Below are 57671 nucleotides of genomic sequence, written 5' to 3' on the forward strand. Positions count from 1 at the left end.
GCATCAAGCACACCACCCATGCCAGCTTCGCAGACAAAATAGTCGCAACCCTCAAAAAGCACGGCAGAAAGCAGCGTCATATACTCAAAATAGCTCGTTTTTATCTTGTATTCATCGCTTAGAAGTCCTTGCAAGCGCTCGTGAGCTGCTTCTAAAATTTCATCGCTAGCAACCTCACCATTTAGCCAAAATCGCTCGTTAAATTTAAATATATGAGGGCTTGTGTAGTGCCCTACTTTTGCACCATTTTGGCTTAAAATTTGCGCTAAAAAGCGGCCTGTACTGCCTTTGCCATTTGTGCCTATTATGTGAATAATCTTAAATGGCTTTATATGCTCTTTTATAGTCGCATACGCTCTAATAATCCTGCCATAGTCAATCTCTTTGTAGTAAAGTGGTTTGCCGTCAAGAAATTTAGCTAGGCTCATTTTTCCTCGATTATCTTTGGCATTACTTGATTTCTACCATTTTCTTTTGAGAGATAAAGCATCTTGTCGGCAGCCTCAAGCGTCATCGTCTCGCTTAAATTTGCACTTCTTGTCGCTATACCAGAGCTGATAGTAACCTTAATACGCTCATTTTTATAGATAAATTTGAAATTTTCTATCATACTTCTTAGCTTATCTCCAAATTTAACACTATCTTTTAAGCCAGTGCTTGGAAGTAAGATTACAAATTCTTCACCGCCATATCTACCAACAAAATCAACCTTTCTAGCATTTTTCTTAAGCACTTGAGCTACCGCCGAAAGAATAACATCTCCAGCCTCATGCCCATAAGTATCGTTTATGCTTTTGAAATGATCAATATCAACAAAGCATATAGAGTAATCAGTCCCATAGCGTTTATACGCTTCTTCAATGCGTTGAATCTCGTTCATCAAAGCACGCTTAGTAGATACTTTTGTCAAAAAGTCCTCTTTGCTCTCCAGCTTGGCTTCCTCAAGCTCTTTTTCAAGGCTATTCACTCTGTTTTGAAGCTCTAAGATAGTAGCTTGCCTATTGTGCATCTCGATACCAAGCTCTTTGCTCTCGATCTCCAAAGCACCAGCGATCTCAATAAGCATGCTTCTTACTTGATCAATACTGTTTGTATTTAAATTTACATTTTTAAGATCATTTTTAATGCTTTTTACTTTATCAGAACTACTTTGTGAACTAACCGCGATATCAGAAATTCTCTCGCTTATATTTTGCAAGACATTATTTAGCGAACCAACTTTTTCTATGATTTCCGTTCTATCTTCTTCTATTCTGCGATCAACAAATGCCTTTACCTTTTCTTGAAATTCTTTGCTACTTAAGATTTTAGGATTTTGCTTCAAAGTACTTCTTATCGAACTAAGCTCTTCATCAAGATCCTTTGTAATAGAAGGCTCAAGAGTAAGGCTTAAAAGCTGAATCAAAACATCCTCTTCGCCATCTTCATCTTTTTGTGTAAGAAATTTCTCAAGTTCAGAACTCATTGTCTTTAAATCATCAAAATTTCTAACACCATAATATTTCAAAAATTCTAAAAATTCAGTGTCGTAAGAGCTAACAAAGTCAAACCATCTAAGGCACATCTCTTCAAGATTTTTCTCATCATATCTTCTAGCGAGCAGCTGCATACTTTGCTCTGCTAAGCTTTTTGCATCTTTATTGTGAAGCATTGAGATTGCTTGGAGGATTCTTCTAGCAAATGCATTTAGTGACTGTAGTTTTTTATCATCAGTTGCAAGACTTGCTCCTTGTTGAGCACCTCTAGAGAGCCTAGCAGTCATAAAAGCGACAAACTCATCGACCGTCTTTATATGAAGGCTTAGGGCTTGATTTTTATATTCATCACCAAGCCTTGAGATATATTTTTCTATCTTTTTACTCTCTTCTGTTGTAAAGCCATATTTTTTAGAAATTTCATTATAGACTTCAGTGTAATTCTCTGGCGTTAGCATCAAATGGCGATCTTTGATCTCATTTAAGGCTTCCTTGACTATTTGACTAACGGTTACTGCTGCCATTTCTATATCCTTTTACCGCTAAACTTGCGATATACTCATCAAAGGCCTCTTTTGATGCCTCTTTGATAGCTTCGTATTTTTGAGTATCACTAAGAATGCTGTCAGCAAATCTTACATCTTTTTGACGTCTTGCGACACTAAAGTCATACTCGCCAGTGGCTGGAATATCAACCACGCTACCATCTTTAAATTTAGTCTTATAATTTAAGCTTAAATGTGCTTTATATGACGTAATGTAGCCAAACTCATCATAAATGATCGCTTCGTAATTTAAATCTTTTACCGAAATAATTATCGAAGTATCAGCACTCTCTTTACTTGATAAATTTTTATTTAGCCTTGCGACCATGCCCTCTTTTACAGCATCCTTTATCCAAACACTATTTTTTGGTTCTTCTTTACTGATGATCACATCAATATAAATTTTATCGCCGACTAGATCATGTGTGATCTTTGAAACTGGTTTATAACCACATCCACATATGAATATCGCAATAAAAAACGCTAAAAAATATCTCAAAATTTATCCTTTAATGACAAAATTTACCAATTTGCCTTTTATATAAATCTCTTTTAAAATTTCTTTTCCTTCAAGCCATTTAGCCACATTTTGCTTAGCTAGTTTTAAAATTTCACTCTCGCTCTCGCTCGCTACCACTTCAAACTCGGCTCTTTTCTTACCATTAACTGTAACTGCAAGAGCGATGCTATCTTTTACAAAAACCTCTTCTTTCATTTCAAGCTTTGTAAAATTCTTACGGCCAAATAACTCTTCGCTAAGCTCATTTGCGATGTGCGGCACGATAGGCTCAAGCAAATTTAAGATAATAAAAAAGCCTTCAGCATTTACATCTTCGTTATCCTGAGTATTTATGGCATTTAGTGCCTCCATACAAGCAGCGATTAGTGTATTAAAAGCAAATGTGTCGCCAAAAACTTCGGTTGATTTTTTAAGCGCTTCATAAATTTTTAGTCTTGCAAATTTCTCATCTTTGTTTAGGCTTTCATGATCTATCTGAGGCAGTTCGTCTATCTTTTTGATAGTTTGTGCCTTCTCCCAAAGCCTATTTAAAAACCTAAATGCGCCTTCAACTGCGCTATCGTTCCACTCAAGCTCTTTTTGAGGAGGCGCTGCAAAAAGGATAAATAGCCTTGCCGTATCAGCACCATATTTATTGATAATATCGTCAGGATCTACGACATTGCCCTTACTTTTGCTCATCTTTTTGCCATCTTTTAAGACCATGCCTTGAGTTAGCAAATTTTCAAATGGCTCGTCATCTCTTAGATAGCCTAGATCTCTTAAGACCTTTTGGAAAAATCTAGCGTATAAAAGGTGCAAGATCGCATGCTCGATGCCGCCGATATACTGATCTACATTCATCCAATAATTCACACTCTTTTCATCAAGCGCTTTTTGCTCCCACGTCTTCTCATCGCTTGCAAATCTAGCAAAATACCAGCTACTCTCCACAAATGTATCCATCGTATCAGCCTCTCTGATCGCGTCTTTGCCGCATTTTGGGCACTTTGTAAATTTCCAAGTTGGGTGTTTATCAAGTGGATTGCCCTCGCCTGTGATCTCGACATCTTCAGGTAGCGCGATAGGTAAATTTTCCTCTTTTTCAGGCACTACACCGCAGCATTTGCAGTGTACTACAGGTATTGGCGCACCCCAGTATCTTTGACGAGAAATTCCCCAGTCTCTTAATTTGTAGTTTGTGATCCTTTTGCCTAAACCATCTTTTTCAAATTTTTCTATTATGAAATTTTTAGCTTCTTCTGAAGCAAGCCCATTTATAAGCTCAGAATTTATAGAAATTCCATACTCAGAATATGCTTTTGAGCTATCGCTCTCGCCCTCAAGCGACTTTACTACTGGCTTTATAGGAAGATTAAATTTACTTGCAAACTCGAAGTCTCTTTGATCATGTGCGGGGACAGCCATGATAGCGCCGCTACCGTAGTCAGCTAGGATAAAATTTGCAACCCAAACTGGGATTTTTTCATTGGTAAGTGGATGAACGACATAAATTCCTAAAAATTCTCCGTCTTTCTCGCTCGCTTGACGCTCTCTTGGGCTTTGATTTAGGATTGTTTTTATCTTTGTCTTTTTGCTTTCATCAATTTTATCACTCTCAAGAAGTGCTTTTACGATAGGATGCTCTGGCGCAAGAGCTGTGTAGCTAACGCCGTAAATCGTATCAGCTCTTGTAGTAAACACTTCAAAGCCATCAAATTTACCACCTAAAGCCTCTTTTGAAGCCTCATCAAGATAAAATTTAAACTCCAAGCCGTAGCTTCTGCCGATCCAGTTTTCTTGCATTGTGATGACTTGATTTGGCCATTTGCCCTCAAGAAGTTTTAGATCATCAAGTAGCTCGCTAGCGTATTTTGTGATGTTAAAGTAATATCCTGGAAGCTCTTTTTGTACAACATCATTACCACATCTCCAACATTTGCCATCCTCTACCTGCTCATTTGCAAGCACAGTTTGATCGTATTCGCACCAATTTATAATTGCATTTTTTCTATAAACAAGCCCTTTTTCAAACATCTTTATAAAAAAGCTTTGCTCCCACTTTGTGTAAAGTGGGTCAGATGTGGCTAAAATTCTCTTTTTAGAAAATGAAAAACCAAGGCTTGCAAGCTCTTTTTTCATATAGTCAATGTTTTCGTAAGTCCAAATTTTAGGGTGAATTTTATGTTTTATGGCTGCGTTTTCAGCTGGCATACCAAAGCTATCAAAGCCGATAGGATGAAGCACATTGTAGCCGCTTTTTCTATATGATCTAGCAAGTGCATCGCCGATAGAGTAGTTTCTCACATGCCCCATGTGTATGCGTCCGCTTGGATACGGAAACATACTTAGGATATATTTTTTTGGCAAGCTTAGATCGGCTTTTGGCTCAAATTCTTCATTTTTATCCCAAATTTCTTGCCATTTTTTTTCTATCTTTAAAGGCTCATATTTTCTCTTTTCAGCCATTTTTTCTCCTAAAATTCTTCTTGAGCTTTACTTGATTCTATTAAAACCAAGGCTAGTGAAAATATATTTGCAATGACTGCGCCAATAGCCAACGAATAGCTAAGTGTTATATTTTCAGAGACTTGCAAAATAACAAAAGCTGGTATAAGGTGCAAATCAGCAACCAGTGAGCTTGCAAAAAGCTCAGCTGAGAGTAAATTTTTAACACCGATCTTAAGTAGCGTTGAAACCAAATTTATACTAGCCGCCACAAAAAGCGCAATCTCATTTTTATCATATAAAAATTCTGCCGTAGTCGTAAGACTCATCAATGCAAAAAATATGTAGATAACTTTTCCCCAGTTCATTATCCCTCCTTACACAACGCCTTTCTCAAACATAGCACGCTCTTTTTCGCGCTCTTTTTTTATCTTTTGTTTTTCAGTCTCTCTGCTTCTAAAATGCTCGATGCTAAATTTAAACCAGATAAGAAACGGCGAAGAGATGTAGATCGAGCTGATCGTTCCTATGACAATACCAACGATAAGAATAAATGAAAATCCATGTATCATATCTCCACCAAATAAAAATAACACAAGAACCGTCATCATCGTAGTTGCTGAAGTTAAGATAGTTCTTGAAAGTGTGGCTGAAACTGACTCATTGATAACACCCTCGATATCAGTTCGCTTGCTCTCTTTTATACCTTCTCTGATCCTATCAAAGATAATAATCGTATCATTTAGAGAGTAGCCAAGTACTGTTAATACAGCCGCTAGTGTGTCCAAATTTACATCGATATCAAATAGCGAAATAGCACCAACAGTTATAACTATATCGTGAATTTCAGTTGCGATCGCAGCAAGTGCAAATCTCCACTCAAATCTAAATGTGATGTAGATTAATATGCCAATTAGTGAAATTCCAAGAGCCATCAAACCTTTTTCTCTAAGCTCATCACCAACCTTTGGACCAACGATATCAACACGTCTTACTTCAAAATTTCCAGTATCTTTTAAAATTTGCTTTATCTCAGTGCCGATGTCGCCAGTTAAATTTGAGCTTGAACCTGAAAATCTAATAACCACCTCATCGTCACTCCCAAACTCAGTAACTGAAGCATTTTTTAACACTTCATTTGTGCCAAAAGCATCACGAATTTTATCAAGTGGCGCTTTGGTGTCGTACTTTAGCTGGATAAGCGTACCACCAGAGAAATCAATGCCGTAGTTTAGGCCTTTTGTCGCAAGTAAAACAATAGAGCCAACAAATAAAAATATAGAAAATGCTAGTGAAGCAAATCTAAAACGCATAAAATCATAAACTTTTGCCTTAGTAAAAATTTGCATCATTAGCTCCTTTTATAACCAAACCAAAGTCTGGTATTTCCACTTTTTTCTATCTTGTCCATAGCAGCGTCAAACATGCCATGAGTACCAAGTATAGCTGTTAGCATAGAAGCCATGATACCTATTGCCATTGTTACTGCAAAGCCTTTAACTGGACCAGTACCATAAGCGTAAAGTACCGCAACTGTGATGATAGTAGTTAAGTTTGAGTCAATAATCGCACTCATGGCGTGCTCATAGCCTTTTTGAACAGCTGTCCTTATCGCTACACCTTCACGCAAAAGCTCACGTATACGCTCATTTATGATGACGTTAGCATCAACTGCCATACCGATCGTTAGCACGATACCAGCCATACCAGGAAGTGTAAGCGTCGCTCCAAAAAGCGCCATGACAGCTACTAATATAACGACGTCTGCAACTAGTGCGATATTTGCAAAAATTCCAGAAATTCCATAATAAACTAGCATAAATAACACGACTAAGATAGATCCAGCAGCAAGTGCTACCATACTTTGGTTGATACTCTCTTGTCCCAAAGATGGGCCAACGCTTCTTTTCTCTAGCATCTTAACAGGGGCTAAAAGTGCACCACTTCTAAGAGCGATCGCTACGTCGTGAGCCTCATCAAGGGTAAAGCCACCACTTATCTGGCCACTACCACCCCCTATTCTTTCATTTATAACAGGAGCTGAATAAACCTTACCATCAAGCACGATAGCAAGCCTTTTGCCGACATTTGCACCAGTAAAATCGCCAAAAATTCTAGCACCTTCTGAATTTAGTGTAAAATTTATGATCGGTAGGTTGTTTTGCTGAGAGAATGCGACCTTTGCATCAGTTAGCATCGAGCCATCAAGCACTGGGATATTTTTAACGACGTATTTTACGCGGTCATTTTTAGCATCTTTAAAGATCACATCACCATAGCTTTCGGCCTCAGCCTCGCTCATCGTATTTGCCTGATCTTGTCTTTTGTCATCAACTGCCATAAGCTGCAAGTGAGCAGCCTTTGCAATAAGATCTCTCGCTCTTTGCTCATCTTCTTCAGTCTTTATGCCAGGAAGTTCGACTAGGATATTGTCTTTACCTTGTCTAGCAACTGTTGGCTCAGCTAAACCAAACTGATCAAGTCTGTTTCTAATAGTCTCAACAGCTTGAGAGATCGCATACTCGATCGTATCAAGCCTCTCTTGCTCTGTTAGAGTGATGTGGTAGTTTAGACCATCTTTTTTGATATCAAGCCCTTTTATCTCAGCAAGTGCCTTATCAACTTTTGGAGCCTCGTCACTATCAAGCAGCGCAAAATCAACACTATCTTCTTTTATCTTAAATTTATCAATAAGCACATCTTCTTTTTTAGCATAATAATTTATGCTTCCAGCGATTGATTTGATCTTAGAGTGGATGGCTTCGTTAGTTTCAACACCAAGAAGCATATGAAGACCACCTTGAAGGTCAAGTCCTAATGAAATTTTAGCTCCACTTTGAGTCTGAAAAAAAGATGGCACCGAAAAGCCAAAACCAAAAACCAAGGCTAATATTAAGATAATCAGCCTATATGTAACTCTTGCGTTACGCATTATTTATCTTCGATCTTTTTAGCTACAAACTCGCGTGCTATACGAACGATTACATCATCGTTAAGTTTAACTTTGATAAAATCATTTTCGGCTTTAATCACTTCGCATATAAGTCCACCATTAGTTACTATCTTATCGCCTTTGTCAAGAGCTGCAAGCATTGCTGCGTGGGCTTTTTGTTGTTTTTGTTGAGGTCTGATAACCAAAAAGTAAAATATGGCGAAAAGCACAACAAGGGGTAGTAGTGATGTTAAAAATTCTGCGTTTTGCATGGATTTCCTTATTTGTAAGATTTTTAAACGGACATTTTAGCACTAAAATTATAATAAAAGCCTTTGTCGGTGCTTTTTTGCTTTCTAATTTCATTTTTTTAGCTATGGCAGAAAATCAAATTTTAAATTTCATCTCACCTTTTCTTATGCTAGCTGGAATTTATGTCATCATAAATTTAAGCAGAGCTGGCTTTTTTGCGGCTGGCTTTTTCACTGGAATTTTGTGGTTTTACTGGATCGGCTTTAGCTTTATCTACTATGAGCTTGTCTGGCTTATCCCATTTGTCATCCTCTTTGTAGCCCTTGTTTATGGGCTTTTGTTTTGGATAGCCTCTTTTCCAAGCTTTGTGGCACTAAGAGCCGTTTTACTATTTTTAATAAGCTATGTGCACCCATTTGGCTTTAACTGGTTTAACCTTGAAGCAACACTTGTTTTAGGGGCTTTTGAGCCAAATACTAGAGGGCTTATATTTATATTTTTAGCGGCTATTTCTTTGAGTTTAAAAGGTAAAATTTTAAAATTTATCCTAGCTTTTATCTGCCTGATCGCCGCCTTGCAGTTTAAAAGTAGCGAGGCAAAGACTCTACCATTTGACGTGGAGCTAGTAAATACCGATGTTGCTCAAAGAGTGCGCTGGGATAAAAGCTTACGCATGAAATTTACAAATGAAAATTTAGACCTCATCAATAGTGCTATCGCCGAGCAAAAACGCCTCATCGTGCTGCCCGAGAGCGCGTTTCCACTATTTATGACAAATGAGCCACTGCTTGTTGATGAGCTAAAAGAGCTTTCAAAAAAGATAACCATCGTAGCTGGCGCACTTGCCTATGAAAATAAGCAAATTTATAACTCTGCCTTTTTGTTTCAAGACGGCACTCTTAGGCGAATGGATAAGAAATTTTTAGTGCCATTTGGAGAAGAAATTCCTCTACCAAATTTCATGCAAGATACGGTAAATAAGCTATTTTTTGGCGGAGCTAGTGACTTTAAAAAGGCTGAAAATTTTAGCGACTATGAGATAGACGGAGTTAAAATCAGAAACGCCATCTGCTACGAGGCAACAAGGGAGGAGCTTTATAGGGGCGAATTTGACGTTGTTGTGGCTATTACAAATAACGGCTGGTTTGTGCCAAGTAGCGAACCTGTGCTTCAAAGACTATTAATAAAACACCTTGCCACAAAATATAATAAAGCGGTCTATCACAGCGTAAATGGCTCAAAAAGCGAGATCATAAAGCCTAAAAAAGCATTTTGGGATGAGTTATGAAAGAAATTTAAAGTGGCTTTTTAGATAAAGCCACTTTTTTGATTATTTTTTTAATAAAGCCTTAAAGGTATCGACCGCATCAAGCTTCTCCCAAGGGTATTTTGCATTTCCCACTTGGCCTTTTGCAGCTACTTTTGCGTATAAAAATGTCTCTTTGCTTGGCTTGTCAAGACCAAATTTATTTGTTATCCAGCGAGGTGTCAGAGAAAAATGCTCGCTTACAAAATTTGAAAGCATATCGTCATTTACGCTGTTTGCATGAGTTCCCATAGTATCAACGCTAACTGAAGTTGGCTTTGCAACGCCGATAGCGTAGCTTATCTGAACGATACATTTTTTAGCAAGGCCAGCTGCGACTATATTTTTAGCTATCCAGCGCGCTGCATAAAGTCCGCTGCGATCAACCTTTGTGTAGTCCTTACTTGACTGAGCGCCACCGCCTATTGGGCTATATCCGCCAAAGCTATCAACGATTAGTTTTCTGCCTGTTAGACCGCTATCGTGAAGTGAGCTGTGATTTACATATCTGCCTGTTGGGTTTATATAGATGATCGTTTTTTCTTTATTATATAGCTCTTTTGGAAGGCCAGTTTCGTCTATTAAATTTTGAATTAGTGTGCGAAGCTCTTCTATCTTCATACTCTCCACGCAAGGTGCAGAGACGACGATAGTGTGGATGCTTTGAGGTTTGCAGTTTTCAAAGTTGTCTTTGCTACCGTAATCAATAGTAACTTGTGTTTTTATATCAACACCAAGCTTATCAGGATTTGCCTTGGCAAATTTATAGACTTTTTCGCAAAGCATTCTTGCGTAAGTTATAGCTGCTGGCATAAATTCTTTTGCTTCGCAGCTTGCAAAACCAAACATAATACCTTGATCGCCTGCTCCGATCTCACCACTACTTTGATCAACGCCTTGATTTATATCTGGACTTTGTTGATTTATGCAAACTTTAACCTCGATATCATCTGGATGCAAGCACTGCTCTTTTGTGAAATTGCTCTTTCCATCATATCCAATATGCGCAAGAGCGTCTTTTACAATCTTTTCGTAGTCTTTATAAGAGAGTTTTACCTTTGAGTTTATCTCTCCACCTATTACTATATTTTTCCCAGCCACAAAAACTTCGCTTGCGACGCGTCCATTTGGATCTTGCGTTAAAATAGTATCCACTATGCTATCAGCGATGATATCAGCACATTTATCTGGATGACCTGGACTTACAACTTCAGAGGTAAATAGATACATTTTCATCCTTTTTTCTTGACTAAATTTTGTGCAATTGTAACAAATCTATTTAAAAAGCTTATTAATCTTTATCAAATTCTTTATATTTAAAAATTGTTTAGCTAAAATCAACAAAAAACTAATTTATTAAGGTGTCAAATGAATATGCTTAAAAATATAGCAAGAAGATACGCCGATGGAAATTTGATAATTCAAATTTTAGTTGGTATCATCCTAGGTGCCCTAGTTGGCTTTTACACACACTACGAAGCAGCTCCTTATAACAAGATCTCGGCTAAAATTCAAACTATTCAAAACGAAAGTGGTTTGAGCGTAGATGAAGTTATAAAAACTCGCCTTAGTCAAGATGAAGCCAAGCAGCTAAATGAAGCCAAAGAAAAAGCTAGCTCAGCCGATTCTATCGCAACTTCAGCTTCAGTTTTAGGAGATTTATTTAAAGGTGCTTTAAAAGCTATAGCACCAATTCTTGTCTTTGTTTTAGTAGCAACATCCATCATTTTAAGAGATTTTGGTCATACAAAAGGCATGCAAAAGATCATTACACTCTATCTAATTGGTACATTTTTAGCAGCTGTTGTTGCAGTTGTTGCTAGTTTCTTATTCCCAGTGGAGCTTTCTTTAAAAGGTCTTGCAAGTGCTGATATGTCAGCACCTCAAGGAATTACCAATGTCTTAAAAGATCTCATTTATAAAATGGTCGAAAATCCGATAAATGCTTTAGCAAATGGCAATTATATAGGCATCATCACCTGGGCAGTTGGTAGTGGTATAGCGCTTAGAAATTCCACAGCTGAGACCAAAAAAGTATTTAAAGACATAAGCGATGGTGTGACTCATATCGTTAAATTTATCATTAGACTAGCTCCATTTGGCATCTTTGGTATGGTTACTATCAGCATTCATGAAACTGGATTTGAAGTACTTGCAGGATATCTAAAACTAATTTTAGTTCTTGTTGGGGCAATGCTTGTTGTCGCATTTATCATCTATCCAGCCATGGTTTTTGTATTAACCAGAAAAAATCCTTATCCACTTGTCATGATCTGCCTAAAAGAGAGTGCTATTTCGGCATTTTTTACAAGAAGCTCAGCTGCAAATATCCCTGTAAACATGGCGCTTTGCAAAAAGCTTGGGTTAAAAGAGGAACTCTACTCTATCTCTATCCCACTAGGAGCTACTATAAACATGGGTGGTGCAGCAGTTACGATCAGTATTCTAGCGCTCACAGCGGTAAATTCTATCCCGTCTATAACAGTCACATTTGGTGACGCACTGCTTCTTTGCTTCATCTCAGCTCTTGGCGCTTGTGGTGCATCTGGCGTGGCTGGAGGCTCACTTCTTTTAGTGCCATTAGCGTGCGGTCTTTTTGGTATCAGCAATGACATAGCAATGCAGTTTGTAACAGTTGGTTTTACTATTGGCGTCATCCAAGATTCAGTCGAAACTGCGTTAAATAGCTCATCAGACGTTCTTTTTACAGCAGTAGCTTCAGAGACTTCAAACTAACCTTCATAAAATTTCAGCTAAATTTTGGCTGAAATTTTACTTTTATCCATTTTTTTGTAAAATGTCCCAAAAATTTAAAGGATAAATATGCAAATTTGGGATCTAAAAGCACTTTTTGCAAACGAAAAAGAGTGCGAGCAAAACGCACTAAATTTACAAAAAGAGTGCGAGAAATTTAAAGATAAATACCTTGAAAATTATGAAAATTTAAAAACAGACGAGTTTTTAAAGGCATTTGGCGAATATGAAAACTTGATCGCTAAAATTTCAAAAGTAATGACTTATGCTTTTTTAAATTTTGCCAAAGATACAAGCAAGGGTGCGTTTTACGCAAAGATCGATGAGATAGCGACAAAAGCAAATGAAAATTTGATATTTTTTGAGATCAAATTTAATGAGTTTAGCCCTAAAAAACAAGAAGAGATCATAAAAAGCTCTAAAAAATATGGCTACTATCTAAGCAATCTCGCTAAAGCAAAACCGCACCAACTAAGCGTTGCCGAAGAAAGAGTATTACTTCGTACAGCAAGTACTGGGGCTGAGGGCTTTTCAAGGCTTTTTGATGAGAGCATGAGCAAGATGAGGTTTAAATTTAAAGGCGAACTTTTAAACGAAGAGGAAATTTTAGCAAAGCTTCATGACAACAATCAAAGCGTGCGAAAACTAGCCGCCAAAAGCCTCTCAAACGAGCTTAGCAAGCATCAGCACCTTCTTGGCTACATATACAATATGATAAAAACTGATCTAAAAACAAGCTGCGAGCTTAGAAATTTCAAGCTTCCTGAAGAGCCAAGACACCTTGAAAATCAAATCAGTAAAAAAAGCGTTGATTCGCTCATTGCCGTAACTGAGAAAAATTTTGACCTAGTTGCTAAATTTTACGAGCGAAAAAGAGAAATTTTAGGCCTTAAAAAGCTTTATGACTACGATAGATACGCACCTCTTAGCAGCGAAGGAGAGTATAAATTTGATGAGTGTAAAAAGATAGTTTTAAAGGCGTTTGGGACATTTTCACCTAAATTTGGCGATATAGCTAAAAGCGCCTTTAGTGGCGGCTGGATCGACGTTTATCCAGCTCCGAACAAGCGAGGTGGCGCATTTTCTCACTCAGGATCAAGCGACACTCACCCTTATGTTTTGCTAAATCACACAAACCAGCGAAGAGACCTTTTTACGCTAGCTCACGAGCTTGGTCACGCTGTGCATCAAAAGCTCTCTTATAATGTAAGCTACCTAAACTCAGATACTCCGCTAACCACGGCTGAGACGGCCTCAGTCTTTTGCGAGATGTTAGTTTTTGACCACGTAAAAGAAAACCTTAGCAAAAAAGAGAAAATTTCACTGCTTGCTGGCAAGATCGAGGATATATTTGCCACGCTTTACCGCCAGATAAATTTCACCACCTTTGAAAGGGCTGTGCACGCACACGAGGGCGAGATCAGCCTAGATGAGCTAAATAAAATTTGGCTAAGAGAGAGCAAAAAGATGTTTGGCAAAAGCGTCACGCTAAATGACTACTACAAAATTTGGTGGAGCTACATCCCGCACTTCATCCACACTCCATTTTACTGCTACGCCTACTCTTACGCGCAGCTTCTTGTGCTTGCACTTTTTGGGCTTTATAAAAGCGGCAAATGCAAAAATTTTGTTGAAATTTACACCGAGTTTTTGAGCCTTGGCGGCAGCCTTAGTCCAAAGGAGCTTGTGGCTAAATTTGGCTTTGATATCGATGATAAAAATTTCTGGCAGATCGGCATAAACGAGGTTAAAAAGCTAGTAGATGAGTTTTTAGAAATTTCAAAGGATTAAGATGTTAGACGAAATTTTAGATGATGAGAAATTTTCGCTTTTGATGAAGATGCACGTCTATGAGTGTATTGATTTTTTGCTTGAAAAAGGGGTAAATTTCTCAGTTATGGCAAATTTACCGCTAGTTAGCTTTGAGCCAAGCTTGCCAGATGAGATAAGTAGAAGCTTTAGCATGCCTGTCATTATGTTTTCACTTGGTGGTTATACGCTTGAGAGTGCGAAACTAACGCAAGATGAGCTTAGCTTTGAGGCCGGCTTTGGTAGTGAAAATTTTGCCTCTGTGATCTCCTTTCCGCTCGGTGCAGTGGTTCAAATTTTGGTTGAAAATAGCCCGATCCTTGTAAATTTTTCTATTCATAAGCCAAAAGAGAAGCAAGCAGACCACACAAAAAAATCAGTTTCAGTATTTTTGCAAAATCCTAAAAATAAAGATATATTTAAGAAAAAATAGTAATTTTAAGCATTTTTGGCTAAAATCAAAAGAAAATTTAAAAAGCAAAAAATGGAAAAATTACTATCAAATTTAAACGAATCTCAGCGCGAAGCAGCTACTCATATAGATGGCCCGATGCTCATACTTGCAGGAGCTGGCAGCGGCAAGACAAAGACGATCACAACTAGGCTTGCCTACCTTATCGGCGAGGTCGGTATAGACGCAGCAAATACGCTAACTCTTACTTTTACAAACAAAGCCGCCAACGAGATGCGTAGTAGAGCCATGGCGATGCTAAGCCAAAGCGGCAAAAACTATTCGCCACTACTTTGCACATTTCATAAATTTGGACTTTTGTTTTTAAAGCTTTACATAGAAAAACTTGGTAGAAAAAACAACTTCGTCATAATCGATACTGATGATAAAAAACGTATCATCAAAAGCTTTGAAAGTCCAGTTGCCACGGCGATTTTGTCAAGCGAAATTTCAAATTATAAAAACTCACTTTTAAGCGTCGAAGAGGTCTATAAAAACGCAAATTTCTCTTCATTTGATAAAAGCAAGGATAACTTTTACAAGCAAGCTGCTCAAATTTATGAAAAATATGAAGAATATTTAAAGACAAATAATCTTGTTGATTTTGACGATCTGCTCGGGCTTACATATAAAATTTTAGACGAAAACGAAGAGCTTGCTAGAGAAATTTCAAACCGATACAAATACATAATGGTCGATGAGTATCAAGACACAAACGACCTTCAGTATAAACTGCTAAAAAAGCTCTGTCTATGCCACGAAAACATCTGCGTCGTGGGTGATGACGATCAAAGTATCTACGGCTGGCGCGGCGCGAAAATAGATAATATCTTAAATTTTAAAGATCAGTTTAAAGATGTAAAGATCATTAGACTTGAGAAAAACTACCGCTCGAGCGAGGCGATACTAAAAGCCGCAAACGAGCTGATAGATCATAACCGCAACCGCCTTGGTAAGAAGCTTGTAGGCACAAAAGGCGAAGGCGAGGCCGTAAATTTGATAGAGAGCTTTGATGAGAGCGTCGAGGCTGGCAAGATCGCAAAATGCATAAAAGAGCTTTTAAGTAAAGGCGTGCAGGCAAAAGATATCGCTATCTTATACCGCATAAATGCACTCTCTCGCTCGCTTGAAGATGGGCTAAACAAAGAGCAAATCGCTTATAAAATGGTCGGCGGCGTTAAATTTTACGAACGAGCCGAGATCAAAGATATCATAAGCTACCTAAGGCTGATAAACAATCCAAACGATGATTTTTCAATAAGGCGCATCATAAACCGCCCAAAACGAGGACTAGGCAAAGTAAGTCTTGATAAGCTTGAAAAAATGGCATTTGAAGGCAAAATTTCCATTTACGAGGCGATCTCAAACATCTCTGATAACGACGAAGCCTTTAGCAAAAAGGTAAAATCAGCCCTTCTTGAGTTTGCAAACAACCTAAAAGAGCTTCAAGAAAGCAGCTCGGTTTTTGACCTAATAGATAAATTTGAAGCAAAATTTGGCGTGAAAAAATACTACGAGAGCCTGCCAGATGGCGCTGAAAGAGCGGCAAATATCGATGAGTTTTACGCTGTTTTAAAAGATCAGATCAAGCAAAATCCAAGCTTTGATCTGGAGGAATTTCTAAACGAGATCACGCTAACAAGTGAGCAAGACGGCATCAGTGATGAGGCTATAAGTATTATGAGCGTGCATGCGAGCAAGGGGCTTGAGTTTGAGCACCTTTTTGTTATCGGTCTTGAAGAGGGATTTTTCCCGCTTATTGGCGATGGTAGCGACATCGAAGAGGAGCGCAGGCTCGCTTACGTGGCGATAACAAGAGCCAAAAGGACACTTAGCCTAAGCTTTGCAAATTCGCGCTTTTACAAAGGTCAGCGTACAAGGTTAAATAAGAGTAGATTTTTAAGCGAGAGCGGCATAACGCATGGCTCGCTAGTTATCGAACAGAGCAATGAATTTAAAAAAGGCGACCTTGTTAAACATAAAATTTTTGGTATCGGCAGGGTGAGCGCGGTTAGCAAGATCAAAAAAGAATTTAAACTAACTATAAATTTTGGTGGCAATGTAAGAGAGATAATGTCAAGCTTCGTGGAAAAGGCCGTATGAACGCCATCTTCGTAGCAAACAAGCCAGCTGGCATGAGCTCAAACCACTTTTTAGGGCGACTAAAGAGAAAATACGGCGTTAAAAAGGCTGGATTTTCAGGCACACTTGATCCATTTGCTAGCGGCTGTCTCATCGTTGCCTTTGGTTCATATACGAAATTTTTTAGATTTTTAGACAAAAGTCCAAAAGTCTATGAAGCTACGATCTGGCTTGGGGCTAGCAGTCCAAGCATGGATAATGAAAATATCACTGAAATTTCAAATGTAAAAGAGCTAAATTTAGAAAAACTTGAAGTCATAAGAGGTGAGCTAACTGGTAAGATAAGCTACATCCCACCAAAATTTAGCGCCAAGCATATAAATGGCACAAGAGCCTATAAGCTAGCTAGAAATGGCAAAGAATTTGAGCTAAAGACAGAAACGATGGAAATTTTTGATAGCCAAATTTTAAACTACTCGCACCCATTTTTAACCATTCGTTTAAGTGTAAGCGAAGGAAGTTATATCCGTTCGTATGCAGAAATTTTTGGAAAAAAGCTTGGTTATAATGTAACTTTAAGCTCATTAAAAAGGATAAGTGAAGGCAAATTTTGCTACGAAAATGAAAAATTTTTGAATATTTGTGATTTTTTAAATATTCAGAAAAATACATACTTTGGGGATATAAATGATATTCTTGATGGTAAGAAATTAAAAATTAACGATTTTGAAACACAAAAGCAAGGAATTTATTTGCTAAATTATGATAAATTTATGAGCGTAATCCAAATCACGGATGATACTATAAATTACACTCTAAATAAGGTTGAAAAATGTTAATCCTAGCAAGAAAAGAAAATGAAGAAATTTTAATAGGAAATGACATAAAAGTTGTCATAGTAAATATTTCAAAAAATACTGTTAAACTCGGCATCGAAGCGCCACGAAATACAATGATACTAAGAAGTGAACTAGCAAATGATATTAAAAACGAAAATATCCATGCCACAAAAACTGCAAGTGAAGCCGATATCCACGAGCTAGCTAAAAAAATCGAGAAATGAAAAGCTTTGCAAAGATAAATATATTTTTAAAGATAGTTGGCACTAGAGGCAGCTACCACGAAATTTTATCGCGCTTTATCCTCTGTGAGCAGCTTTTTGATGAAATTTATTTTAAGAAATCAGATTCGTTTGCTATAGAATGTAACAACAGCGATATAAAAGATAACATCATTCAAAAAGCGATAGATGAGCTAAAAAGAGCCGGCTTTTCAAACGAGCTTGACGAGTTTTTTAGCTCCCATAAAATCATCATCAACAAAAATATCCCAATTGGTGCGGGTCTAGGAGGAGGCAGTTCAAACGCTGCCACCTTTTTACTAATGGTAAATGATGAGCTAAATTTAAATATAAAACGCGAAAATTTGATGCAAATAGCGTCTAAAATCGGCGCAGACGTGGCCTTTTTTGTAAGTGGCTACAAGGCAGCAAATGTAAGCGGCATAGGCGAGATCATAGAAGAATTTGATGACGAAGTGCCAAATTTAAATATCTTCACGCCAAATGTTTTTTGCTCTACACCGGCGGTTTATCAAGAATTTAGAAGCAATTTCTTACAATACATAGACGTTAATGCTGCAAAAAAGATGCAAAATTTAAAGAGCAAAGAGTTAGTTGAAATTTATAAAAACGGGGAGCTAAACGATCTCTTTGCCCCATGCTTCAAACTCTATCCACAGATGAACGAGTTTAGAGATAAATTTCTAAGTGGCAGCGGCAGTAGCGTATTTAGCGTAAAATAAAAGGTAAAATTTTGATAAAAGATCTAGCAAAAAACAAAAAAGCTTTGCATGACTTTAGCATACTTGAAACCTTCGAGGCTGGCATCGTTTTAAAAGGTAGCGAAGTCAAAGCTCTAAGGGCTGGTAGAGCAAATCTAAAAGATAGCTTTGTACGTGTCATAAAAGGCGAACTTTTCTTACTAAACGCCCATATCAGCTATCTTGAGACCACACATAGCGCATTTCGTCCAAATGAGCGAGCAGCCAGAAAACTTTTGATGCATAGAAAGCAGATCGATAAAATTTTCGGTCAGGTCTCACAAGATGGACTTACTTTGGTCGTTTTGGCACTTTATCTAAGCGATAAAAACATCGTAAAAGCAAGACTTGCCCTTGCAAAAGGTAAAAATTTACACGACAAGCGCGAGACTTTAAAAAGACGCGAGGCAGACAAAGAGGCAAGAGCTGCCATAAAAAGATATGTTTAAGGGATAAGATGAAGAATTTACTAGTTTTAATAATCGCTTTATTTGCTTTTTTTGGTTGTGGCGAAGATGAGAGCAGCAGTGCAAATTTTGAAGAATTTAGTCCAAACGAAGAGGTTAAGCTTGTAGATGTAAGCGGCAAGGAGCTTACTTTAATTAGAAAAGATCACGGCTTTGCCATCAAAAATGATGAAAATAAGGTTTTGATGATCGACATTTTTGGCACATTTTGCCCACCTTGCCAAAAAGAGGCAGCCGAGCTTACAAAATATCAGCTTGAAAACAAAGATAAATTTACACTAATCGGACTAACTCACTTTGAAAATGTCACAAATGAGTATGTTTTGCACGAATTTATGCAAAAATTTAACGCCTATTATTTCATAACAAACGATCAAAAGATAAATGACAGACTTGCCGAACAGATCGTAAGAGACATCGAATACAAACACGAGATCGCACTACCTTTTAAAGTAGTGATAAAAAATGGCGAATATCAAATTTTAACAGACGTAGATAGCGGACAATACGGGGTAAAATACTATCTTGGTGGTATAAAAGTCACAAAAATGAAAGAAGATCTGGCAAAAATTTATGAGACAAAATAAATTTGCCCTATATTTGGAACATCGTTTGCTTATAAAAATGTGAAATTTCATAAGGATTTTAAATGTTTGTTTTAGATAAATCAAAATCTAGCCCACTTGTTGAATCAGCTCTTGCGGGCAGAGAACTACGCCAAAAACTAATCTCTGGCAATCTTGCAAACGTTGATACACCATTTTACAAGGCTAGAGATATAAGATTTGAAGATGTTTTAAAAGAAAAAGCAAATGAAATTTATAACACTTCAAGCCAAAAAAAGCTACAACTTGCTAAGACAAACGAAGCACATATGGCTGCAGTTGATTTTCCAAAAAGCGACACAGCTCAAATTTTCTTGCGTGACGGTCACATGGCTAGAAACGACGCAAATACAGTCGACCTTGACATAGAAACAACAGAAATGGGCAAAAATACAGTTATGATAAACGCTCTTGATAACGCCTACAAGGCTCAAAGCAATATCTTTAAAAGCGTAATAGACGCAAGTGCTAAAAACTAGGAGAGATGATGTCATACTTAAATGATTTTGATATTAGCGGATACGGACTAAGCGCGCAACGCTTCAGGATGAACGTCATCAGCTCAAACATAGCAAACGCTCAAACCACAAGAACGGCTGAGGGTGGCCCTTACAGAAGGCAAGAGGTCATCTTTAAAGAGATGAACTTTGATAAAATTTTAAACGATCAGCTTAAAAACTCACAAAGTTTGCTTGATTATGAAAATCCACTCGACGACCCAAGCTCACCTAAGAACGCTCACCCTGCCCTAACTAGCGTGATCGTGGATAAAGTGGTGCGTGACGACAAGGACTTTCAGCTAAAATACGACCCAAGCCATCCAGACGCAAATGCAAATGGCTACGTTGCATTTCCAAATATAAATCCGGTTATTGAGATGTCTGACCTACTTGAAGCAACAAGGGCATATCAAGCAAACGTGGCAGCCTTTCAAAATGCAAAAACAATAGCACAAAGTGCGATATCACTTATTTCAGGACAAGCATAATGATAAATAGTATAAATTTAGACAAAATAAATAAAAATGAAAATTCAAATAAAATAGCAAAAGCAGGCGAAGAAGGCGGCTTTGAAAATGCTCTAAACGACTCTTTAAAAGAGCTAAATAAAGTCCAAATCAATGCAGATAAAGCCATAGCTGACCTTGCAACTGGCGAGGTAAAAGATCTTCACCAAGCTGCTATTGCGATAGGCAAAGCAGAGACTAGCATGAAGCTTATGCTAGAAATTCGCAACAAAGCACTAAGTGCTTATAAAGAAATTTCTAGAACACAAATTTAAGTCATTAATGAATTCCAGAAAATCAAAAATAACCATACTTTTTTTATTAATTACTTTTGGAATTTCAATATTTGTGCTTGTCATATTTTATAGAGCAAGTATCGAGCGAAAGCTTCCTAGGCTTCAAACAAGCGATATAAATACGGCGATTCGTGGCAATATAATCACAAAAGATGGCTTTAGCATCTCTTCAAGCCAAAAACTCTACAAAGTGATGCTTGATACTAGAAATATTGATCCTAATAAAAAAGAGATGTTTATCAAACTATATTCGCTTTACAGCGGCGACGATCCAAACAAAGTAAGAAAGATCATAAATGGCACAAAAGGTATTGTTACGCTCTCATATAGCATTGATGCAAAGGGCGCTACCTACCTTCAAGAGCTCTCAAGAAAGCTAAATCGTAAGAGCATTTTGGTTTCATATCTTGACCCAAAAACAGGCCTTGCTTCATTTCAGGGCATGAGAGTAATGGAGAGCGGCCAAAATCGTAAATTTATGTCAAAAGATGCTCTCACACCAGCTATTGGCTACGTGAGCAAAACTGAAAGTGACGCACTTACAAAAAGTAAAGGCGTAAAAGGTCTTGAGAGATATTATGAAGATTATTTAGCTCCTATACAAAATGCAAAAATTTTAGGGCCTCGCGATATTGGAAATAATATTATTTTAACAAGTGACTCAAATTTAGCAACAAGAGTAGATGGCTACAATGCGGTGCTCTCTATACCGTTAAAATTTCAAACTAAACTAGAGCAAATTTTAGATGAAAAGCGTGAATTTCTAGATGCAAAAGAGTTAGTTATATGCATAATGAATAGCAAAAATGGAGAAATTTTAGCCCTAGCTTCTAGCTCAAGATATGATCCTTCAAACATAAGAAAGCAAGATTATAGCGCTCTAAATTCGACCGTTAGTGAATATGCTTATGAAGTTGGCTCAGTTTTTAAGCCATTTATATTTTCCATCTTGCTTCAAGAGAAGAAAGTAAATCCATTCGAGCTTGTAAATACCTATAATGGCCGATACCAACTTGGCAAAAGGATAATCAAAGATACCCATCCAGAGCCTTTTATGAGCGCTGAAGATATAATCGTGCACAGTTCAAACATCGGCATGATTCAGCTTGTTGAGCGTTTAAATGGGCCACAAATTTATCAAGGACTTTTAAATTTTGGCTTTTCAAGAAAGACTGGCATAGATCTACCTTACGAGCAAGTAGGTATGATGCCAACAGTTACAAAGCTAAACTCATCGACATATAAGGCGACTGTGAGCTACGGATACGGCTTGCAAGCTACATTTATGCAGCTTTTAAAAGCCTATAATACATTTAATAATAAAGGCATTGAAGTTACTCCTCACATGGTTGCCCACTTAGAGAGAAATGGAAAAAGATACGATTTGCCAAAGTCCGAGCCAGCTCAAGTTATATCACAAGAAACTGCAAAGATAATGAAGAGAATTTTAATAAAAACGGTTGAGAAAGGTACTGGACTAAAAGCCTTTACGCCAGGGCTTGAGATAGGTGGCAAGACTGGAACTGCACACATTGCCTCAGGTAGTGGTGGATACAGCAATACCTACAATGGCTCATTTTTTGGCTTTGTAAATGACACAAGAGGCAATAGCTACACAATAGGCGTTTTAGCAAGGGATCCTAAAAGACCTTACTACTACTTCGGCGCTCAAAGTGCCTTGCCTATGTTTAAAAAGGCAGTTGATTTGATGGTAGAGGATGGATATTTATTTCCTGATGCAAATGTAATAGCTGAGTTTGAAGCCAAAAAAGATAAGCTTAAAAACGATAAGACAAAACAAAAGCCTGCTTTGGACTAAAATTTTAAAACAAGAAAGATATAAAAATTTCTTTTGCTTTTATTGCTTTTAATAAATTTCTCTAATTACAAAGTCTTTAATGCTCTTAAAATACTTTTAGTTTCTAATAGCAATTAAATTATAAATGGAAAATCTAAACTGATCGAAAAGATTTAAGTCTTTAATATTTTTAGAAGTTATCTCTTTGTCATCTTTGTAGTTTTTTCCGCCTAAAAAGAGCAGATAAATAAGCGGGGTAACATAATTAAATCTTAAGAAAAGCGCTACGATACAATGAAAAAAGCCGTAGTTATATCTGATACAAACATAAAAACCATAAATTATATAAGCTATCATTAGAATCAAAAAAGCATAGAATATAAAGCTTAAACCAGCATAATCTGAAATATTTAAAAAGCTGCAAACAAAAATAAAAGCACTTACCAAAGTAGGCAATATAATGATTGGAAAAATTATATGAAGTCCAATTAGATCAAATTTACTCGCATAAACCTTTATGTTATATCTACCTGTAGGAATTATCAAAAATATAGGCAATACGATTGAAAATAAAATAAGAAATATCACGTACATAGAATCAAAATCATAGGAACTCATTTTTATCCCAAGCTTAATTTTAAGATATTTTAACTACACTTTTTTAAATAAATTTATCTACGATTTTTGCGATTTTCTATGCCGATTTTCTCACTCTCTTCTATCTCGACAATATAGCTTGGATTTTTCTTTTTAGCCTCTTTATCTAAAAAACTGATGAGCTTTGCATCAGAATTTTTATGAGAGCAGATCAAAATTATGAAATTTATATAGTTGTTTGCCTCTTTTGGCATGACTTGGTTATTTTTAGCTGGTATACTAAAATTTCCTACAAAGATTTGAATAAGTTCGAAAAGCTCGTTTTTGCTTAAACTATTATCACCCGCAAGCTTTTCAAGCTTTTCGATCGTTATCTCTTCTTTTTCTAATACAAGCTCCTTTGTTTCGGTGCTATAATCCCTATTTCTTAAAAGTATATAGATTAACACACAAATTGCAATTAATAGCAATACAATAAAGAAAACTATTAGACCTTTTATTAGCATCTAAAGCCTTGAGCAAAGTGATCGCTTTGTAAATGCCAAAATACTCATAAGCACCATTATCACGATACTAATCCAGACAAAATCAGGCACTGGCAATGGATCGCCAGCTGCATACGAGTGCATACCAGCTAAATAAAAATTTACGCCAAAATAAGTCATAATAATCGACCAATAAGCAAAGAATGAAGCCACTGCAAATGCATACTGGTTATTTAGCTTTGGAATAAATCTTATATGAAGAACTGCGGCATAAACAAGTATCGAAACTAATGCCCAAGTCTCCTTGCTATCCCAGCCCCAATATCTACCCCAACTCTCGTTCGCCCAAACACCGCCTAGGAAATTTCCAAGAGTAAGTAAACTAAGTCCTAGTATCATAGCCATCTCATTTATGCGGGTGGCTTCGAGGATATTGCGAGAAATTTCTGGATTTGGCTTTTTCTTATTTTGCAAAATGATAAGTAATAGAGTAAAGCCACCAAGTAACGCGCAAAGCCCTAAAAATCCATAACTTGCAGTAATGACAGAAACATGTATTGTTAGCCAGTAGCTTTGAAGCACTGGCACAAGTGTAGTGATCTGCGGATCCATCCAGCTAAGGTGTGCAACAAATAATGTAACACCAGCCAATATAGACGTAAGAGCAAGAGCGATAGGGCTACGTTTTGCAAAGACGATACCAGAAAATCCTAGAGCCCAAGCGATATAGACCATCGATTCATAAGCGTTACTCCAAGGCGCATGTTCAGCAATGTACCAACGAAGTCCAAGTCCAACAGTGTGAGCAAGAAAAGCTAGTAAATTTACAATATATACAACTCTTACAATACCATTTATCTGAACTTTTGGAGCTAGCATTTTAACAAAAACAAAAAATAAAAGCGCTAGGCCAGCCAAAAGATAAATCGGCGTCAATCGCTCAAAAATTTGAATTTTATTAAACAAAATTTCTATATTTATCTTTTCTTCACTTGGCATTACAGCAGAACCATACTTTTGCTGATAGACTGAAATTTTATCAAGTGCAGCATCAGCCTTGCTCCAATCATTATCTTTTGTTGCCGCATCAACTGCTGCAAAATACTCTCTCATCATATTAATGACTAGATCGGCCTCTTTAGGCGGAAAGTACATCATTGCACTAGCAGGCGAATACCAAGAGTTTGATGGATCATCTTGTTTTGGAAAAATTTTAAAAATTTCACCAATAAATATCATATAAAAAACATTCAATCTCTCATCGATCTTGATTACGTCTTTATCAAACGTATTGCGCGATCCAGGGTGCTTGCGATTAGCAATTTCGGCAAATTTTGTGAGTTTATATTCACTTCCGCCATCTTTTGTGGCTCTAAAAAAATCATTAAAACTTGCATATTTTGCATTTTCATCTATGCCAAGCTCTTTTTTTAGCTCCTTGCTTTGTCCAAGTGAGATAATTTTTTCACTTCGCCAAAAATCAGGCGTTACCATTATTGAAAGCATCGCTTGATTCGAATTTAGGCTATTTATGTTCTCGCTTCTATGTATTTTATTTAAAATTTCTTTGCTAAGAGTATCAAATGGCTTCATTCTACCATCTGAGCTTTGCACAATAAGCCTAGAAAGCTTTTGTGTGTGCTCTTTGCTGATATTAGGCAAAAAGTCTTCAGCCTTTACTGAGCTAAAATTTAAACTTAAAAGCATAATGGCAATGATAGCAACAACCTTTTTACCACCTTTTGTTGATTCATTGTCTATTAACTTAGCTAGCTTTCTAAAGCGGCTACCAGGATTTACAACATTTAACACAAAGCCAAGTCCAAGTAAAAAGTAGCCAATGTAAGTTGGTATCTTGCCTGGATCTTTATTTACAGAGAGAATGGTTCCTTTTTCATCTGTATCGTATGAGCTTTGGAAGAATCTATACCCATCATAGTCAAGCACGTGATTCATATAAATTTTATAGTCAAGGCCCGACATGTTTGTATCATCTTTTACAATAACTTCACTTGAATAGCTCATAGGCGAATTTGAGCCAGGATATCTTTTAAGCTCAAAGTCTTTTAAGTATAAGCTAAACGGAAGTTTAACTTGCTGTGCGCCCCATGAAGCATTAAATTTTTGTCCAGCCACAGCCAAGCGTGAAGGCTCTATTAGGTTATAAAAAATATGCATCTCTTTACTCTCGCCTTTATAATTTAATTCAGCTATCAAGGCGTTAAATTCGCTATCTTTTGTGCTAACTAGCTTTCTTAAAGCATGAGTCGAAACTAATCTTGGAGCAAAATTTATATTTGAAATAGTATAAAGACTGCCCATGCCAAAATCATTTACACTACCAGCTTTTAACTCAGTTTTTGAGCTATCACTCATTGTAAATTTTGAAAGATCAGTATTTGAAGTAACTGTGAAATTTCCGTCCACTAATTTAAAAAGTACATATTTTTTACTCTCATCTGGCTTAGCATTAAAGATAAAACTAATATCTGCAACTCTTGCTTCCTCTTCTTCTAACAAGAAGATTTCTTCACTTTCACTCTCGTTTGAAACCACAAATTCCACTACTGGTTGCCCATTTTTATCATCCACAAACTTATAACTTGCATTTGGCACAAATTCTTTAAATTTTAAATTAGCTTCATTATCTGCTATTTTTAGCTTTAGATCAAAACCTTTTTTTGCATCAGAAATTCCTAGTGGCAAAGCAGCGTTTATCTCTTCTCCATTATCGTTTAATGCAGTTAAATTTAAATAGGATATTTTTGTCGTAACGATATTTGACTGAGTTTTTTCTCTTATATGCATATCAGCCTCAAAGCCAAGGTATCTTGTTATGCCAGCACCGATTAAGATAACGATAAAACCAAGGTGAAAGATAAGCGAAGGGAGTTTTTTAGGATCTATTAAGTTATATCTAAAGATATTATAGGCCAAATTTATGCCAAGAAGTAGTTGAATGAGAGCAAACCAGCTGGCACCATAAACATAGTACCATGCAGCTTCTGTGCTAGTTTTACTTTCTATTATCGTAGCGGCTCCGCTAGCTATGGCAAAGATTATCATCAAAATGATAGCTGAGCCCATACTTAAAAATAATGATCTTGGATTTAACATCTGCTTCCTTTTATTTATATTATGACAAAGCTATCAAAGTAAAACTTATCTTAAATAACTGCCTTGCTTTGTTTGAGTAGAGACTGGTTTGTTTTCATTTGCGTCTTGTTCAGCAAATGCATCTTTGCCCTTTAGATAGGCAAGAATCGCGCCAAGATCATTATTTGAAAGAATTTTAGCTTGGTTTTGCATTACATTTTTACCGCTTCCACCAAAACTTGAGTCACTTCTATAAGAGATGATGCTATCTTCAATATCCTTAGCATCCATATTTTTTAGAGGCGTTGAACCAAATGGCCTTTTATCAGCATTTTCACCATGACAGCTAGCACATTGCTTTTCATAAAGCTCCTTACCTAAAGAAACACTATATCTACCCTTTCTATCAACGCCTAATTTTAAAATTCTATTATCTTTATAGCGTCTTGGATCTTCATCAACATAAACATTTACTTTTTCATTTCTATCATTAGCCTGCTTTTTCGCCATTTCAGCAAGTTCTTTACCAAACTCACCACGAGCTTCTATATAGTAGACTTGTGAAGCTGCAAAGGCATTTGCCACCAAAAAACACGCCAAAAAAGAAATTTTAATACTTTTCATAATTTTCCTTGAAATTTTGCTCTAAATTTAAAAATCCCGGATCAGATTGCTCCGACCCGGGATTATATCATAAGTTGATTAATGAGCTACGATTAGAATGAGTATCTAGCTTCAAATCTGAATTGATCTTCTTTGTTTTTAGCCTCATCAGCAAATTTTGAAGTTTTGAATGCATAGTATGAGCTAAATGTTAGCTTTTTGCTATACTCATATGCAAATCTTGGGGTAACCTCTTCAACTTTTTCTTTGCCATTTTCGCCAGCAGCTGCAGCGTGTTTAATGTGACCTTTTATGTAATCAACACCAACTGTAAATTTATCAAATGTATATCCAGCTGTTCCATATACTAGGTTTGCTTTTCCATCAGCCCAAGTTGGATCAAGTGTAAGCTCACCAACATCTATTAGACTACCTTTATCTTCAAGAGCAAATGATGTTACGCCTTTATTATCAACTTTCCAACCCATATAACCAGCTCTTAAATCAAAGCCAAATAATGAAGCTGTAAGTTCGCCAGCATAGAAATTACCATCATTATAGTTTGCAACGCCATTAGATTCATCTATATCTTTAGAAAGATGTGCTTTTGCGCTTTTATCTACAGTAGTATTTATATAGTTAACTCTACCGCCTAAGCTAACATCATCATTAATAGCGAAATTTGCTGAAACATCAGCTGCAAGTAGGTCAGCTAGGTTTGTTAAGCTTGCATACCATAGTTGGAAATTAATAGGATCATATGAACCAGCGATACCAGCTGCATATAGATTACCAACATCATAAATATTTAAGTAACCAGTATTTACATATAGATCTCCATCACTCTCAACACTATCACCCTCAATTGCATCAAAAGCTAAAGCAGTAAGTGTTAGTCCTTCAATATCTTCATTTACTACTCTTACACCAGTAGCGATAGCATCATCTGTAAAGAACGAGCCAATCTCTTGTTTACCAGCTGTTATAGTAGTGTTTCCAGCTTTATAGCCAAGATAGAACTGATGAACTTTAAATGGATCAGTTGTATTAGTTTTATCTGTACCAGTACCTCTAGAGCCTTGATTTCCTTGAGTATTATCACCAGAATTATCAGTAGCGTTATATCTTAAACCAATAACGCCAAAGAAGTTATCATCAATTGCGGCTTTAAAATTTGCTACTGCTTTAAATTGATGACCAGCTAATGAGCCAGACTCTGATTTTGTATTAGAAAACTCACCGTGTTTTTTATCATTTGTATATCTATATCTTGCAAATCCTGAAAGATCTACATTTTTTATAGCTTCTTCAAGTGGAGTAGCACTTGCTACACTTGAAAATGCACCTAAAGCAACCAAAGCGGCTAAACTAATTTTTGTTAGTTTCATTTTTTCTCCTTTTAAAGTTTTGTGCTGACGATTATAATCAATAAAATTTAACATGAAGCTTAAAATTTTTAATTTCAGTTACCGATCGTTTACCGTAATTAATCAAAAATAGGTAAAAATTGATAATTTTAAACAAACTAAGGATAAAAATTAAAATAAGTAAAAAGAAAAAGGGGCTATTGCTTTGCCCCTTAAAAGGAGTTCTAGTTTTGATTGCTGTTGAAATTATATAAGCAAGCAGTAAATCAACGGTAATTAAAAAGAAATTTTTTCCTCTTTTGGTACTTCGATATTTGTTTTTACACTTTTTCTTTTAATAACCACTTCATTTTGCGGCTTTTTTATACCATTATATAAGCCACTAGAGCCACCCTCTTTTATAAGCAACATATCTATAAGTTTATCTGCATAAAAGGTCGCATAGACCAAGTCACCTTTATCATAATAGTATCTATTTGCACAAAAATTTGCTTTATTGAGTTTGTGATTTTTTATATCGCTCGCCACTATTTCATAGCAGTATTTTGAATCTTTATAAGTAACCTCTTTTATAAAACCTTTAATCGAGCTTTTTACTGGTGTATTTTGCATGACCTGTCTTGGCTGTTTTCGTACTGGTGGGTTATCCTCAAAAAATGAGCAACCCAAAAACATGATAGTAGTTGTCAGTGGAAGTAAAATTTTAGCTTTCATCTCTTATCCTTAGTGTAAAACGGCGAAGTATAACTTTTAAGATTAAATAAATTTTGCGGGAAATTAAAGGCTCGTATCTAAATTTATATACACGATCATATAAATTTATCTTAGGCGAGCCTGCCTAAGATAGTTAAGCTGAAACATTTAAAACGTTACCGCCAAGCTCGGCGATCTTTTTATCAAGTGTCTCAAGAGTCTTTTCGATAGTCTTTTGTGAAATTTCAGGAAGCTCACCTCCCCAAATTTTCTTCGCATCCTCAAAACCCTTTGCCGCGCCCTCTCTACCAGCTTTTAGTTTTTCCACGTCATCGCCTGCACCATTTAGCACAAAGCTAGCTATCCTATCAGCCGTATTTGCGATACCAAAAAATCCATTCTCGCTAATAAGATCATTTGCCTCGTCACTACTTAGCTCGTTTAAAGATTTACCGTTATAGCCGATACTTGTAAGATCAAGGCCTGATAAAATTTCTGATAAATTTTTAGGCGCATTAAAGCTTAAGCCACCTTGAGCTAATAAATTTGAACTACTACTTTTAACGATCTCTTTTTGATACTGCAAAAAGTAGCCATTTGAAATGTCTTTGGCTGTTAAATTTGTAATTTCAGACTCTTTTTTAGAAATATCCTTTTCATCTTTATGAAGTGAAATTTCTGATTTTACATTTCCTTTTAGGCTTGAATTATTATATGAGTTTGCGATTTGAGAAATTTTCATTTTGGCTCCTTAGAATTTATAAAATCAATATCGCCAAAAAGTAGAATTTATTTAGATAGAGCGGGAAAACTCCCGCTAGTAGTTATTTGCTAAGTGTTGCGTTTAGCATCCAGATGGCTTTTTCAAATTTTGCAATTTGATCTTGTGCATACATTTGAGTTGTTGTATCGCCTTCTGCAAGCTCGTCAAGCTTTTTAAACTCGCCCAAAAGGTGCTTGTAATCAGCCAAAACAATATCCAAAACTTCAGTCGGAGTGTAGCTTTCTTTTGGCTCGTGTTTTATGTGAGCGACTTTTGCTAACTCCTCAGCCTTTGCGATAGGTCTGCCGCCAAGCATAAGAGCTCTTTCTGCAACTGCATCAAATATATCACTCATATCTTCATAAGCTTTTTCTGTATATTCATGGACGCTAAAAAATTGAATACCTTTTACATTCCAGTGAAGATCGTGAAATTTAATGTAAAGTGCATTCGCATCAGCCTGAATTGTGTTTAACTGTAAAATAACTTTTGACATTTTTGTCTCCTTTTTATTGTTTAAATGTGATGAAATTATATGTAGTTAGAGTTAATCACTGGTTAATCAAACAATAAATTTTATTATTTAGTATAAATTTTGACTACAAAATAAATTTATCTTGTAGTCAAATGTAGAATTTAGAGATTTGTCTATTTTTTATAAGGTGTAGTTTTATAGCCTTGCTCGATCAAACTGCTCATACCTCCATCCAAATTTATTATCTTAAGATCTGAGCTATCTATCGCTGCGGCTGCTGCCGTACTTCTTCTGCCGCTTCTGCAAACAAGAGCAATAGGTTTTTTAATATCAACTGCCTTTGAAAGCTCCTCCAAAAATGCACTCTTATCGTTTGGATTAAAAGTTATAGTCTTTGCACCTGCGATAACACCAGTCTCTTGCCACTCAGATGGAGTTCTTATATCGATAATCTGATCATATTTTTTGATCTCATCTGGGCTTATATTAACGGTTTTAACATCAGCTGACAACATACAACAAACAGCTCCTAAAAGTAAAATTTTTTTCATCTACTCTCCTTAAATAAATTTTTGAAATGTTAGCACGAATTATTAAATATATAAAAATTTTTGTTGATAAAATTTATTAGTTTAGATAAAAATTAATAATATAACGTGTTAATAAAAACTAAATCTACTACAAATACATCTATAGATAAACCGACTAGATTGATAAAAAATCTATCTGCTTACCATTACACATTTTTTATAAAAATTTTTCTTTGATTTTAGTTATCTTATTTGTATATCACTTATGATCTTATTTTTAAAAGTTTATTCTTTTTATTTTTCCCTTAACCTGTGTTATGCCGATCTTCATAAGAATATTTTTTATAAATTGCTATATCTTAATTATATGTTTTAGTATATACCTATTTGAGTATTTTGTATTTTATAAAGATAATTATATGATGGTGTCCCCAACAGGGTTCGAACCTGTGGCCTTAGAATTAGGAATTCTACGCTCTATCCAGCTGAGCTATGAGGACAATTCACATATTTTGTAGATAGATTTTATCAGAATAATTAATTTTTAAAGGACAGATTACTCTGCCCTTCTTTAGCTAATTAGCCATTTCTCTTTTTAATGATCTCATCACTTACGTTTTTAGGAACTTCTTCGTAGTGATCGAATTCCATTGAGTAAGTTGCACGGCCTTGAGTCATCGAGCGAAGATCAGTTGAATAGCCAAACATTTGAGCCAGTGGACAATAAGCGGCAATGATCTTCACACCATTTCTATCATCCATTGAATTTACTTGGCCACGGCGTTTGTTAAGGTCGCCTATAACATCACCCATATACTCTTCTGGAGTTTCAACTTCAACCTTCATCATAGGCTCAAGAATAACAGCACCGGCTTTTCTAGCACCTTCCTTGAATCCCATTGAAGCAGCAAGTTTAAATGCCATTTCAGATGAGTCAACTTCATGGTAGCTACCATCAAAAAGGGTAACTTTAACGTCTTCAACTGGGTAACCAGCAAGAACACCGCTTTGAAGTGCCTCTTTGCAACCTTTTTCAACAGCTGGAATATATTCTTTTGGAACAACACCACCTTTGATATCATTAACAAATTCAAATCCACTAGCAGCTGGAAGCGGCTCAATACGTAAAAATACGTGACCATATTGACCACGACCGCCTGATTGTTTAGCATACTTATACTCTTGTTCAACTGTCTTACGAATAGTTTCACGATAAGCAACTTGTGGTTGTCCAACTTCAGCATCTACCTTAAATTCGCGAAGCATACGATCAACTATGATCTCCAAGTGAAGCTCACCCATACCGCTAATAATAGTTTGACCGCTCTCTTCGTCTGTACTAACTCTAAAACTTGGATCTTCTTGAGCTAGTTTTTGAAGTGCTATTGCCATTTTTTCCTGGTCTGCCTTTGTTTTTGGCTCAACCGCAACACTAATAACTGGCTCAGGGAAGTCCATTCTCTCAAGGATAACTTTATCTTTTTCGCTAGCTAGAGTATCGCCTGTTAGAGTATTTTTTAGACCAACAACAGCGCCGATCTCACCAGCAAAAAGCTCAGTAATCTCTTCACGTTTATTTGAGTGCATTTTTAGTAAGCGACCGATTCTCTCTTTACTATCTTGAACGGTATTATAAGCATAGCTACCACTTTCTAAGCTTCCTCTATAAACACGAATAAATGTTAGCTGTCCAACAAATGGGTCAGTCATAATCTTAAATGCAAGAGCTGCAAATTCACCATTATCAGTGCTTTCAACAGTTACTTCAGTGCCATCTTCATATACGCCCTTAATAGCTTCAATTTCATCTGGAGCCGGCAAATAATCAACGACAGCATCAAGTAGAGGCTGAATTCCTTTGTTTTTAAACGCAGTTCCACAAAGCATAGGTGTGATAGTCATTCTCAAGCAGCCTGCTTTTATACCTTTTTTAATCTCTTCTTCACTTAGCTCTTCACCAGCAAAAAATTTCTCCATCAAGCTATCATCCGTCTCTGAAACTGCTTCGATTAGTTTTGCACGGTATTCCTCTGCTTTATCTTTAACTTCAGCTGGAATTTCTTCTTCAACATAGTCAGTTGGCTTTTTCTCATCATTCCAAACATAAGCTTTCATTCTTACAAGGTCAACTACGCCCCTAAAGTTATCCTCGGCGCCTATAGGAATTTGAATAGGAATTGGGTTTGCTTTTAGTCTTTCCCTGATCTGCTCTTCAACTCTAAAGAAATTTGCACCGATTCTATCCATTTTATTAACAAAAACGATTCTTGGTACGTGATATTTATTTGCTTGTCTCCAAACAGTTTCTGATTGTGGTTGAACACCGCCAACAGAACAAAATACTGAAACAGCACCGTCAAGAACACGCATAGAACGCTCAACTTCGATAGTAAAGTCAACGTGTCCCGGAGTGTCGATTAGGTTTATTTGATAACCCTTCCAAAATGCCGTAGTTGCAGCTGAAGTAATAGTAATACCACGCTCTTTTTCTTGTTCCATCCAGTCCATGGTAGCAGCACCATCATGAACTTCACCTATTTTATGGCTCATACCAGTAAAGAATAAAATTCTCTCGCTAGTAGTTGTCTTTCCAGCATCAATGTGAGCCGCAATACCGATATTTCTTACCTTATGTAAAGGCGTTTTTCTCTCTGCCATATTAATTCTTTCTTACCAGCGGTAGTGAGCAAATGCTTTATTAGCCTCTGCCATCTTGTAAGTATCTTCCTTCTTCTTGAAAGATGCACCTTTTGAGTTTGCCGCATCTAAGAGCTCATTCGCTAGTTTATCTATCATAGTTCTTTCGCTTCTTTTTCTAGCGTAAGTTATAAGCCAGCGGATAGCAAGAGCTTGTTGGCGAGCTGGGCGAACCTCAACTGGTACTTGATAGGTAGCACCACCAACACGGCGTGATTTAACTTCTAAAATAGGTTTTACATTTTCAATAGCATCGTTAAAAACGTCGATGCCTTTAACCTCAGCATTTTTCTTTTCTATGGCTTTAATAGCACCATACATTATCTCAGTAGCGACGCTTTTTTTGCCATCATACATAAGAGAATTAATAAATTTAGTGATTATTTTATTTCCGTAAATCGGATCAGGTAAGATTTCCCTTACAGGGGCTTTTCTTCTTCTCATTTTGATCTTTCCTTCAAATTTTTATGAAATTTTACTCAAACGTTTGCAAATTTTAGCAACGTCTGCGAACCTAAATTTTTACTTTTTTGTTGCAGCTGCAGCACCAGCTTTAGGGCGTTTCGCACCATATTTAGAACGAGAAACTGTTCTTTTTGCAACACCAGCAGTATCAAGTGCACCACGAACGATGTGATATTTAACACCTGGTAAGTCTTTAACCCTACCGCCGCGAACTAAAACGATACTGTGTTCTTGTAGGTTGTGACCTTCACCACCGATATAGCTGATGACTTCAAAACCGCTTGTTAGCCTGACTTTGGCAACTTTCCTCAAGGCTGAGTTTGGTTTTTTAGGAGTTGTAGTATAAACCCTAGTGCAAACTCCTCTTCTTTGAGGGCACTCTTTTAACGCTGGAGATTTTGACTTAACAGTCACTTTCTTGCGTTCTTTTCTGACCAATTGATTTATGGTTGGCACAATAATTCCTTTCAACTAAATTTATTAAAAAGACCTAATTTTATTTAAAATAAACTTAAATAACGGTTAATAAGTTAGACTTACTCATCTAATTCTTGATTTTATAAAAACTCTGCTGTCTTTATTTTGTATTAGTCTTGCTTGACAGCATATTTGCCACTACCTATCAAAAGAATACAAAGTGAAATAGCAATATAAAGGTAAATAAGTTCTGATTTAAAACCATTAACTTCATTTAATACAAATAAATTTGTAAATCCATAGTACGAGTATAAAATAGTAATACTAGTACCTAAAACTAGGATAGCACCTACTCTTGAATAAAAACCAATAATTAACATAATGGGCGCTAAGACCTCTCCAAGGTAAGAAAAATATGCCAAAAATCCAGGCAAACCAGCATTTACTAATATACCTTTTACCCCACTAAGTCCATGTAAAATTTTACCAAAACCATGCATAAAAAGGCAGATACCAAGTCCTAAACGTATAAGCAAAAGTCCAAGATCAATGTTTTTCATAAATTCTCCATGATGTGATTTAAAGATAAGGATTTTATTAGGTGATAGTTAATAGCTTGTAAATTTTTAATTGATTTAATTTTATAAAGAGGTTAAGCCCCAAAAATAGGGGCTTAAAGGACTAGTTTTCTTTGATTTTTACTTTTTTATCCTTATAAAAACCAGTTCCAACTGGGATCATACGTCCAAGGATGACGTTCTCTTTTAGATCTTCAAGATAGTCAAATTTAGCAGCGATTGACGCTTCTGTTAAGACCTTAGTTGTCTCTTGGAATGACGCAGCAGAGATCACACTATCACTTCCGATAGCCGCCCTTGTAACACCAAGAAGGATCGGCTCAGCGATAGCTGGCTCGCCACCCATTTTCATAATGCGCTCATTCTCTTCTTTAAATTTATTTCTTGAAACCATGTCGCCAACGATGAAATTTGTATGTCCGCTATCGACGATTTTGACCTGGCGTAGCATTTGCGAGACGATGATCTCGATATGCTTATCAGCGATCGCAACACCTTGGCGGCGATAAACTTGCTGGATTTCACTGATCAAATAGTAGTGAAGTGCCTTCTCACCAAGAATTCTTAAGATATCGTGGCTCGATATAAGTCCGTCTGTCAGTTTCTCACCAGCATGGACAAATTCGCCGTCTCTTACTTGGATCTGGCGGCTCTTTTCGATCAAATACTCAGCTGTCGTGCCATCTTCTGCTTGGATAATGATGCGCTCTTTTGAGCGAAGTGGCTTGTCAAATCTAACAACGCCGTCGATCTCTGCAACGATAGCTGTATTTTTAGGACGTCTTGCTTCAAATAGCTCACTAACTCTTGGAAGACCACCGGTAATGTCTTTTGACTTAGCAACAGCTTTTGGAGTCTTAGCCAAAATGTCAGCTTGAGCTACTTCGTCGCCACTTGAAACAAAGATCGCAGTTTTTGGATCAAGCGGATACTTGATCAAATGTCCGCTCTTTGTAGTGATAATGATCGCTGGTTTTACGCCACTTGGCAAATACTCGTTGATAACAAGACGTCTTTGACCAGTTGCCTCGTCAGCTTGCTCAGTCGCGCTATATCCTGGCTCGACATCTTCAAAGCTAACCACACCAGCCTCTTCTGCGATAGTTGGAGTTGAGTATGGATCCCACTCAGCGATTATTAGCTTGTCATCTTTTTCAGGTAGTGAGACCACTGTCGCTCTTTCTACCGCATCATTATCTGATACTTGAATGATAGAATTTCTTGGGATGTAGTGGCGAACTGCCTCACGTCCATCTTTATCAGAAACGACAACAAAGAAGCCTTTTTCAGTTACTTTGTGACCTTTTTTGATATCTTTTAGCCTATCAAGGAAGTCACCTTTTAGTATGAAAAATTTAACCACACCATTTGCATCTGCTGTGATCTTTCTAGTTACTGGATCGCCGTCTGAAATTTTAAGCTCACTAGCATAAGGGATACGATTTGGAATGTTCCAACCCTCTTTGATGATCTCGACGATACTCTCGTTTTCTTTTACTTTGTCGCCATTTGCATAAGGGATATACATCTTGCCTTCGATCTTACCGCTAACGCCAGCTAGTTCGTTTGGTTTAGCAAGGTCGTTTCTTCTGATTGTATATTTAACCTCTTCTTTTTTGCCTTTAATCACGATATTTACGTCTTCGTGAGCATATTCGATCTCGATTTTACCATCGATTGTTGATTTTATCTTTGGCTCAACAAGTAGTACAGCTGCACTTCTTCTATTTGCAACGATCTTTTTGCCGTTGTTCTCGTATGTACTAAGGTTGTAATACCTAATAAAGCCCTCTTTTTGAGCGATGACTTGGCGGTCTTGCTGCTCAGTAGAAGCCGTACCACCGATGTGGAACGTTCTTAGCGTTAGCTGAGTACCCGGCTCACCGATTGATTGAGCTGAGATGATGCCGACAGCCTCGCCTGGTTTTACAAGTTTGCCCTCACCCAAATTTAAGCCGTAGCATTTTGCGCAAACGCCTTTTGGCGCCTTGCACGTGATAGGTGTTCTAATGCTTACTGATTTTATGCCAGCTTCTGTTATTGCCTTAGCTTTCTCTTCATCAAGCAATGTGCCTTCGCTAAATAAAATTTCATTTGTTATAGGATCGATCACATCATCTGCTAAAACACGGCCTAATACTCTCTCTTCAAGGCTCTCTATTAGCTCACCGCTCTCTGTGATATCTGTGATCTCGACGCCCTCGTGCGTACCGCAGTCGTGCATTGTGACTTTAACGTTTTGAGCAACGTCGATTAGCTTTCTTGTTAAGTAACCAGCGTTGGCAGTTTTTAGCGCAGTATCTGCAAGACCCTTTCTAGCTCCGTGAGTTGAGTTGAAGTACTCCATTATGTTTAGACCTTCACGGAAGTTTGAAATGATCGGTGTTTCGATGATCGAGCCGTCTGGTTTTGCCATAAGACCACGCATACCAGCTAACTGACGAATTTGCGCTGCACTACCTCTCGCACCAGAGTCTGCCATCATATAAATTGAGTTAAATCCGCCCTTATCACTTTGGATAAGCTTCATCATCTCGCTTGCAACGCTGTTATTTGTATCTGTCCAGATATCGATGATCTTGTTGTATCTCTCACTGTCTGTTAAAAGACCAGCACCATATTGCTTTTGAATTTCACGAACTTTTTTCTTAGCTTCGTCGATATACTTTTGCTTGCTATCTGGCACGATGATGTCTGCGATAGAGATAGAAATTCCAGCTTTTGTAGCATATCTAAAGCCTAAATTTTTAAGCTTATCAAGGAAGTCAGCCGTTACTTCAAGGCCGCCATTTCTATAAACATAATCAACCAAATTTGCAATATCTTTTTTCTTCATGATCTTATTCCACATATTTTCAGGGACAAAATCAGGTAGTATTGCTCTTAGTATCAAACGACCAGCTGTTGTGAAGATGATCTTATTATCAACCATTGTCTTAATTTTAGCGTGAAGACCAAGAGTGTTAGCCTCTTCAGCAATCATTACTTCATCAACGCTTGAGAAAATTTTATTTGCGCCTTTTTCATCATTTCTTTCTAGGCTTAAATAATAAATTCCTAAAACCATATCTTGTGAAGGAACTGTGATAGCCTTACCACTTGCAGGAAGCAAGATGTTCATTGAGCTAAGCATCAAAATTTTGCACTCAGCGATAGCCTCTTGTGATAATGGCACGTGAACAGCCATTTGGTCGCCGTCAAAGTCCGCGTTAAACGCCGCACAAACTAGTGGATGAAGCTGAATCGCCTTGCCCTCAACAAGCACTGGGTGAAAAGCCTGGATAGAAAGCTTGTGAAGTGTTGGAGCACGGTTTAGCATAACTGGATAGTCTTTAACGACCTCTTCTAGGCACTCCCAAACCTCATTTGTCTTATCTTCTATCATCTTTTTCGCTTGCTTAACAGTTGTTGCATAGCCCTTTTCTTCAAGGCGAGCAAGCAAATGTGGCTTAAATAGCTCTAAAGCCATTTTCTTTGGAAGACCACACTGATCCATCTTTAGCTTTGGACCAACAACAATAACAGAACGTCCAGAGAAGTCAACACGCTTACCTAGCAAATTCTGGCGGAAACGGCCTTGCTTACCTTTGATGATCTCGCTTAGTGATTTTAGCGGGCGCTTGTTTGCACCTTTTACTGCATTTGCTCTGCGGCCATTATCAAATAGCGCATCAACAGCTTCTTGAAGCATTCTCTTTTCATTTCTAATAATGATCTCAGGTGCATCAAGCTCAAGCAGACGTTTTAGACGGCTATTTCTGTTTATTACACGGCGATATAGGTCATTTACGTCTGAAACAGCAAATTTACCACCATCAAGGCTGACTAGCGGTCTAAGATCAGGTGGAAGAACTGGTAAATTTGTTATCATCATCCACTCTGGGCGGTTACCTGAATTTAAAAAACTCTCGATAACTTTTAGGCGTTTTACGATAGTCTTTTTCTTGGCCTCAGAATTTGTAGACTCCATCTCTTCTTTTAGCTGATTTAAAATTTCCATCAAATCAAGCTCAGCTAGCATGTCATAGATGACCTCGCCACCCATTCTAGCTGTAAAACCAGTCTCTTCGTATCTTGAAGCTAGGCTTTGATATTGCTCTTCATTTAAAACGTCGTATTTCTCAACTTTTTTAGAATTTTCATTGTCGTAATAAGCTTCGCCAGCATTATCAACAATGTATGCCTCATAGTAAAGTACACGCTCAAGGTCTTTCATCTTAATACCAAGAAGTGCACCAATACGGCTTGGTAAGAAATTTACATACCAGATGTGAGCCACTGGAGTTACAAGCTCGATATGACCCATGCGAGAGCGGCGAACTTTAGATGTTGTTACTTCAACACCGCACTTTTCGCACTTGATGCCTTTATAACGCATCTTTTTATATTTGCCACAAAGGCACTCGTAATCACGGATCGGTCCAAAAATTTTCGCACAAAACAAGCCGTCACGCTCAGGTTTTAGTGTGCGGTAGTTGATAGTTTCTGGTTTTTTAACTTCGCCATAACTCCAAGATTTTATCTTCTCAGGACTTGCTAAACGAAGTTGAAAAGCTTCAAAATCACGAGGTCTATGCTCTTCTTTTATCTCAACTGGTTTTAAATTAGTTAGTTTCATTTGTCTCATCCTCATCATATACTTCTACATCAAGAGCTAGTGATTTTAGCTCGTTTGTTAGAACAAAGAACGTCTCAGGGATACCAGTCTCAGGAACGTTTTCACCTCTTGTTAAAGCTTTATAAGCAGATAGTCTTCCCTCAACATCGTCTGATTTTACAGTTAGCATCTCTCTTAGTGTATGGGCGGCACCGTAAGCCTCAAGTGCCCAAACCTCCATCTCACCAAACCTTTGACCGCCAAATAGCGCCTTACCGCCGACAGGTTGCTGTGTAACAAGGCTATATGGTCCAGTGCTTCTTGCGTGGACTTTCTCATCAACCAAGTGATGAAGTTTTAGCATATACATACAACCAACATTAACACGTTCTCTTATCTTTGAGCCTGTGCGTCCATCGTATAGCTCAGTTTTACCATCGCTATCTATCTTTGCCATCTCAAATAGTTTTGCAAATTCGTCAGCCTTAACGCCTTCAAAAATCGGGGTTGCAAATCTTACGCCATTACTCCAATCTTTTGCATATTCAAGAAGCTTCTCATCGCTCATCTTACCAAGAGCTTTTTTAGCGTCCATTAGCTTAGCAACACCTGCTATCTCTATCATCTTGGCTCTTAGCTCTTTTATCCACTCGCCTTTTTTGGTTTCAAAAATTTCATTGATCTGCTCACCTAAGCGGTAACCAACAAGACCAAGATGGCTCTCTAAAATTTGACCGATGTTCATACGGCTTGGAACACCAAGTGGGTTTAGCACGATGTCTACGATCTGACCACTTGGAAGATAAGGCATATCTACTTCTCTAACTATATTTGAAACGATACCTTTGTTACCGTGACGTCCAGCCATCTTATCGCCGACTTTTAGTTTGCGTTTTGTAGCTATATAAACCTTTACAAGTTTTACAACGCCACTTGGTAAAATGTCATCTTTTTCTAAAATTTCTATCTTAGCATCATGCTCTTCTTTGAGCTTTTTCTTCTCATTTTGGAAGTAATTTTTTAGCTCGTCATATTTCTTTTGAATATCTTTTGAAAAGCTTTTAACGATAGCATTTAGAGTAAACCTATTTATATTTTCAAGATCGGCCTTATTGATCTTTGAGCCCTTTTTATACTCTTTTTTATTTACCTCTTGATCACTTGCTAGTGGATTTTTAGAAAGAAGTGCTGTAACTTTTAGCATCTCTTCGCGGTCTAGCATAAGTAGTCTATCGTGATGTTCTTTTTCTAAAAGAGTCTTCTCTTCTTCGTAAGCTTTATTTGTTCTGCTATCTTTTTCATAACCTTTTTTGGTGAAAATTTTAACATCAACAACCACGCCTTCCATCGAAGCTGAAGCGTAGAGCGATTTATTTACCACGTGGCCAGCCTTTTCACCAAAGATCGCACGTAATAGTCTCTCTTCTGGAGTTGGTTTAACTTCGCCTTTTGGAGATACTTTGCCAACAAGGATCATACCAGGCTTAATCTCTGTACCAATTTTGACAATACCACTCTCATCAAGGTGCATAAGCTCCTCTTCTTTGACATTTGGTATATCTTTTGTTATCTCTTCAACGCCATCTTTTAGCTCACGAGCTTCGATCTCTTTTTCATAAATATGAACGCTCGTAAAGGCATCTTCACGTATCATTTTTTCGCTAATGACGATCGCGTCCTCGTAGTTGTAGCCATTCCAAGGCATAAATGCAATTAGTGCATTTTTACCGATAGCTAGCTCGCCTTTTTCCATACTTGGGCCGTCAGCAATTATTTGACCGGCAACGATCTCATCGCCTTTTTTAACTATCGGATGTTGAGAAAAAGTCGTATTTTGGTTTGTTCTTAAATTTTTCTCCAAAGAGTAATGATCGATATATGGACCAGCTTCGTCTTCGCCTAAAATGAATATATTTTTATTATCAACCTTTTCAACCACACCACTACGTTTTGCTTTTACACTTTCCCATGCATCTCTTGCGATAACGCTCTCCATACCTGTTCCAACAATAGGAGCAGTTGAGCGAAGTAGTGGCACTGCCTGACGTTGCATATTTGAACCCATGAGAGCACGGTTAGCATCATCATGCTCTAGGAATGGAATAAGTGAAGCCGCAACACCAGCTATCATACCAGAACAAAGGTCGATCAAAGTAACATCTTCTCTACGGGCAAGCATCATCTCGCCATCTTTTCTAACCTCAATCAAGTCCTCAACGATGTGTCCATTTTCATCAAGCTTAGTTGATGCTGGAGCTATAACATTGCCCTCTTCTTGAGTTGCAGTTAAATAAACTATCTCATCAGTCACTTTACCATCTATAACTTTTTTGTAAGGTGCTTCAACAAAGCCAAGATCATTCACTTTTGCATAGGTTGAAAGCGTATTTATAAGACCAATATTTTGGCCTTCTGGAGTCTCAACCGGACAAATTCTACCATAGTGGGTTGGGTGAACGTCACGCACCTCAAAGCCAGCACGTTCTTTTACTAAACCGCCTTCACCAAGTGCGGATAGACGGCGCTTGTGAGTAACTTCACTAAGTGGGTTTGTCTGATCCATAAACTGGCTTAGCTGACCGCCTGTAAAAAATTCCATAATCGTAGCAGTAATCATTTTTGGATTAATGAGGTCGTATGGCATAATCTCTTCAGTATTATTGCTTAAGCTTGTAAATTTATCGCGGATAGCCTTTTGCATCTTTACAAAACCGAGGTGAAGTTCGCTAGCAAGTAGCTCACCGATTGACCTTATACGGCGGTTACCAAGATGGTCGCGGTCATCAATGTGACCTTGTCCATTTTTAACTTTTATAAGATATTTTGCAGTTTTTATAATATCTTCACTTGTTAGTAAAGTAACGTATTCTGGCACATCAAGAGAGAGCTTATGATTCATTTTCATACGACCAACTTTTGTTAAATCATATCTCTCAGGGTTAAATAGCATATCATTTACAAAACTCTTTGCGGCCTCTTTTACAACTGGCTCTCCTGGTCTCATAACCTTATAAATTCTAATAGCCGCAAGATCGTTTTCGTCATCCACGCCCTCAGTTTGTTTTAAAACCTTAAGCATATCGTTGTCAGCTATGAAAGAATTTATTATTGCATCATCAACACCAGCAGCAGAGTTATTTATAATCTCAATACTTTCATGCTCAGCTAAAATTTTCGCAAGTTTATTCTCGTCAAGAGCAGATAGTGTATCATATAAAATTTCTCCACTCTCTGTATTTATTACAGGATTTGCCAAATATCTACCAATAAGTGCTTCAACTGGGTATTCAACAAATTTTACGCCATCTTCAATCAACTTATCAGCTTTTTTCTTAGTTAGACGTTTGCCTGCTTGATGAAGAATTTCTCCATCTTCGTTTTTTATATCATATTCAACTCTTCCCAAATAATCTTCAGGATTAAAAAGAGTTAAGAATTTGTTATTTTTAATAATTAAATTTTGTATCGGATAAAACAACTTAATGATGTCTTGTTTTTTATATCCAAGTGCTCTAAATAATATAGTTACTGGTACTTTTCTGCGTTTATTTATCCTAACATATAAAATATCTTTTGTGTCATATTCAAAATGTAGCCAAGAGCCACGGTCTGGTATTATTTGGGCTGTATAAATTAATTTATTTGCAACAGTCGCGCTCTCTTCTTGTTTAAAAATAACACCTGGACTTCTGTGGAGTTGATTTACAACAACGCGCTCAACACCATTTATAATAAATGAAATTCTATCAGTCATTAGTGGAATTTCACGTATAAAAATTTCTTGTTCTTTTATATCTTTAACACCAACTTTATCACCTGTCTTATCATCTTTCTCATGAACGATAAGACGTATTTTCATCTTTAAATTTACAGAGTATGTAAGACCTCTTTCTATACACTCTCTAATTGTATATTTTGGTTTTCCAATTTCTGAGCCAACATATTCTAAAGTCAAACGATTTTGCGGATCATGTATTGGAAAGATTGATTTAAAAACTTTTTCTATACCGCTTTCTGTTTGATTGTTATTTAGATTTAAAAAATTATCAAAGCTCTTTTTTTGTAGTTGTAGTAGGTTCGGAACGTCTATCTCCTTAACGACATTAGAGAAGTCAACCCTAAGACGATTTCCTGAGTATAAGCTATTTAACATTGCATCTACCTCGTGGTAATTTTGAAAGAAAAGTATAGCCTTTTAACAAGGCATCTAAAATTTAAAAAAGAGAGAGCCTGTGCCCTCTCTTGAAATATTAAGCTCAAATAATAAAAAATTATTTAAGTTCAACCTTAGCACCAGCTTCTTCAAGCTCTTTTTTAGCTGCCTCAGCCTCATCTTTGCTAACACCTTCTTTAAGAACAGATGGTGTTCCCTCAACTGCGTCTTTAGCTTCTTTAAGACCAAGACCAGTAAGCGCTCTAACAACTTTAATAACGTTGATTTTCTTATCACCAGAATCAACCAAAACAATGTTAAATTCTGTTTTTTCCTCTGCTGCAGCTGCTGCACCACCTGCTGCAACAGCACCACCTGCTACCATTACAGGAGCAGCGCTAACACCAAATTTCTCTTCGAACTCTTTTACAAGTTCACTAAGCTCAAGTACAGAAAGATTAGATATAAACTCTAATACATCTTCTTTAGTAATTGCCATTTTTAATCCTTATTATTTTTTAATTTTAATTAAGCTGATTGTTCTTTTTTCTCTTTAAGCGCATTCAAACCAATTGTGAAATTTTGAATTGGCGCATTCCAAACTTGTAAAAGCATCGCAATAAGCTCATCACGGCTAGGCATTTTAGATAGAGCTTTAACTTTATCAACGCTAGCAACTTCGCCATCAATATAAGCTGTTTTTATTTTGAAAAGATCAGCATTAGACTCTTCAAATTTTGCGGCTACTTTAGTTACTGCTAATTGATCTTCACTCCAAAGATATATATTTGTATCTTTGAGTTCCATTCCGACTTTATCAGAATTTTTAAGAGCAATATTTGCAAGAGTATTTTTAATAACTTGAACTTTTACATTTTGTTCTTTAGCAGAATTTCTTAAAACTTCAAGTTTCTTTACTGAAAGGCCACGATAGTCACAAACTACAATAGCTTCAGCAGTTTTAAATTCACTCTCTAATTTTGCAACAACTTCAGTTTTTTCGTTACGTGTCACTTTTTCTCCTTTCCGACCGGTAATTTCAAGCAGAGCGGGTCGAATCAATTAAGCCCAATGGCCTCGGCTATCTCCAATCTAAGATATAAATTTTAATTTTTAGTTTTATTTTAAGTCCATAACTTCTTGAGTATCAAGAGCTATAGATGGACTCATTGTCAAAGACAACGAAGCATTTTTAACATATCTACCCTTTGCGGTTGCAGGCTTATGTTTATTGATCGCTTTAATAAATGTTGAAATATTTTCATTTAATTGTTCTTTAGTAAAATTAACTTTACCAAGACCTGCATGTATATTTCCTTGCTTATCAACACGAAAATTTACTTGACCGCTTTTTGCATTATTAACAGCTTGTGCAACATCCATTGTAACTGTGCCAGTTTTTGGGTTTGGCATTAATCCTTTTGGTCCTAAAATTCTACCGACCTTACCTACAAGACCCATTAAATTTGGAGTAGCTATAAGAACATCAAAATTTATTATACCTTTTTGAATATCTTCGACCAAATCATCTGCGCCAACAATATCAGCACCAGCTGCTTTTGCCTCATCAGCTTTAGCATCTTTAGCAATAACAGCAACTCTTACAGTTTTACCTGTACCGGCCGGCAAAACGACTGAGCCACGAACCATTTGATCAGCATGTCTTGGATCAACATTTAATTTTAATGCAATCTCAACCGTTTCATTAAATTTAGCAGAAGCCAGAGTTTTAACTGTATCAATAGCCTCGCTAAGGTTATAAATTTTATCTTGCTCTACTTTTTTGAGCAATTCTTGAAATCTCTTGCTAGTTTTTCCCATAAATTTCTCCGCATATATATTGCTTCCGTCTTTTGCTAATCAACCTGACGGTAAAGGCTTTAGTCTACTACTTCGACACCCATTGAGCGAGCTGAGCCAGCAATAATCTTGGCTGCTTGCTCTTTATCATTTGTATTCAAATCAACAAGTTTTTTCTCAACTATTTCTAGAACTTGAGCTTTTGTTAATTTGCCTACTTTATTTTTTAAAGGATTATCAGTTCCTTTTGTTATACCTGCAGCCTTTTTAATAAGATCTGTAGCAGGAGGCTGTTTTGTGATAAATGTAAAACTTTTATCAGCATAAACAGTTATAACAACTGGAATATTAAACCCAACCATATCTTTTGTTCTTTCATTAAAGGCTTTACAAAATTCCATAATATTAACACCTTTTTGTCCAAGAGCTGGACCAACTGGTGGACTAGGATTTGCTTTTGTTGCAGCAATTTGTAATTTTATTTCACCTATAACTTTTTTAGCCATTTCTTGCTCCTTAAATTATCTTCTCAACTTGTGAATACAAAATATCAACAGGGGTACTTCTACCAAAAATAGAAACATTAAGTCTAAGTTTGCCATGTATCATGTCATATTCTTCAACAATACCTGTAAAGTTAGCAAAAGGACCTTCTGTTATACGAACACTCTCACCATCCTCAAAGAATATCTTAGGTTTTGGTGCAGCCCTTTTTTGAACTTTTTCCAAAATAGTATTTATATCTTTTTCAGATAATGGCGTAGGTTTTTTAGCCTCACCAATAAAACGTCCAACTTTTGGCAAAGATTGAATCCTGTGCCAAAGAGCCGTATCAAGATCTAAGCACGCAAAAGCATAACCTGGGTAAAGAGTTCTTTCGTTGATTTTTTGCTTACCATTTTTTATTTCTATTACGTCTTCTGTAGGAACTATAATTTCTTTTAGTTGATCTTCTATTCCATGATCTTTTACTAAGTTTTCAATTCCTCTTTTTACTGCCATTTCGCTTCCAGCGTAAGTCTGTATAGCATACCATTTATGTGACATTACTTCTTTCCTTATATCATATAACTTTAGATAAAACAAAGGACATAATAACATCAACAAGAGCTAAAAAAAGTGATACAACAGCAACTACGATAAAAACTGCAAAAAAAGCATTTCTAATTTGTTCTTTTGTGGGATAAATAACCTTCATTATTTCCAATTTAGAAAGCCTAATATAATTTATAATTTTTTCCATAATCTTAACCTTAGTCGTGGCAGGGCAAGAGGGATTCGAACCCCCAACCATTGGATTTGGAATCCAGCGCTCTACCGTTGGAGCTATTGCCCTAATAGCTTCTTAATTAACTTTTTAATTTAACTTCTTTATGAATAGTATGTTTTTTTAATCTTGGGCAATACTTTTTAAGTTCAACTTTATCCGTAGTAGTTTTACTATTTTTAGTTGTTGTATAATTTATATCACCACTTTCAGAGCATTTTAAACCAATTTTAATTCTCATATAAGTCCTTATTAAGATATCAAAGGGATATCCTCCCTTTGACAAATTTTTATAAATTAACCAAGTATTTTTGAAACAACACCTGAACCAACAGTCCTACCACCTTCACGGATAGCAAAACGAGTACCTTCCTCAAGTGCTACTGGAGCAATCAATTCAACAGAAATTCTTACATTATCACCTGGCATAACCATCTCTGTTCCTTCTGGGAGCGTAATTGAACCAGTAACATCAGTTGTTCTTACGTAGAATTGTGGTCTATAGTTATTAAAGAAAGGAGTATGGCGACCACCTTCTTCTTTTGTCAAGATATAGACTTCGCCTTCAAATTTTGTATGAGGGGTAATTGATTTAGGCTTGCAAAGAACCATACCACGCTCAACGTCCTCTTTTTTGGTACCACGGAGAAGAACGCCGACATTATCACCGGCTTCGCCTTGATCCATCTCTTTTCTAAACATTTCAACACCAGTAACTGTTGTTGTTTGAGTTGGCTTAATACCAACAATCTCAATTGTATCACCAACTTTTATAACACCTTTTTCGATTCTACCAGTTACAACTGTACCACGACCTGAAATCGAAAAAACATCTTCGATTGGCATAAGAAGGTCTTTATCTGTTGCACGAACTGGAGTTGGAATATAGCTATCAACTGCATCCATTAATTCCATAATTTTTGCTGACCATTCGCCATCTTGACCAGCTTTTGCCTCTTCAAGAGCTTTAAGTGCTGAACCAGAAACAATAGGTGTATCATCACCTGGGAAATTATACTCATTAAGTAATTCACGGATTTCCATTTCAACCAATTCAAGTAGCTCTGCATCATCAACCATATCAGCTTTGTTCATGAAAACAACAATGTATGGAACACCAACTTGGCGTGATAATAAAATATGCTCTCTAGTTTGTGGCATTGGACCATCAGCTGCAGAAACAACCAGAATAGCTCCATCCATTTGTGCAGCACCTGTAATCATATTTTTTACATAGTCGGCGTGACCAGGGCAGTCAACGTGGGCATAGTGGCGTTTCTCTGTCTCGTACTCAATATGTGAAGTAGCAATTGTAATACCACGCTCTTTTTCTTCTGGAGCATTATCAATATTATCATAATCTTTTAGCTCAGCAAGTCCTTTGCGTGAAAGAACAGCAGATATTGCAGCTGTTAATGTAGTTTTACCATGATCTACGTGACCAATAGTACCTATGTTTACGTGCGGCTTGTTACGTGAAAATTTTTCTTTAGCCATCTTTTCCTCCGTATGTGATATATGTCTTTTTTTCTTACCAAATTTGTATAATCATAATAAAATCATATTAACCAGTGGAGCTCATAGCGGGACTTGAACCCGCGACCTCTTCCTTACCAAGGAAGTGCTCTACCTCTGAGCCATATGAGCGAAAAACGCTTGGCAGAGATGATTCCAATTAAATAATACAAACAACTAAAAATTTTGAAAATAAAGTAAGGAATAACTGTGTTTAGCAAAATCTAGATACAGCTCCCAGTTTATTTTCCCAAATTTTGGAGCGGGAAACGGGGCTCGAACCCGCGACCCTCAGCTTGGAAGGCTGATGCTCTAGCCAACTGAGCTACTCCCGCATAACAATGGTGGTGAGACGTGGATTCGAACCACGGAAGACATAGTCAGCAGATTTACAGTCTGCCCTCGTTGGCCGCTTGAGTATCTCACCTTAAACATTAATAAACTATTTTGGTATTTTCTGGTCAAACACTGTTACAAAAATGGAGCTGGTGAACGGACTTGAACCGCCGACCCACTGCTTACAAGGCAGTAGCTCTACCAACTGAGCTACACCAGCACCTGTTTTGTGAAGTGGCAATTATATATCAAAACAATGTAAAAGTCAAGGGAAAATTAAAAAATTTTCATAAAAATTAAAATCATAAAATACAGCCATTTAAGAATACAAATTTTTATTAGATTTAAATCCATAATACATCATTAAGCTTTTATGAAATATGTATAATTTTTATGGTTTTATTTTTTTTAAAAGCTAAAATTTCTATAATTACAAAAAAATATATAAGGACTTAATATGCAATTTTTACCTTGGGCGATAATTTTATTACTAATTTATGTAATTTATTTTCTAATGATACGTTACGAGAAAAGAATATCAACCCTTAGCAAATTAATTGAACAAAATAGTGATGGTATTAAAGAAAATAGGGATTTGATTGGACAAAATAGATCACTTATTGAAAAAAATAAACACGATATCGAAAAAAATACAAAAGACATCATAACAAATGTTGAAAAAGTAGATATTGATTTGGAAGACTAAAGTTTCTGGTTTCTTATCTCGGCTATTAATAAATTTGCTAGAATTTTTTATTTAAGATTTTAGCAAATCATTTTTTATTTGAAAATTTTATATTTATTGTATTCTTTAGCCAGTAAAAGTTGTGTATGTATTTCTTGTGGGCGTATATAGAAAAAATTTATAGTTTTTGAAGAATAATCTTAATTTTTAAAAAAATAAATCAAGATTTTATGAATCAAGTTGCTTCATTAAAAGCACAAGCCCTATTCTATCCTTTACATTTAGCTTACTATAAATCGAGCTTGTATGTGCTTTGACTGTTCTTAGTGTAATACCTGTTTTTTCTGAAATTTCATTATTTGTTAGACCCTGATAGATTAAATCTGCAATTTCTCTTTCCCTTGAACTAAGCTCAGAGAGATCAGCCTTTTTGTCTACCTTTTCACTTTCGCTATTAATATATGAGCCGGTTAGCTCACTAATCATTGCCTGAACAAATTCTTGGTAAAGCCATATATTTCCATTAAAAATAGCTTCAAAAGCATCTTCAAAGTGTGTCTTTCGCATGTGAGAATTTGCATAGCCCTTGATTCCAAGCGTAAGCAGATGCTTGCCTTCGTTTATCGTTGGCCTATTTGAGAGTATGAGTATTTTTATATTTGGGGAATTTCCAATTATATTTTTTATAACATCATCAATATTATCTTTAAAAACATCAATATCAATGCCTATAATATCAATATCATCATTTATATGAGAAAAAAACTCTTTTCTATTATGTATAAATTTCACATCGCTATTGCCAGTAAAATAGCTTCTCCAAATATTGTTTAATGCACTATTTTGTGTAAATAAAATAACTTGCATTACCTTTCCTTGGATTATTTATATGATTCTTTCATAAATTTTTTTACTATTTATAAAGAATTCTATATGACGACTTTCGCCATTTTTGTATATCTTGTAATCTATTGATGAGAAAAATTTAGTAACCACTGAGGATTTTTCTTCTAAAAAAATAGTCATTTCAAAAAAATCTTGTGATATAGCATATTTATAAGGAGTATTTAAATTTAAAATTCCAGGATCAAAGTCAAATTTATCCAAACTCTGGTCAAAGCCTTTTATTAAAATTTTAATGCTTCTTACTATATCATCTTGAATTTTTATACTTTCAAATAGTTTTTTATGTCTACTAGCAACATCTACTAATTGTAAAAAATCTATTTCACAATCACTAAATTTAAATCGTTCAATTTCATCATTAACTATATCGCAGCAATGATCATCTTTTATGAGATAGAAATTTTGTAAATTTTGAAATTTTTCAATATCGTATTCACCAAATTTCTTATCATAAAAAGCGATCTTGCCCATTACCTCTCCGTTAAGGCATTTTGTTTTGCCTTTAAAATAGGCTTTAATAAATAATCAAGTATTGTCTTTTTGCCGGTAATGATATCAGCTGAGACTATCATACCAACTTTTATCCTAAGTGGCTTTTCTTCGCTACCAAGATAATTTTTCTCAGTTTCTATCCTGACCAAATAATAGCTCTCGCCAGTTTTTTCATTAGTCTCTGTATCGGCACTAATCTGCGTTACTTTGCCTTTTAAACCACCGTAAATACTAAAATCATAGGCCGTAAATTTAACCATCGTATCAAGCCCAGGCCTCAAAAATGCAACATCAGCTGGCTTTACTTTTACTTCAGCAACCAATTTATCCTCAAGAGGAACGATCTCGGCAATATTTTCACCAGGCTTGATAACTCCTGATACGGTATGAACCATCATTTTGCTGACAATACCATTTACTGGAGATCTTACATATGTTCTTTCTACTCTATCGCTTAGACTGATTTGTGATTCATTTATCCTTGCGATCTCTGCTGAAACTTCATTTAGCTCTTTTTTTGCATTATTTTTAAATGCAAGTTTTGCTTCTTCGATCTTATTTTTTGCCTCTTTTATGGTCGATTCGACCCTTGGCACGGCAAGCACAGATGCGTCAAGCTCGCCTTTTAGGTCATTTACGCGTCTTTGAAGCTGGATATACTCGACCTCGCTAACAAGACCTTTTTTAAAGATAGGCTCCATGATAGCTTTTTCTTTTAAAACAAGGTTGTAGCTATTTTGAGTTTGAGAAATTTTATTTCTAAGCTCATTTAGCTCACTTTGGCGTTGATGGATCTGCTCTGTTAGAATTCCTATTTGCTCATTTAAGTGATCGATATTTGAATTATGCAAACTTAGCTCATATCTTATGGCTTTACTATTATTCGCATCTCTAGCTTCGTCATAGTCAAATTCCTTATCATTCGCCTCAGCATCAAGTCTCATAAATTTTGCTTGAAGTTCATCAAGTCTTAGTTTTGACTCACCATAACTACTCGTAAAATTTTTATTATCTAGCCTTATTAAAATTTGATCTTTCTTGACTTCATCACCCTCTTTTACAAAAATTTGATCGACTATACCGCCTTCAAGATTTTGTATCGCTTGGTTTTTTCCAGACGGGATGATCTTACCACTACCTCTTGTGATCTCATCTATTTGTGCCCAAGAGGCCCAAACAAGAAGCCAAAACATAGTTATAGCAACTGTATAGAGTATCTTTTTAGATGTTGATGGAGCTTTAGCCAAAACAGCCTCAGAAAGACTTGACATAAATTTCAAATCATAAGCATCATAATTTTTTGTTTGAAGATTAGACTTTATATCATCTACGCTATTTAAAATTTTATTACTAGCTTCCTCTTGTTCTTTTATGCTATTTTCAGAAATTAATCTTTTTTCAGTTTTTGGATTTTCATTTTGTTTATTCTTGATATCTTCTTGCATGATCACTTCCCACTAAGTCTTGCTAAAACTTCATCTCTTGGTCCGTCCAATAAAATTTTGCCATTGTCCATAACTATAAGTCTATCAACAAGATCTAGCATCGACGTCCTATGCGTAACAAGCAGCATCGTTTTATTTGCTGTATTTGTCTTTAAATTTATTTTTAATTTATTTTCAACTGTATTATCAAGAGAATTCGTTGGCTCATCAAGCAAAATAATAGGACTATCCAATAAAAATGCCCTAGCCACAGCTATGCTTTGACGCTGTCCACCACTTATGCCATCGCCTCTTTCAAAAACTGGCATATCAAATCCAAGCGGATGAGCATTTACATATTCATCAACTCCGCTTACTTTAGCTGCTTTTATAATCTGAATATCATCAACATATGGTGCTTTTTGAACAATATTTTCTCTAACCGTTCCTTTAAAGAGCACAACATCTTGCGGAACATAGCCGATATTTCGCCTAAGATCGGCTGGATCGATTTGATTAATATCAATACCATCGATTAGCACTGAGCCTTCAGTTGGTGAGTAAAGTCCCAAAATAAGCTTTTGTAAAGTAGTTTTTCCAGAGCCATTTTTGCCTATAATGCCAACTTTTTCACCTGGCTGAATAACAAAATTTATCCTATCAAGCGAACCTTTTGTGGTATCTGGATATGTAAAGCTTACATTTTTAAATTCGATCTTTCCATCAAAAGAATTTCTTCTAACAAATTTTTTACCTTCTGGCCTTTCAACAGGCATTTGCATAATCTTACTAAGACTTTGATAGGCTGTTTTTGTCTGCTCAAAATTTGCAGCTAGTGAAGCCACCTGTCCCATAGGAGCGATAGCACGAGAGCTAAGCATAACCGCAGCGATAAGACCACCCATTGTAAGATGCGTATCTTGTATCATATAGACGCCAAGAACGATGATGGCAATAGTATTTAATTGCACTAAAAAAGATGTAACAGTCGTTATCGAAGTTGTGATAATTTTTGATTTAATGCTTCTATTTGCTATCTCACCAGTTGCCTCTTCCCAGTTCCATTGTATATGGCCACTAGCACCAAGAGTTTTGATAGTCTCAAGACTACTAAGGCTCTCTATTAAAATTCCATTTTTTATAGCCGAAGCCTCAAATGTACTTTTAATAGCATTTTGAAGTGGATCTTTTATAAAAAATGTATAACATAAAATAGCTATCATAATAACAATTGGCACAAGTACGATATAACTTCCTATAAAATAAGTAACTATCAAGAAAATGATCGCAAATGGAAGATCGACAATGGCTGCCAATGAAGCTGATGAGAAGAAATTTCTAACCGTATCAAACTCTTTTAGATTACTAGCAAATGAGCCAACAGATTTTGGTTTATTGCTAAATTTCATATCCATAACTCGCTCAAATAAAATAGAGCTCATTATGATGTCACTCTTTTTGCCAGCAATCTCAAGGAAATATGATCTTACAAATTTTAAAAAAAGATCTATACCATAAACTACACTTACACCAAGTGCTAAGACCCAAAGTGTTTCAACCGCATTATTTGGCACGACACGGTCATATACATTCATCGTAAAAAGCGGACTAGCAAGAACAAATAAATTTATAATAAAACTTGCAAGAACAACATCAAAATAAATCTTTTTTGAACGTTTTAGAGTTCCCCAAAACCAGTGGTCATTGCCCGCATCAATTAGCTTTGTTGAGCTAGTATCCTCTGGAACAAACTCGCGCTTTAAATAGTATGCATAGCCTAAATATTCTTCTTTTAATTTACTTATTTCTATCGTGCTAGTACCAGTTGAAAGTTCTGGAGTTATGATATTTGCTGTCTTTTTATCTTTACTAAAAGATTGCAAGATGCAAGCTTTTTTACCTCTAAGCATTAAAATGCAAGGTAAAACTAAAGGAGAGATTTGTTCAAGATCTTTTCTTACAAGGGTAGAAGCAAAACCAGCACGAGAAGCAGCACGAGAAAATAAAGACCTTGAGCTTTTAAGTGAAAAAAGCTCAATTTCATCGCCATCTTTTACTGGCAAGCCAATAGTTAAAGCATCAGCGCTGTATGGATTATTATGAAGCTTGGTAAAAATAACCAAACATTGAAGCAGCTCATCTTTTATCTTATCACTATGCATCTATCATCCAATGTTCTTAATTTCATCTATATAAATTCCTTGCATATTTTTAATGCCAAGATCGATTAACTTTTTCTTCTGCTCTTCGCTTTCAACACCGGTTGCGATCAAAATAATGTCTTTTGAACTTAAAACAACATCAAGTGATTGTTTTGTGTTTACACCTGACTTATCACTTAAGAAGTCAATCAAGACATTTGACTGAATTTTTACATAATCAGGGTTAAATTCTTTTAGTTTCTCGATACCTTTTGCGTTAAGCTCGAAGTGGTCAAAACCAAATCCAAAGCCAAGTTCTTTTAATTTTTTAGTAAGCTTAACTATACTTTCTATGCTAATATCGTCTTTATTTGGAATTTCTATATAGTTTTTATATTTTGAAATTTGACTTATCTTTTTAAGTGTAGCTTCGAGTTTTGAAAAATTTTCATCTGAATTTAATATCTCTTTTCCCAAATTTATGGCTAAATTACCGCTTGGTAAGATATTCTCCGGTAAAATTCTGGCTACCCTATTTAAGATATAAAGATCAAGCATTGCACCTAAATTTAGCTCATTAACCATCGGCATGAAATATGAGGCCATACGCCATACGCCATCTTTATCAACAAGTCTCAAATAAAGCTCATACTGCTCAAAATTTGAATTAAGATCAATCACTTTTTGAGCTGCAAATTTAAATTCATCTTCTTTTATTGAGTCAAAAATAAGCTCTTTATACTTCTCTTTACCAATCACTAAAGTATTTTGATTTTCATTAAATACCTTATATGTAAAGCTTCCAGCAAGTCTTGAGCTAGCCAATGTAACGTCAGCTGAAGTAAGAAGTGTCTTGATATCAGTATTTGGTGAATACTCAACTATCGCAGCATTTACTGGATACTCGCTATCATTTAGCGCAAAATTTACATAAAGCTTTTTAAACTCATTCATAATTTCATCACATAGAGCCAAGAAATTTGACGAATTTCTACCATACGAAAGCACAATAAAATCATTATCGTTAAGTCTTGCAACAATCGCATTTTTATCATTATGGATTGATTTTTCTTGTAAAATTTGAGCTATTTTCATTACAACACTTTGCCATTTTTCAAAGCCAAGCGTACTTTTTAAATTTATTAGATCTTTAAAACTAGCAAGTAAAGCAACGCCACTTGAATATTCTTCACTAGCTAGATACTCACTAAATTTAGTTTGAAAAAATCTTCTGTTATTAGCACCACTCATTGTATCTTTATATAAAAGCTCTTGATATTTACTAAGCGTGGCTGCTTCTCTCTCAAAAATGTCTTTTACCTTGCTAACCATAGAGTTCATAGCTAGAACCATTTTTTTAAGATCGGCTGTAAATGGAATTCTTTTCTGAATAATAAATTTATTATCAAGTATGGCCTCAGCCTGATCTTGAACCTTCATAAGCGGCCTAAAAATAGCTTTTAGAGCGAAATATGCCACCACAAGAGTGACAATTATCATTAGAAGAAGAAAATTAAAAATATTTTTTGAGTTAGTATAAAGCTCATTGTAGGCAAGTGCAGTGCTGCCTTGAACATAAAGCGTGCCAAATTTTGCCCAACCAGTCATAATCTCGCTATCTGCTATTGGCGCTTCAAACTTGGCTATTTTGTAAAACCATTCAGGAATATCTTTAACAACAGTTTGTTGAGAATTTTCAATAAGAACCTTGCCATCAACATCTTCAAGCTTGATAAGCTTGTATCTACCGCTGTCAAACATAGAATTTATCATTGTTTGAGCCAAGGACATGTCATCTGGATCGATAATAGGCTTTAAAGCAAGTCCAAGCGAATTTGCTGTATGTCTTGCGTTTTCACCAAGCTGGTCATTAATATATCCATTTAGGCTCTTAAAATTTAAGTAGCCAACAGCCATAAAAATCATGATACCAAAAGTTATCACGGCGATCATAATTTGTTTAAATAGCGTCATAAATCCTCTTTTCCTATCCTATCTATTAGTTCCATCCACTTAGGATTTTGTTTTTTATTTCCACCTGGTATTGCTTGACCAAGACCTTCTTGTTTTGCCAAGTATAGCGAATCACCATTAAAACTATAAACCGGAACAAGGTCTGTTCTTTGAGTTGCGATTTTTATTTTACCATTTATGTTATCTAAAATTAATGGAATAGATTTTGGTGTATCGTAATATGCTAAAACCATATGAGCTTGATTGTATCTTAAGGCTTTAACATATGTGAAGTATAATTTTTGAGTTGGAATTCCTAGCTGCTTTAGTGTAAAATATTTTGCGATAACGTAGTCTTCGCAGTCACCAGCACCTTTTCCTATAAATTCCATTCTAGTAGCCCAATAATCCTTTTTGTGCCAAAGCTGCATATCATCAACCCATCTAAAAGAGTTAAAAAAGTCATTTACTTTTATTAACTTCTCTTGTTCCGTTGCATCTTGCAATGAAGTCATTAAAGAATTTAGAGCAGAAGCCCTTCTTCTTGCATCTTCTCCATAAATTTTAGCTACCTTTGCTATAGTTGTTGATTTTATAAAATCTCCAATAGCACTTGCTAATAATAAAAAAAGGACGCTTACAATAAGCGTCCAAAAATTTGTCTTGACCCTCATGGTCATTACTTTTTACATTTTTATCTTAAATCGTTTTGAATGCTGCAAGCACCTTGAATGTATCTCTTTGCAAAACCTGGTTCAAAGCTATCTGAGATCATTCCCATATTATCTAATAGTCTGTATTTTGCATAAGATAGTGCTGTCTCAGTTGTAGCGATCTCTTTTAATGCAGAGTTATATTCATTTTCAGCATCAAGCAAGTTTATAAGATCACGACGACCGATTCTAAACTCATCCTGATAAGCGTCAAGTGTAGCTTTAGCATATTCAACGTGTTGATTTAAGTATCCCATTTTCTCTTGGTTAAGAACATAATTTTGCCATGAAAATTCCAAAGATTCTTTAAGCTCTCTTACAAGATTATCCAAAGTTTGTTGCTCTTGTTGAACAGCAAGTTGGCTTTTTTCTTTATC

At 36.2% G+C, this 57671-nt stretch carries 54 protein-coding genes and 6 tRNA genes (2 of these 60 running past the window's edge); 15 read left to right on the forward strand and 45 right to left on the reverse strand.

Annotation, left to right across the window (positions count from 1 at the left end):
* The 8 genes in view from CVS93_RS02940 to yajC are tightly spaced (at most 9 nt apart) and all read right to left on the reverse strand, a layout consistent with a single transcriptional unit that may run on beyond the window.
* On the reverse strand, window positions 1-428 hold the beginning of the coding sequence (locus CVS93_RS02940; protein WP_107686521.1) for a Mur ligase family protein. Its footprint begins 775 nt before the window's first position; only the first 428 of its 1203 coding nucleotides appear in the window; the start codon lies at window positions 426-428; the stop codon falls past the left edge of the window.
* Window positions 425-1999 (reverse strand): GGDEF domain-containing protein, encoded by a 1575-nt coding sequence (locus CVS93_RS02945; protein ID WP_107686522.1) that lies wholly within the window; start codon window positions 1997-1999, stop codon window positions 425-427. Before CVS93_RS02945 ends, CVS93_RS02940 begins: the two co-directional genes overlap by 4 nt.
* Entirely contained in the window at window positions 1980-2519 is a 540-nt protein-coding gene (lptE, locus tag CVS93_RS02950) for an LPS assembly lipoprotein LptE (protein ID WP_107686523.1), read from the reverse strand. The genes CVS93_RS02945 and lptE overlap by 20 nt, the downstream gene beginning before the upstream one ends.
* Window positions 2520-2522: 3 nt before the next feature.
* A complete protein-coding gene (gene leuS, locus CVS93_RS02955; RefSeq protein ID WP_107686524.1) occupies window positions 2523-4988 on the reverse strand; it encodes a leucine--tRNA ligase in 2466 nt (821 codons plus the stop codon).
* Window positions 4989-4996: 8 nt separating this feature from the next.
* Window positions 4997-5335, reverse strand: coding sequence for a DUF6394 family protein (locus CVS93_RS02960; RefSeq protein WP_021090699.1), 339 nt, complete (start codon window positions 5333-5335; stop codon window positions 4997-4999).
* A 9-nt stretch (window positions 5336-5344) separates the two neighbouring features.
* The gene (gene secF / locus CVS93_RS02965; protein ID WP_107686525.1) at window positions 5345-6316 is read right to left on the reverse strand and encodes a protein translocase subunit SecF; all 972 of its coding nucleotides are present in this window, start codon (window positions 6314-6316) and stop codon (window positions 5345-5347) included.
* A gap of 2 nt (window positions 6317-6318) precedes the next feature.
* Window positions 6319-7899 carry a protein translocase subunit SecD gene (secD, locus tag CVS93_RS02970; RefSeq protein WP_107686526.1) on the reverse strand — a complete coding sequence of 527 codons (1581 nt, stop codon included), beginning with the start codon at window positions 7897-7899 and terminating at the stop codon, window positions 6319-6321.
* Window positions 7899-8171 (reverse strand): preprotein translocase subunit YajC, encoded by a 273-nt coding sequence (yajC, locus tag CVS93_RS02975; RefSeq protein WP_107686573.1) that lies wholly within the window; start codon window positions 8169-8171, stop codon window positions 7899-7901. The genes secD and yajC overlap by 1 nt, the downstream gene beginning before the upstream one ends.
* On the opposite strand from yajC, the gene CVS93_RS02980 reads away from it, so the two are divergent.
* Window positions 8147-9439 carry an apolipoprotein N-acyltransferase gene (locus tag CVS93_RS02980; RefSeq protein ID WP_107686527.1) on the forward strand — a complete coding sequence of 431 codons (1293 nt, stop codon included), beginning with the start codon at window positions 8147-8149 and terminating at the stop codon, window positions 9437-9439. The genes yajC and CVS93_RS02980 overlap by 25 nt on opposite strands.
* A gap of 42 nt (window positions 9440-9481) precedes the next feature.
* Here the strand turns inward: CVS93_RS02980 and metK are convergent, their stop codons facing one another.
* Complete coding sequence (gene metK / locus CVS93_RS02985) at window positions 9482-10687, reverse strand: methionine adenosyltransferase (RefSeq protein ID WP_107686528.1); 1206 nt, start codon at window positions 10685-10687, stop codon at window positions 9482-9484.
* A gap of 138 nt (window positions 10688-10825) precedes the next feature.
* On the opposite strand from metK, the gene sstT reads away from it, so the two are divergent.
* The 13 genes from sstT to CVS93_RS03050 all read left to right on the forward strand — a co-directional run bounded on the left by sstT (window position 10826) and on the right by CVS93_RS03050 (window position 22567).
* Window positions 10826-12193, forward strand: coding sequence for a serine/threonine transporter SstT (gene sstT / locus CVS93_RS02990; protein WP_413784284.1), 1368 nt, complete (start codon window positions 10826-10828; stop codon window positions 12191-12193).
* An 87-nt stretch (window positions 12194-12280) separates the two neighbouring features.
* Window positions 12281-14002 (forward strand): M3 family oligoendopeptidase, encoded by a 1722-nt coding sequence (locus CVS93_RS02995; protein WP_107686529.1) that lies wholly within the window; start codon window positions 12281-12283, stop codon window positions 14000-14002.
* Window position 14003: 1 nt separating this feature from the next.
* Entirely contained in the window at window positions 14004-14453 is a 450-nt protein-coding gene (locus CVS93_RS03000) for a hypothetical protein (protein ID WP_107686530.1), read from the forward strand.
* Window positions 14454-14504: 51 nt separating this feature from the next.
* Complete coding sequence (locus CVS93_RS03005) at window positions 14505-16574, forward strand: ATP-dependent helicase (protein WP_107686575.1); 2070 nt, start codon at window positions 14505-14507, stop codon at window positions 16572-16574.
* Complete coding sequence (gene truB / locus CVS93_RS03010) at window positions 16571-17392, forward strand: tRNA pseudouridine(55) synthase TruB (RefSeq protein ID WP_107686531.1); 822 nt, start codon at window positions 16571-16573, stop codon at window positions 17390-17392. The genes CVS93_RS03005 and truB overlap by 4 nt, the downstream gene beginning before the upstream one ends.
* Window positions 17386-17616 (forward strand): carbon storage regulator CsrA, encoded by a 231-nt coding sequence (gene csrA, locus CVS93_RS03015; RefSeq protein ID WP_021090864.1) that lies wholly within the window; start codon window positions 17386-17388, stop codon window positions 17614-17616. Before truB ends, csrA begins: the two co-directional genes overlap by 7 nt.
* Entirely contained in the window at window positions 17613-18356 is a 744-nt protein-coding gene (locus CVS93_RS03020) for a 4-(cytidine 5'-diphospho)-2-C-methyl-D-erythritol kinase (protein ID WP_107686532.1), read from the forward strand. The genes csrA and CVS93_RS03020 overlap by 4 nt, the downstream gene beginning before the upstream one ends.
* Window positions 18357-18370: 14 nt before the next feature.
* Window positions 18371-18823 carry an SsrA-binding protein SmpB gene (gene smpB, locus CVS93_RS03025; protein ID WP_035142320.1) on the forward strand — a complete coding sequence of 151 codons (453 nt, stop codon included), beginning with the start codon at window positions 18371-18373 and terminating at the stop codon, window positions 18821-18823.
* A gap of 8 nt (window positions 18824-18831) precedes the next feature.
* The gene (locus CVS93_RS03030; protein ID WP_107686533.1) at window positions 18832-19428 is read left to right on the forward strand and encodes a thioredoxin; all 597 of its coding nucleotides are present in this window, start codon (window positions 18832-18834) and stop codon (window positions 19426-19428) included.
* 62 nt (window positions 19429-19490) lie between these two features.
* Entirely contained in the window at window positions 19491-19925 is a 435-nt protein-coding gene (gene flgB, locus CVS93_RS03035) for a flagellar basal body rod protein FlgB (RefSeq protein WP_107686534.1), read from the forward strand.
* A gap of 8 nt (window positions 19926-19933) precedes the next feature.
* Window positions 19934-20434, forward strand: a complete 501-nt coding sequence (gene flgC, locus CVS93_RS03040) for a flagellar basal body rod protein FlgC (RefSeq protein WP_107686535.1) — start codon at window positions 19934-19936, stop codon at window positions 20432-20434.
* Window positions 20434-20727, forward strand: coding sequence for a flagellar hook-basal body complex protein FliE (gene fliE / locus CVS93_RS03045; RefSeq protein ID WP_021090507.1), 294 nt, complete (start codon window positions 20434-20436; stop codon window positions 20725-20727). Before flgC ends, fliE begins: the two co-directional genes overlap by 1 nt.
* Before the next feature lie 7 nt (window positions 20728-20734).
* The gene (locus CVS93_RS03050; protein WP_107686576.1) at window positions 20735-22567 is read left to right on the forward strand and encodes a peptidoglycan D,D-transpeptidase FtsI family protein; all 1833 of its coding nucleotides are present in this window, start codon (window positions 20735-20737) and stop codon (window positions 22565-22567) included.
* A 96-nt stretch (window positions 22568-22663) separates the two neighbouring features.
* On the opposite strand, the gene CVS93_RS03055 is transcribed toward CVS93_RS03050, so the two are convergent.
* From CVS93_RS03055 to CVS93_RS03195, 29 genes are all read right to left on the reverse strand, one after another.
* On the reverse strand, window positions 22664-23164 hold the full coding sequence (locus CVS93_RS03055) for a hypothetical protein (protein WP_234400074.1): 501 nt from the start codon (window positions 23162-23164) through the stop codon (window positions 22664-22666).
* Between the two features lie 53 nt (window positions 23165-23217).
* A complete protein-coding gene (locus CVS93_RS03060; RefSeq protein ID WP_084040666.1) occupies window positions 23218-23649 on the reverse strand; it encodes a fatty-acid--CoA ligase in 432 nt (143 codons plus the stop codon).
* Window positions 23650-26745 (reverse strand): cytochrome c biogenesis protein CcsA, encoded by a 3096-nt coding sequence (ccsA, locus tag CVS93_RS03065; RefSeq protein ID WP_107686536.1) that lies wholly within the window; start codon window positions 26743-26745, stop codon window positions 23650-23652.
* A 45-nt stretch (window positions 26746-26790) separates the two neighbouring features.
* Window positions 26791-27348, reverse strand: a complete 558-nt coding sequence (locus CVS93_RS03070; RefSeq protein WP_021090538.1) for a c-type cytochrome — start codon at window positions 27346-27348, stop codon at window positions 26791-26793.
* 92 nt (window positions 27349-27440) lie between these two features.
* Entirely contained in the window at window positions 27441-28715 is a 1275-nt protein-coding gene (locus CVS93_RS03075; protein WP_107686537.1) for a major outer membrane protein, read from the reverse strand.
* A gap of 255 nt (window positions 28716-28970) precedes the next feature.
* On the reverse strand, window positions 28971-29408 hold the full coding sequence (locus tag CVS93_RS03080; protein WP_107686538.1) for a hypothetical protein: 438 nt from the start codon (window positions 29406-29408) through the stop codon (window positions 28971-28973).
* 133 nt (window positions 29409-29541) lie between these two features.
* Window positions 29542-30129 (reverse strand): hydrogenase-4 component G, encoded by a 588-nt coding sequence (locus tag CVS93_RS03085; protein WP_107686539.1) that lies wholly within the window; start codon window positions 30127-30129, stop codon window positions 29542-29544.
* Between the two features lie 82 nt (window positions 30130-30211).
* Window positions 30212-30646 (reverse strand): Dps family protein, encoded by a 435-nt coding sequence (locus tag CVS93_RS03090; RefSeq protein WP_107686540.1) that lies wholly within the window; start codon window positions 30644-30646, stop codon window positions 30212-30214.
* A gap of 152 nt (window positions 30647-30798) precedes the next feature.
* Window positions 30799-31176 (reverse strand): rhodanese-like domain-containing protein, encoded by a 378-nt coding sequence (locus tag CVS93_RS03095; RefSeq protein WP_021090898.1) that lies wholly within the window; start codon window positions 31174-31176, stop codon window positions 30799-30801.
* Window positions 31177-31578: 402 nt separating this feature from the next.
* Window positions 31579-31655: transfer RNA gene (locus CVS93_RS03100), tRNA-Arg, on the reverse strand.
* A 79-nt stretch (window positions 31656-31734) separates the two neighbouring features.
* Entirely contained in the window at window positions 31735-33813 is a 2079-nt protein-coding gene (gene fusA / locus CVS93_RS03105) for an elongation factor G (RefSeq protein WP_107686541.1), read from the reverse strand.
* A 12-nt stretch (window positions 33814-33825) separates the two neighbouring features.
* Window positions 33826-34296, reverse strand: a complete 471-nt coding sequence (gene rpsG, locus CVS93_RS03110) for a 30S ribosomal protein S7 (RefSeq protein ID WP_107686542.1) — start codon at window positions 34294-34296, stop codon at window positions 33826-33828.
* 78 nt (window positions 34297-34374) lie between these two features.
* A complete protein-coding gene (gene rpsL, locus CVS93_RS03115) occupies window positions 34375-34773 on the reverse strand; it encodes a 30S ribosomal protein S12 (protein ID WP_021090705.1) in 399 nt (132 codons plus the stop codon).
* A gap of 131 nt (window positions 34774-34904) precedes the next feature.
* The gene (locus CVS93_RS03120; protein ID WP_107686543.1) at window positions 34905-35294 is read right to left on the reverse strand and encodes a DoxX family protein; all 390 of its coding nucleotides are present in this window, start codon (window positions 35292-35294) and stop codon (window positions 34905-34907) included.
* Window positions 35295-35415: 121 nt separating this feature from the next.
* Window positions 35416-39930 (reverse strand): DNA-directed RNA polymerase subunit beta', encoded by a 4515-nt coding sequence (rpoC, locus tag CVS93_RS03125; RefSeq protein ID WP_107686544.1) that lies wholly within the window; start codon window positions 39928-39930, stop codon window positions 35416-35418.
* Window positions 39917-44062: a DNA-directed RNA polymerase subunit beta gene (gene rpoB / locus CVS93_RS03130; protein WP_107686545.1), complete on the reverse strand. Its 4146-nt coding sequence runs from the start codon at window positions 44060-44062 to the stop codon at window positions 39917-39919. The genes rpoC and rpoB overlap by 14 nt, the downstream gene beginning before the upstream one ends.
* A 118-nt stretch (window positions 44063-44180) precedes the next feature.
* Entirely contained in the window at window positions 44181-44561 is a 381-nt protein-coding gene (gene rplL, locus CVS93_RS03135) for a 50S ribosomal protein L7/L12 (RefSeq protein WP_021090592.1), read from the reverse strand.
* Between the two features lie 29 nt (window positions 44562-44590).
* Window positions 44591-45076 (reverse strand): 50S ribosomal protein L10, encoded by a 486-nt coding sequence (gene rplJ / locus CVS93_RS03140; protein ID WP_021090459.1) that lies wholly within the window; start codon window positions 45074-45076, stop codon window positions 44591-44593.
* A gap of 105 nt (window positions 45077-45181) precedes the next feature.
* Window positions 45182-45883, reverse strand: a complete 702-nt coding sequence (rplA, locus tag CVS93_RS03145; protein ID WP_107686546.1) for a 50S ribosomal protein L1 — start codon at window positions 45881-45883, stop codon at window positions 45182-45184.
* A gap of 59 nt (window positions 45884-45942) precedes the next feature.
* On the reverse strand, window positions 45943-46368 hold the full coding sequence (gene rplK / locus CVS93_RS03150; protein ID WP_021091067.1) for a 50S ribosomal protein L11: 426 nt from the start codon (window positions 46366-46368) through the stop codon (window positions 45943-45945).
* Window positions 46369-46378: 10 nt separating this feature from the next.
* Window positions 46379-46909, reverse strand: a complete 531-nt coding sequence (gene nusG, locus CVS93_RS03155) for a transcription termination/antitermination protein NusG (RefSeq protein WP_021090793.1) — start codon at window positions 46907-46909, stop codon at window positions 46379-46381.
* A 16-nt stretch (window positions 46910-46925) separates the two neighbouring features.
* Window positions 46926-47105, reverse strand: coding sequence for a preprotein translocase subunit SecE (gene secE / locus CVS93_RS03160; protein WP_035167317.1), 180 nt, complete (start codon window positions 47103-47105; stop codon window positions 46926-46928).
* Between the two features lie 17 nt (window positions 47106-47122).
* Window positions 47123-47198 (reverse strand) — tRNA-Trp (locus tag CVS93_RS03165).
* A 13-nt stretch (window positions 47199-47211) separates the two neighbouring features.
* Window positions 47212-47370, reverse strand: a complete 159-nt coding sequence (gene rpmG / locus CVS93_RS03170) for a 50S ribosomal protein L33 (RefSeq protein ID WP_035167196.1) — start codon at window positions 47368-47370, stop codon at window positions 47212-47214.
* Between the two features lie 56 nt (window positions 47371-47426).
* Window positions 47427-48626, reverse strand: coding sequence for an elongation factor Tu (gene tuf / locus CVS93_RS03175; protein ID WP_021090663.1), 1200 nt, complete (start codon window positions 48624-48626; stop codon window positions 47427-47429).
* 75 nt (window positions 48627-48701) lie between these two features.
* Window positions 48702-48776, reverse strand: a tRNA-Thr gene (locus tag CVS93_RS03180).
* 126 nt (window positions 48777-48902) lie between these two features.
* Window positions 48903-48979, reverse strand: a tRNA-Gly gene (locus tag CVS93_RS03185).
* A 7-nt stretch (window positions 48980-48986) separates the two neighbouring features.
* Window positions 48987-49071: transfer RNA gene (locus CVS93_RS03190), tRNA-Tyr, on the reverse strand.
* Between the two features lie 53 nt (window positions 49072-49124).
* A tRNA-Thr gene (locus tag CVS93_RS03195) sits at window positions 49125-49200 on the reverse strand.
* Window positions 49201-49437: 237 nt separating this feature from the next.
* Here CVS93_RS03195 and CVS93_RS03200 point away from each other — a divergent pair.
* Window positions 49438-49686, forward strand: a complete 249-nt coding sequence (locus tag CVS93_RS03200) for a hypothetical protein (RefSeq protein ID WP_021090800.1) — start codon at window positions 49438-49440, stop codon at window positions 49684-49686.
* Window positions 49687-49893: 207 nt separating this feature from the next.
* On the opposite strand, the gene CVS93_RS03205 is transcribed toward CVS93_RS03200, so the two are convergent.
* The 7 genes in view from CVS93_RS03205 to CVS93_RS03235 are tightly spaced (at most 20 nt apart) and all read right to left on the reverse strand, a layout consistent with a single transcriptional unit that may run on beyond the window.
* A complete protein-coding gene (locus CVS93_RS03205; protein ID WP_107686547.1) occupies window positions 49894-50532 on the reverse strand; it encodes a response regulator transcription factor in 639 nt (212 codons plus the stop codon).
* Window positions 50533-50550: 18 nt separating this feature from the next.
* Complete coding sequence (locus CVS93_RS03210) at window positions 50551-51042, reverse strand: DUF5416 family protein (RefSeq protein WP_107686548.1); 492 nt, start codon at window positions 51040-51042, stop codon at window positions 50551-50553.
* Window positions 51042-52508, reverse strand: a complete 1467-nt coding sequence (locus CVS93_RS03215; protein ID WP_107686549.1) for an HlyD family type I secretion periplasmic adaptor subunit — start codon at window positions 52506-52508, stop codon at window positions 51042-51044. The genes CVS93_RS03210 and CVS93_RS03215 overlap by 1 nt, the downstream gene beginning before the upstream one ends.
* Window positions 52509-52510: 2 nt before the next feature.
* Entirely contained in the window at window positions 52511-54649 is a 2139-nt protein-coding gene (locus CVS93_RS03220) for a type I secretion system permease/ATPase (protein ID WP_084040698.1), read from the reverse strand.
* A gap of 3 nt (window positions 54650-54652) precedes the next feature.
* On the reverse strand, window positions 54653-56602 hold the full coding sequence (locus CVS93_RS03225; RefSeq protein WP_107686550.1) for a LapD/MoxY N-terminal periplasmic domain-containing protein: 1950 nt from the start codon (window positions 56600-56602) through the stop codon (window positions 54653-54655).
* Window positions 56599-57255 carry a transglutaminase-like cysteine peptidase gene (locus CVS93_RS03230; RefSeq protein WP_054196396.1) on the reverse strand — a complete coding sequence of 219 codons (657 nt, stop codon included), beginning with the start codon at window positions 57253-57255 and terminating at the stop codon, window positions 56599-56601. Before CVS93_RS03230 ends, CVS93_RS03225 begins: the two co-directional genes overlap by 4 nt.
* A gap of 20 nt (window positions 57256-57275) precedes the next feature.
* Window positions 57276-57671, reverse strand: the 3' end of a protein-coding gene (locus tag CVS93_RS03235; protein WP_107686551.1) for a TolC family protein. Its footprint extends 1275 nt past the window's final position; 396 of the gene's 1671 nt are visible here — the last part of the coding sequence; its start codon lies beyond the right edge, outside the window; its stop codon occupies window positions 57276-57278.

The organism is Campylobacter concisus (assembly GCF_003048535.1).
Lineage (GTDB): Bacteria > Campylobacterota > Campylobacteria > Campylobacterales > Campylobacteraceae > Campylobacter_A > Campylobacter_A concisus_S.

Excerpts from the sequence above, each read along its gene's own strand:
- CVS93_RS02945 (WP_107686522.1), bottom strand. The coding sequence starts at position 1,999 with ATGGCAGCAGTAACCGTTAGTCAAATAGTCAAGGAAGCCTTAAATGAG.
- leuS (WP_107686524.1), bottom strand. The coding sequence starts at position 4,988 with ATGGCTGAAAAGAGAAAATATGAGCCTTTAAAGATAGAAAAAAAATGG.
- CVS93_RS02960 (WP_021090699.1), bottom strand. The coding sequence starts at position 5,335 with ATGAACTGGGGAAAAGTTATCTACATATTTTTTGCATTGATGAGTCTT.
- secF (WP_107686525.1), bottom strand. The coding sequence starts at position 6,316 with ATGCAAATTTTTACTAAGGCAAAAGTTTATGATTTTATGCGTTTTAGA.
- secD (WP_107686526.1), bottom strand. The coding sequence starts at position 7,899 with ATGCGTAACGCAAGAGTTACATATAGGCTGATTATCTTAATATTAGCC.
- CVS93_RS02980 (WP_107686527.1), top strand. The coding sequence starts at position 8,147 with ATGTTAAAAATTCTGCGTTTTGCATGGATTTCCTTATTTGTAAGATTT.
- yajC (WP_107686573.1), bottom strand. The coding sequence starts at position 8,171 with ATGCAAAACGCAGAATTTTTAACATCACTACTACCCCTTGTTGTGCTT.
- metK (WP_107686528.1), bottom strand. The coding sequence starts at position 10,687 with ATGTATCTATTTACCTCTGAAGTTGTAAGTCCAGGTCATCCAGATAAA.
- sstT (WP_413784284.1), top strand. The coding sequence starts at position 10,826 with ATGAATATGCTTAAAAATATAGCAAGAAGATACGCCGATGGAAATTTG.
- CVS93_RS02995 (WP_107686529.1), top strand. The coding sequence starts at position 12,281 with ATGCAAATTTGGGATCTAAAAGCACTTTTTGCAAACGAAAAAGAGTGC.
- CVS93_RS03000 (WP_107686530.1), top strand. The coding sequence starts at position 14,004 with ATGTTAGACGAAATTTTAGATGATGAGAAATTTTCGCTTTTGATGAAG.
- CVS93_RS03005 (WP_107686575.1), top strand. The coding sequence starts at position 14,505 with ATGGAAAAATTACTATCAAATTTAAACGAATCTCAGCGCGAAGCAGCT.
- truB (WP_107686531.1), top strand. The coding sequence starts at position 16,571 with ATGAACGCCATCTTCGTAGCAAACAAGCCAGCTGGCATGAGCTCAAAC.
- csrA (WP_021090864.1), top strand. The coding sequence starts at position 17,386 with ATGTTAATCCTAGCAAGAAAAGAAAATGAAGAAATTTTAATAGGAAAT.
- CVS93_RS03020 (WP_107686532.1), top strand. The coding sequence starts at position 17,613 with ATGAAAAGCTTTGCAAAGATAAATATATTTTTAAAGATAGTTGGCACT.
- CVS93_RS03030 (WP_107686533.1), top strand. The coding sequence starts at position 18,832 with ATGAAGAATTTACTAGTTTTAATAATCGCTTTATTTGCTTTTTTTGGT.
- flgB (WP_107686534.1), top strand. The coding sequence starts at position 19,491 with ATGTTTGTTTTAGATAAATCAAAATCTAGCCCACTTGTTGAATCAGCT.
- flgC (WP_107686535.1), top strand. The coding sequence starts at position 19,934 with ATGTCATACTTAAATGATTTTGATATTAGCGGATACGGACTAAGCGCG.
- fliE (WP_021090507.1), top strand. The coding sequence starts at position 20,434 with ATGATAAATAGTATAAATTTAGACAAAATAAATAAAAATGAAAATTCA.
- CVS93_RS03050 (WP_107686576.1), top strand. The coding sequence starts at position 20,735 with ATGAATTCCAGAAAATCAAAAATAACCATACTTTTTTTATTAATTACT.
- CVS93_RS03055 (WP_234400074.1), bottom strand. The coding sequence starts at position 23,164 with ATGAGTTCCTATGATTTTGATTCTATGTACGTGATATTTCTTATTTTA.
- CVS93_RS03060 (WP_084040666.1), bottom strand. The coding sequence starts at position 23,649 with ATGCTAATAAAAGGTCTAATAGTTTTCTTTATTGTATTGCTATTAATT.
- ccsA (WP_107686536.1), bottom strand. The coding sequence starts at position 26,745 with ATGTTAAATCCAAGATCATTATTTTTAAGTATGGGCTCAGCTATCATT.
- CVS93_RS03070 (WP_021090538.1), bottom strand. The coding sequence starts at position 27,348 with ATGAAAAGTATTAAAATTTCTTTTTTGGCGTGTTTTTTGGTGGCAAAT.
- CVS93_RS03075 (WP_107686537.1), bottom strand. The coding sequence starts at position 28,715 with ATGAAACTAACAAAAATTAGTTTAGCCGCTTTGGTTGCTTTAGGTGCA.
- CVS93_RS03080 (WP_107686538.1), bottom strand. The coding sequence starts at position 29,408 with ATGAAAGCTAAAATTTTACTTCCACTGACAACTACTATCATGTTTTTG.
- CVS93_RS03085 (WP_107686539.1), bottom strand. The coding sequence starts at position 30,129 with ATGAAAATTTCTCAAATCGCAAACTCATATAATAATTCAAGCCTAAAA.
- CVS93_RS03090 (WP_107686540.1), bottom strand. The coding sequence starts at position 30,646 with ATGTCAAAAGTTATTTTACAGTTAAACACAATTCAGGCTGATGCGAAT.
- CVS93_RS03095 (WP_021090898.1), bottom strand. The coding sequence starts at position 31,176 with ATGAAAAAAATTTTACTTTTAGGAGCTGTTTGTTGTATGTTGTCAGCT.
- fusA (WP_107686541.1), bottom strand. The coding sequence starts at position 33,813 with ATGGCAGAGAGAAAAACGCCTTTACATAAGGTAAGAAATATCGGTATT.
- rpsG (WP_107686542.1), bottom strand. The coding sequence starts at position 34,296 with ATGAGAAGAAGAAAAGCCCCTGTAAGGGAAATCTTACCTGATCCGATT.
- CVS93_RS03120 (WP_107686543.1), bottom strand. The coding sequence starts at position 35,294 with ATGAAAAACATTGATCTTGGACTTTTGCTTATACGTTTAGGACTTGGT.
- rpoC (WP_107686544.1), bottom strand. The coding sequence starts at position 39,930 with ATGAAACTAACTAATTTAAAACCAGTTGAGATAAAAGAAGAGCATAGA.
- rpoB (WP_107686545.1), bottom strand. The coding sequence starts at position 44,062 with ATGTTAAATAGCTTATACTCAGGAAATCGTCTTAGGGTTGACTTCTCT.
- rplL (WP_021090592.1), bottom strand. The coding sequence starts at position 44,561 with ATGGCAATTACTAAAGAAGATGTATTAGAGTTTATATCTAATCTTTCT.
- rplA (WP_107686546.1), bottom strand. The coding sequence starts at position 45,883 with ATGGGAAAAACTAGCAAGAGATTTCAAGAATTGCTCAAAAAAGTAGAG.
- rplK (WP_021091067.1), bottom strand. The coding sequence starts at position 46,368 with ATGGCTAAAAAAGTTATAGGTGAAATAAAATTACAAATTGCTGCAACA.
- nusG (WP_021090793.1), bottom strand. The coding sequence starts at position 46,909 with ATGTCACATAAATGGTATGCTATACAGACTTACGCTGGAAGCGAAATG.
- secE (WP_035167317.1), bottom strand. The coding sequence starts at position 47,105 with ATGGAAAAAATTATAAATTATATTAGGCTTTCTAAATTGGAAATAATG.
- rpmG (WP_035167196.1), bottom strand. The coding sequence starts at position 47,370 with ATGAGAATTAAAATTGGTTTAAAATGCTCTGAAAGTGGTGATATAAAT.
- tuf (WP_021090663.1), bottom strand. The coding sequence starts at position 48,626 with ATGGCTAAAGAAAAATTTTCACGTAACAAGCCGCACGTAAACATAGGT.
- CVS93_RS03200 (WP_021090800.1), top strand. The coding sequence starts at position 49,438 with ATGCAATTTTTACCTTGGGCGATAATTTTATTACTAATTTATGTAATT.
- CVS93_RS03205 (WP_107686547.1), bottom strand. The coding sequence starts at position 50,532 with ATGCAAGTTATTTTATTTACACAAAATAGTGCATTAAACAATATTTGG.
- CVS93_RS03210 (WP_107686548.1), bottom strand. The coding sequence starts at position 51,042 with ATGGGCAAGATCGCTTTTTATGATAAGAAATTTGGTGAATACGATATT.
- CVS93_RS03215 (WP_107686549.1), bottom strand. The coding sequence starts at position 52,508 with ATGCAAGAAGATATCAAGAATAAACAAAATGAAAATCCAAAAACTGAA.
- CVS93_RS03220 (WP_084040698.1), bottom strand. The coding sequence starts at position 54,649 with ATGCATAGTGATAAGATAAAAGATGAGCTGCTTCAATGTTTGGTTATT.
- CVS93_RS03225 (WP_107686550.1), bottom strand. The coding sequence starts at position 56,602 with ATGACGCTATTTAAACAAATTATGATCGCCGTGATAACTTTTGGTATC.
- CVS93_RS03230 (WP_054196396.1), bottom strand. The coding sequence starts at position 57,255 with ATGAGGGTCAAGACAAATTTTTGGACGCTTATTGTAAGCGTCCTTTTT.